At 52.4% G+C, this 57237-nt stretch carries 54 protein-coding genes (2 of these 54 only partly in view); 35 read left to right on the top strand and 19 right to left on the bottom strand.

Translation table 11 applies throughout. From position 1 onward, the window contains the following. From PsAD26_RS08040 to PsAD26_RS08085, 10 genes are all read left to right on the top strand, one after another. Positions 1–668 carry the 3' portion of a zinc ABC transporter substrate-binding protein gene (locus PsAD26_RS08040; protein WP_057464903.1) on the top strand. It extends 301 nt beyond the left edge of the window, so the window shows 668 of its 969 coding nt (coding positions 302–969); the start codon falls outside the window, past its left edge; it ends in the stop codon at positions 666–668. Position 669: 1 nt separating this feature from the next. Then, a complete protein-coding gene (locus tag PsAD26_RS08045; protein WP_063309960.1) occupies positions 670–1494 on the top strand; it encodes a metal ABC transporter ATP-binding protein in 825 nt (274 codons plus the stop codon). A gap of 9 nt (positions 1495–1503) precedes the next feature. Next, positions 1504–2739 carry a metal ABC transporter permease gene (locus tag PsAD26_RS08050; protein ID WP_063309961.1) on the top strand — a complete coding sequence of 412 codons (1236 nt, stop codon included), beginning with the start codon at positions 1504–1506 and terminating at the stop codon, positions 2737–2739. Further along, complete coding sequence (locus tag PsAD26_RS08055; protein WP_063309962.1) at positions 2739–3680, top strand: metal ABC transporter permease; 942 nt, start codon at positions 2739–2741, stop codon at positions 3678–3680. Before PsAD26_RS08050 ends, PsAD26_RS08055 begins: the two co-directional genes overlap by 1 nt. A gap of 303 nt (positions 3681–3983) precedes the next feature. Further along, a complete protein-coding gene (locus PsAD26_RS08060) occupies positions 3984–5111 on the top strand; it encodes an extracellular solute-binding protein (protein WP_063309963.1) in 1128 nt (375 codons plus the stop codon). A gap of 177 nt (positions 5112–5288) precedes the next feature. Beyond that, positions 5289–6374 carry an ABC transporter ATP-binding protein gene (locus PsAD26_RS08065; RefSeq protein ID WP_063310087.1) on the top strand — a complete coding sequence of 362 codons (1086 nt, stop codon included), beginning with the start codon at positions 5289–5291 and terminating at the stop codon, positions 6372–6374. After that, entirely contained in the window at positions 6367–7653 is a 1287-nt protein-coding gene (locus tag PsAD26_RS30145; protein ID WP_063309964.1) for an ABC transporter permease subunit, read from the top strand. The genes PsAD26_RS08065 and PsAD26_RS30145 overlap by 8 nt, the downstream gene beginning before the upstream one ends. Continuing rightward, positions 7650–8489, top strand: a complete 840-nt coding sequence (locus tag PsAD26_RS08075; RefSeq protein WP_063309965.1) for an ABC transporter permease — start codon at positions 7650–7652, stop codon at positions 8487–8489. The genes PsAD26_RS30145 and PsAD26_RS08075 overlap by 4 nt, the downstream gene beginning before the upstream one ends. An 18-nt stretch (positions 8490–8507) precedes the next feature. After that, on the top strand, positions 8508–8996 hold the full coding sequence (locus PsAD26_RS08080; RefSeq protein WP_063309966.1) for an SRPBCC family protein: 489 nt from the start codon (positions 8508–8510) through the stop codon (positions 8994–8996). A 60-nt stretch (positions 8997–9056) separates the two neighbouring features. Continuing rightward, positions 9057–9773 carry a hypothetical protein gene (locus PsAD26_RS08085; protein ID WP_063309967.1) on the top strand — a complete coding sequence of 239 codons (717 nt, stop codon included), beginning with the start codon at positions 9057–9059 and terminating at the stop codon, positions 9771–9773. Between the two features lie 20 nt (positions 9774–9793). Here PsAD26_RS08085 and PsAD26_RS08090 read toward each other — a convergent pair whose 3' ends face one another. After that, positions 9794–10375: a tetratricopeptide repeat protein gene (locus tag PsAD26_RS08090; RefSeq protein ID WP_063309968.1), complete on the bottom strand. Its 582-nt coding sequence runs from the start codon at positions 10373–10375 to the stop codon at positions 9794–9796. Between the two features lie 488 nt (positions 10376–10863). Between PsAD26_RS08090 and PsAD26_RS08095 the strand changes: the two genes are divergently transcribed. The 7 genes from PsAD26_RS08095 to phoB all read left to right on the top strand — a co-directional run bounded on the left by PsAD26_RS08095 (position 10864) and on the right by phoB (position 19193). After that, on the top strand, positions 10864–12231 hold the full coding sequence (locus PsAD26_RS08095; protein WP_063309969.1) for an ATP-binding protein: 1368 nt from the start codon (positions 10864–10866) through the stop codon (positions 12229–12231). Positions 12232–12492: 261 nt separating this feature from the next. After that, positions 12493–13512, top strand: a complete 1020-nt coding sequence (locus tag PsAD26_RS08100) for a PstS family phosphate ABC transporter substrate-binding protein (protein WP_063309970.1) — start codon at positions 12493–12495, stop codon at positions 13510–13512. 89 nt (positions 13513–13601) lie between these two features. Continuing rightward, positions 13602–14990, top strand: a complete 1389-nt coding sequence (pstC, locus tag PsAD26_RS08105; RefSeq protein WP_063309971.1) for a phosphate ABC transporter permease subunit PstC — start codon at positions 13602–13604, stop codon at positions 14988–14990. Beyond that, a complete protein-coding gene (gene pstA / locus PsAD26_RS08110) occupies positions 14983–16830 on the top strand; it encodes a phosphate ABC transporter permease PstA (protein WP_063309972.1) in 1848 nt (615 codons plus the stop codon). The genes pstC and pstA overlap by 8 nt, the downstream gene beginning before the upstream one ends. Before the next feature lie 52 nt (positions 16831–16882). Next, on the top strand, positions 16883–17686 hold the full coding sequence (gene pstB, locus PsAD26_RS08115; protein ID WP_057465026.1) for a phosphate ABC transporter ATP-binding protein PstB: 804 nt from the start codon (positions 16883–16885) through the stop codon (positions 17684–17686). 33 nt (positions 17687–17719) lie between these two features. Next, the gene (gene phoU, locus PsAD26_RS08120) at positions 17720–18424 is read left to right on the top strand and encodes a phosphate signaling complex protein PhoU (RefSeq protein WP_063309973.1); all 705 of its coding nucleotides are present in this window, start codon (positions 17720–17722) and stop codon (positions 18422–18424) included. Positions 18425–18497: 73 nt separating this feature from the next. Beyond that, positions 18498–19193 carry a phosphate regulon transcriptional regulator PhoB gene (gene phoB, locus PsAD26_RS08125; RefSeq protein ID WP_063287300.1) on the top strand — a complete coding sequence of 232 codons (696 nt, stop codon included), beginning with the start codon at positions 18498–18500 and terminating at the stop codon, positions 19191–19193. A 147-nt stretch (positions 19194–19340) separates the two neighbouring features. On the opposite strand, the gene PsAD26_RS08130 is transcribed toward phoB, so the two are convergent. Next, on the bottom strand, positions 19341–19901 hold the full coding sequence (locus tag PsAD26_RS08130) for a GcrA family cell cycle regulator (RefSeq protein ID WP_063295613.1): 561 nt from the start codon (positions 19899–19901) through the stop codon (positions 19341–19343). 803 nt (positions 19902–20704) lie between these two features. Between PsAD26_RS08130 and PsAD26_RS08135 the strand changes: the two genes are divergently transcribed. From PsAD26_RS08135 to PsAD26_RS08145, 3 genes are read left to right on the top strand one after another with little or no spacing between them, the layout of a single operon-like run. Continuing rightward, positions 20705–21907, top strand: a complete 1203-nt coding sequence (locus tag PsAD26_RS08135) for an aspartate aminotransferase family protein (protein ID WP_063309974.1) — start codon at positions 20705–20707, stop codon at positions 21905–21907. Further along, the gene (gene argF / locus PsAD26_RS08140; protein ID WP_063309975.1) at positions 21904–22842 is read left to right on the top strand and encodes an ornithine carbamoyltransferase; all 939 of its coding nucleotides are present in this window, start codon (positions 21904–21906) and stop codon (positions 22840–22842) included. The genes PsAD26_RS08135 and argF overlap by 4 nt, the downstream gene beginning before the upstream one ends. 9 nt (positions 22843–22851) lie before the next feature. Continuing rightward, on the top strand, positions 22852–23838 hold the full coding sequence (locus PsAD26_RS08145) for an Hsp33 family molecular chaperone (RefSeq protein WP_063309976.1): 987 nt from the start codon (positions 22852–22854) through the stop codon (positions 23836–23838). Positions 23839–24047: 209 nt separating this feature from the next. Here the strand turns inward: PsAD26_RS08145 and PsAD26_RS08150 are convergent, their stop codons facing one another. After that, positions 24048–25397 carry an anti-phage deoxyguanosine triphosphatase gene (locus PsAD26_RS08150; protein WP_063310088.1) on the bottom strand — a complete coding sequence of 450 codons (1350 nt, stop codon included), beginning with the start codon at positions 25395–25397 and terminating at the stop codon, positions 24048–24050. Positions 25398–25463: 66 nt separating this feature from the next. Further along, complete coding sequence (locus PsAD26_RS08155; protein WP_063309977.1) at positions 25464–26114, bottom strand: alpha/beta family hydrolase; 651 nt, start codon at positions 26112–26114, stop codon at positions 25464–25466. Between the two features lie 132 nt (positions 26115–26246). On the opposite strand from PsAD26_RS08155, the gene PsAD26_RS08160 reads away from it, so the two are divergent. After that, entirely contained in the window at positions 26247–27092 is an 846-nt protein-coding gene (locus tag PsAD26_RS08160) for a sterol desaturase family protein (RefSeq protein WP_063309978.1), read from the top strand. Here the strand turns inward: PsAD26_RS08160 and PsAD26_RS08165 are convergent, their stop codons facing one another. Continuing rightward, entirely contained in the window at positions 27093–27965 is an 873-nt protein-coding gene (locus PsAD26_RS08165; protein ID WP_063309979.1) for a transporter substrate-binding domain-containing protein, read from the bottom strand. It abuts the gene before it with no gap. Positions 27966–28326: 361 nt separating this feature from the next. Between PsAD26_RS08165 and PsAD26_RS08170 the strand changes: the two genes are divergently transcribed. Continuing rightward, the gene (locus PsAD26_RS08170; protein ID WP_208985570.1) at positions 28327–30261 is read left to right on the top strand and encodes a glycosyltransferase; all 1935 of its coding nucleotides are present in this window, start codon (positions 28327–28329) and stop codon (positions 30259–30261) included. 13 nt (positions 30262–30274) lie between these two features. Here the strand turns inward: PsAD26_RS08170 and PsAD26_RS08175 are convergent, their stop codons facing one another. Beyond that, positions 30275–30718: a DUF1810 domain-containing protein gene (locus PsAD26_RS08175; RefSeq protein ID WP_063309980.1), complete on the bottom strand. Its 444-nt coding sequence runs from the start codon at positions 30716–30718 to the stop codon at positions 30275–30277. 264 nt (positions 30719–30982) lie between these two features. Here PsAD26_RS08175 and PsAD26_RS08180 point away from each other — a divergent pair, with 264 nt between their 5' ends. The 4 genes from PsAD26_RS08180 (at position 30983) to apaG (ending at position 34462) form a co-directional block, all read left to right on the top strand. After that, on the top strand, positions 30983–31801 hold the full coding sequence (locus PsAD26_RS08180; RefSeq protein ID WP_063309981.1) for an ion transporter: 819 nt from the start codon (positions 30983–30985) through the stop codon (positions 31799–31801). A gap of 559 nt (positions 31802–32360) precedes the next feature. Then, positions 32361–33161 carry an ion transporter gene (locus tag PsAD26_RS08185; protein ID WP_063309982.1) on the top strand — a complete coding sequence of 267 codons (801 nt, stop codon included), beginning with the start codon at positions 32361–32363 and terminating at the stop codon, positions 33159–33161. Between the two features lie 173 nt (positions 33162–33334). Beyond that, positions 33335–33961: a CDP-alcohol phosphatidyltransferase family protein gene (locus PsAD26_RS08190; RefSeq protein ID WP_063309983.1), complete on the top strand. Its 627-nt coding sequence runs from the start codon at positions 33335–33337 to the stop codon at positions 33959–33961. Positions 33962–34069: 108 nt separating this feature from the next. Then, positions 34070–34462, top strand: coding sequence for a Co2+/Mg2+ efflux protein ApaG (gene apaG / locus PsAD26_RS08195; protein ID WP_057465027.1), 393 nt, complete (start codon positions 34070–34072; stop codon positions 34460–34462). A gap of 78 nt (positions 34463–34540) precedes the next feature. Here the strand turns inward: apaG and PsAD26_RS08200 are convergent, their stop codons facing one another. Next, positions 34541–34954, bottom strand: a complete 414-nt coding sequence (locus tag PsAD26_RS08200; RefSeq protein WP_063310090.1) for a tellurite resistance TerB family protein — start codon at positions 34952–34954, stop codon at positions 34541–34543. 266 nt (positions 34955–35220) lie between these two features. Here PsAD26_RS08200 and PsAD26_RS08205 point away from each other — a divergent pair, with 266 nt between their 5' ends. Then, complete coding sequence (locus PsAD26_RS08205; protein ID WP_063309984.1) at positions 35221–36882, top strand: lysine--tRNA ligase; 1662 nt, start codon at positions 35221–35223, stop codon at positions 36880–36882. 34 nt (positions 36883–36916) lie between these two features. After that, positions 36917–37693 (top strand): SGNH/GDSL hydrolase family protein, encoded by a 777-nt coding sequence (locus PsAD26_RS08210; protein WP_084403604.1) that lies wholly within the window; start codon positions 36917–36919, stop codon positions 37691–37693. Here the strand turns inward: PsAD26_RS08210 and PsAD26_RS08215 are convergent. The 3 genes from PsAD26_RS08215 to PsAD26_RS08225 are packed head-to-tail and all read right to left on the bottom strand — an operon-like array spanning position 37631 to position 40393. Beyond that, positions 37631–38800 (bottom strand): calcium:proton antiporter, encoded by a 1170-nt coding sequence (locus tag PsAD26_RS08215; RefSeq protein ID WP_063287311.1) that lies wholly within the window; start codon positions 38798–38800, stop codon positions 37631–37633. The genes PsAD26_RS08210 and PsAD26_RS08215 overlap by 63 nt on opposite strands. 36 nt (positions 38801–38836) lie before the next feature. After that, on the bottom strand, positions 38837–39733 hold the full coding sequence (locus PsAD26_RS08220; RefSeq protein ID WP_063309986.1) for a thermonuclease family protein: 897 nt from the start codon (positions 39731–39733) through the stop codon (positions 38837–38839). 15 nt (positions 39734–39748) lie between these two features. After that, positions 39749–40393: a helix-turn-helix transcriptional regulator gene (locus PsAD26_RS08225; RefSeq protein ID WP_063310091.1), complete on the bottom strand. Its 645-nt coding sequence runs from the start codon at positions 40391–40393 to the stop codon at positions 39749–39751. A gap of 212 nt (positions 40394–40605) precedes the next feature. Between PsAD26_RS08225 and PsAD26_RS08230 the strand changes: the two genes are divergently transcribed. The 4 genes from PsAD26_RS08230 (at position 40606) to PsAD26_RS08245 (ending at position 44052) form a co-directional block, all read left to right on the top strand. After that, entirely contained in the window at positions 40606–40947 is a 342-nt protein-coding gene (locus tag PsAD26_RS08230) for a DUF952 domain-containing protein (RefSeq protein WP_063309987.1), read from the top strand. Further along, positions 40948–42054 carry a quinone-dependent dihydroorotate dehydrogenase gene (locus PsAD26_RS08235; protein WP_063309988.1) on the top strand — a complete coding sequence of 369 codons (1107 nt, stop codon included), beginning with the start codon at positions 40948–40950 and terminating at the stop codon, positions 42052–42054. It begins immediately after the preceding gene. A gap of 214 nt (positions 42055–42268) precedes the next feature. After that, positions 42269–42868: an NAD(P)H:quinone oxidoreductase gene (wrbA, locus tag PsAD26_RS08240; RefSeq protein ID WP_063309989.1), complete on the top strand. Its 600-nt coding sequence runs from the start codon at positions 42269–42271 to the stop codon at positions 42866–42868. A 146-nt stretch (positions 42869–43014) separates the two neighbouring features. Next, positions 43015–44052 (top strand): NAD(P)-dependent alcohol dehydrogenase, encoded by a 1038-nt coding sequence (locus PsAD26_RS08245; protein WP_084403605.1) that lies wholly within the window; start codon positions 43015–43017, stop codon positions 44050–44052. A 73-nt stretch (positions 44053–44125) separates the two neighbouring features. Here PsAD26_RS08245 and PsAD26_RS08250 read toward each other — a convergent pair whose 3' ends face one another. Beyond that, positions 44126–45457, bottom strand: a complete 1332-nt coding sequence (locus PsAD26_RS08250; RefSeq protein WP_063309991.1) for an MATE family efflux transporter — start codon at positions 45455–45457, stop codon at positions 44126–44128. Between the two features lie 282 nt (positions 45458–45739). Between PsAD26_RS08250 and PsAD26_RS08255 the strand changes: the two genes are divergently transcribed. Both PsAD26_RS08255 and PsAD26_RS08260 read left to right on the top strand, forming a co-directional pair. Further along, positions 45740–46579: a histone deacetylase gene (locus tag PsAD26_RS08255; RefSeq protein WP_063310092.1), complete on the top strand. Its 840-nt coding sequence runs from the start codon at positions 45740–45742 to the stop codon at positions 46577–46579. A gap of 157 nt (positions 46580–46736) precedes the next feature. After that, positions 46737–47300 carry a TetR/AcrR family transcriptional regulator gene (locus tag PsAD26_RS08260; protein WP_063295636.1) on the top strand — a complete coding sequence of 188 codons (564 nt, stop codon included), beginning with the start codon at positions 46737–46739 and terminating at the stop codon, positions 47298–47300. 26 nt (positions 47301–47326) lie between these two features. Here the strand turns inward: PsAD26_RS08260 and PsAD26_RS08265 are convergent, their stop codons facing one another. After that, entirely contained in the window at positions 47327–47599 is a 273-nt protein-coding gene (locus PsAD26_RS08265; protein ID WP_063309992.1) for a DUF6460 domain-containing protein, read from the bottom strand. Positions 47600–47808: 209 nt separating this feature from the next. On the opposite strand from PsAD26_RS08265, the gene PsAD26_RS08270 reads away from it, so the two are divergent. Further along, complete coding sequence (locus PsAD26_RS08270; RefSeq protein WP_208985572.1) at positions 47809–49581, top strand: GNAT family N-acetyltransferase; 1773 nt, start codon at positions 47809–47811, stop codon at positions 49579–49581. A gap of 17 nt (positions 49582–49598) precedes the next feature. Here PsAD26_RS08270 and PsAD26_RS08275 read toward each other — a convergent pair whose 3' ends face one another. The 7 genes from PsAD26_RS08275 to PsAD26_RS08300 all read right to left on the bottom strand — a co-directional run. Beyond that, on the bottom strand, positions 49599–50048 hold the full coding sequence (locus PsAD26_RS08275) for a hypothetical protein (protein WP_063309993.1): 450 nt from the start codon (positions 50046–50048) through the stop codon (positions 49599–49601). Positions 50049–50122: 74 nt separating this feature from the next. Further along, entirely contained in the window at positions 50123–50254 is a 132-nt protein-coding gene (locus PsAD26_RS30335; RefSeq protein ID WP_275507196.1) for a hypothetical protein, read from the bottom strand. After that, positions 50236–50979: an AEC family transporter gene (locus PsAD26_RS08280; RefSeq protein ID WP_244278182.1), complete on the bottom strand. Its 744-nt coding sequence runs from the start codon at positions 50977–50979 to the stop codon at positions 50236–50238. The genes PsAD26_RS30335 and PsAD26_RS08280 overlap by 19 nt, the downstream gene beginning before the upstream one ends. A 278-nt stretch (positions 50980–51257) precedes the next feature. Next, positions 51258–53471, bottom strand: coding sequence for a 3-hydroxyacyl-CoA dehydrogenase NAD-binding domain-containing protein (locus tag PsAD26_RS08285; RefSeq protein ID WP_063309994.1), 2214 nt, complete (start codon positions 53469–53471; stop codon positions 51258–51260). Positions 53472–53485: 14 nt separating this feature from the next. Further along, a complete protein-coding gene (locus tag PsAD26_RS08290; protein ID WP_057464944.1) occupies positions 53486–54694 on the bottom strand; it encodes an acetyl-CoA C-acetyltransferase in 1209 nt (402 codons plus the stop codon). Between the two features lie 21 nt (positions 54695–54715). Further along, positions 54716–55354, bottom strand: a complete 639-nt coding sequence (locus PsAD26_RS08295) for a glutathione S-transferase (RefSeq protein WP_057464945.1) — start codon at positions 55352–55354, stop codon at positions 54716–54718. 100 nt (positions 55355–55454) lie between these two features. Then, positions 55455–57237, bottom strand: partial view of an acyl-CoA dehydrogenase C-terminal domain-containing protein gene (locus tag PsAD26_RS08300; protein ID WP_063309995.1) — the 3' portion only. 14 nt of this gene lie beyond the right edge of the window; only the last 1783 of its 1797 coding nucleotides appear in the window; its start codon lies off the right edge, out of view; it ends in the stop codon at positions 55455–55457.

Consider the following 57237-nt stretch of genomic DNA (forward strand, 5'->3'; position numbering starts at 1 on the left):
TTCAAAAACGTAAGCCTGTCTTTTTCATCGGTGAAACCATCGACTCTGCCAAGCTGGAAGGTTCAACCGCGTACGCTGGTCGCTATGACCCGCACGTCTGGATGAGCCCAACCCTTTGGCAAGGTGCGATCAATGGTGTGACCGAAGCCTTCGTCTCCATGGACCCTGAAAATGAGCAGGATTACCGCGACAACGCAGCAGCTTATCTGGCGCAGGTGCAGGAGCTGGCAAATTATGGCGATAAGATCCTCCAGACGGTACCGCAGGAGCGCCGTGTTCTTGTAACAGCGCATGATGCGTTCACCTACCTTGGCCGCGACTTCAATCTGGAAGTGGTTGGCATTCAGGGCATCTCCACCAACTCAGAAGCTGGTTTGCAGCGGATTGAGACACTGGTTGACCTTCTCGTCGACCGCAAAGTCACAGCAGTGTTTGTTGAATCGTCAGTATCAGAGCGAAACATACGTGCGCTGGTCGAAGGTGCCGCAGCCAAAGGCCACAAGGTCGAGGTCGGCGGCGAGCTCTTCTCAGATGCGATGGGCCAGTCCAATACCTATGAAGGAACGTATATCGGTATGATCGACCACAACATGACCTCGATTACACGCGCTCTGGGTGGAGAAGCACCTGCTCAGGGTATGCAGGGTAAACTTGGAGCAGGTCACTAAGATGCATGATAGAAGTTCCTCCGGTCTGCACTTGTTGCATGACACCGACAGCTCAAAAACTGTGAACCCGCAGGACCTGCCGTTCACCGTGCAGGGCATGACGGTCGCTTACCACCACAAACCTGTGCTTTGGGGCGTGTCATACTCAGCTCCAAAGGGATGCCTGACAGCCATCATTGGCCCTAATGGCGCTGGTAAGTCCACATTCCTGAAAGCCGCTCTTGGCCTGATCCCGAAACTCTCTGGCGACACCAAAATCTTTGGCGCACCAATCGAAAAGGCCCTCAAGCGCATCGCCTACGTTCCGCAGCGCTCAGCCGTGGATTGGGATTTTCCGGCAACGGCCATTGATGTGGTGCTGATGGGCCTTTACGGCCAAATCGGTTGGTTCCGCTGGCCATCCCGTAAACACCGCCAAAAGGCGATGGACTGCCTGAAGTCTGTTGGCATGCAGGATTTTGCAAACCGACAGATCGGTCAGCTCTCTGGCGGTCAGCAGCAGCGAGTGTTCCTTGCAAGAGCATTGGCGCAGAATTCTGAAGTCTATCTCATGGACGAACCGTTCGCCGGTGTGGACGCTGCAACAGAAAAAGCAATCGTGGCAGTGCTTCGACAGCTCGTTGCAGATGGCAAGACCGTTCTTGTTGTGCACCACGATCTTGAAACCGTGCGCGATTATTACTCCCACATCTTGCTGCTCAATGGGCAGCACGTGGCAGACGGCCCAGTGGAAACAACCTTCACCGCTGAAAACCTGCAAAAAGCGTATGGCGGACGCCTTGCCAGCACTCAGCTGGATGGCCTCTCTGAAGCCTCAAACGCGTAAGGCAACGTCATGGAACATTTCTTTGCCGCCCTTACTTTGTCAGCAGGCTACAACACAGCATTGGTTTGCATTGGTGCAGCGCTTTTGGGTGCGGCCAGTGGTGCCATCGGTGTTTTTGTTTTGCTCAGAAAGCGGACACTGATTTCCGATGCAGTCAGTCACGCAACACTTCCCGGTGTGGCACTCGCCTTCATCATCGCACAGGTCTACTTTGACTCAGGCCGCTCCCTGCCAGTGCTCTTGTTTGGCGCAGCCCTTTCTGCCGGTATCGGCGTTCTGGCGGTGGATTGGATCAAAACCCACACCCGCCTGACAGAAGATGCCGCCATCGGCACCGTGCTCTCCACGTTCTTTGCTGTGGGTATGGTACTGCTGACGATCATCCAGTCCATGTCCATTGCAGGGCAGGCGGGGCTGGAAGGCTTCTTGCTTGGCGCAACCTCCGGCATGCTCAAGTCTGAGGCATTGACCATTGCGGTGGCAGCAGCACTCGTCGGCCTTGCTGTCGTGCTGCGCATGAAAGAATTCTCACTGCTTTGCTTTGATGAAAGCTTTGCAGCAGCCTGTGGCTACAACGTGCGTTGGCTGGACCGCACACTGCTTCTGCTCTTACTGGGCATTGTGGTGATCGGCCTTAAAACAGTAGGCCTCGTTCTCATTATTGCTTTGGCAATCATCCCACCTGTGGCTGCCCGTTTCTGGACAGACCGCGTGCCGGTGTTGGTTGCCATTGCAGCAGGTATTGGCGCCTCGGGAAGCTACATTGGAGCTGCTCTCTCAGCCAGTGCACCAAACATGCCAACAGGCGGTTTGATCGTGCTGGTGCTCTTCAGTTTCTTTGTAGTTTCCCTGCTGATCTCGCCTGTCAGAGGCATTCTGGCAGCTGCGCTCAAGCACTATCGTTTCCAACGCATCGTGCACTTGCGTCAGGGTTTGCTTGCCATCGCACACGATGAACCAGTGCTGGAACCTCTCACCCGCTCCATCCTCCGCCGCGGCGGTTTCATGGGCGGTGACGGTCAGCCAACGGTCAAAGGCCAGTCTGAAGCTCGCCTCATTGAGCGGGACCAGAAGCTCTGGAACCTCTACCGAGAAATGCATCCCGAAGAGTCCCATGCACTGGCAGACTGGTCGCTAAAGCCAATCGGAGAAGTTCTGCCCGCTGATACGGTCAGAGTCCTGGAACAGGAACTGAGCCCGCATGTTGTACGAGGCGATGAAACAAGCCGTGGAGGAGCAGCCTGATGGATATTTTCCTGCAATTTGACCTCCCAAGTATCCTGCTCGGATCTTTGGCCGCGCTCGCCTGCGGTCTTCTTGGCAACTTCCTTGTTCTTCGCAAACAAGCGCTCATGGGTGATGCGATTTCCCACGTGGTCTTGCCTGGTATCGTGATCGGCTTCCTGTTCACCCATGAGACCAGCTCCTGGGCCATGATGCTCGGCGCAGGGGGAGCGGCTATCTTCGCAGTCCTCTTGATTGAGCTTATCCGACGCATCGGCAATGTAGAGCCGGGGGCAGCCATGGGGGTGGTGTTCACCACCATGTTCGCAGCAGGTGTAGTCATTCTGGAGCAAACCGGAACCGCTGGTGTCCATCTGGATGTGGAACACGCGCTCTACGGTAATCTGGAAAGCGCAATCTGGCTGGATGCCTATTCCCTCTCAGACCTTTGGAACTGGCAGGCACTCATGACCTTGCCGGAAAGCATCAAGCAGCTGTTTGTTGTTAACATGCTGGTGATTATGTTTATCGTGCTGTTCTTCAAAGAGTTGAAGATCTCCAGCTTTGATCCGTTGCTTTCTGCAAGCCTTGGCTTCTCGCCTAAGTGGCTTGGCCTTTCACTCATTGTCATGGTGGCAATCGCTGCTGTTGCTGCATTTACAGCTGTAGGGTCTATCCTCGTGATTGCCATGTTCATCTGCCCGGCAGCAACGGCGCGTATGCTGACAGATAATCTGAAAGCCCAGCTCTTCATCTCCGGTATCGCATCTCTGTCCGCCGGCCTGTTCGGCTACCTGCTGGCAGCGTTCGGTCCGGGCCTGTTGGGCTACGAATTCTCCGTGTCCGCAGCCGGTATGATTGCTGTTGTCGCTGGTCTGCAGCAGGTGCTTGCCATGTTGTTTGCTCCGCACTACGGCGTCGTTATGCGCCGTCGTCGGCAAAGAGCGCACGCAAGCGTCTGATAGAGCCTGTAGGCCTTGACAATTGAAAGGGAGTACCTGAAAAGGTGCTCCCTTTTTTAGTTTGCCAAATAAATAACAGATTGAAATTACCTAGAGTTTTCAGGTCAACATATAGAAATATAAATACAATATTGCCTAGCCCGCTAATAATGAGCTACGCTCCATAAGTTAATATACGTAAATTGTCATGGGTCTGTCACAGGTTGCAGTTAGCTGCCTAGGTGATGGAACCGGAGAGGTGCCGAATCTAAGTATCGCGCCTTGGTTGCTATTAAGAATTCTTTGTCTCTTGAGGGCCCGTAAATGTCTATCTCTCGTCGTTCAGTTATAAAAGGCACTGCCGCAGCCACAGCTGCTGCCGTTGCTGCTCCTGCAATTTTGAAGGCCTCTGATGCCCTGGCATCTTCCGGTCAGGTGAATGTTTTCGCGTGGGGTGATTACGTTCAGGACAACATGATCAAGAAGTTTGAAGGTGACACAGGTATTAAGATCAACCTGTCCACTTTTGGCTCCAACGATGAAGCTGAGCAGAAGCTGAAAGCAGCTGGCGGCAAGGGCTTTGACGTGATCTTCCCATCCATCACCAACGGCGCCAACTACTACCCGGATGACCTGCTGGCTCCTCTTGATGAGAGCAAGCTCAAGGTGGATGCTGTTGTGCCTTCCATGCTGCGCGACAGCGTAAAGCTGGGCGGCACCTACCGCGGCAAGCGTATGCTGCTGCCATTCGACTGGGGCACAGAAGCAATCACATTCGATAGCACCGTGTTCCCGCTTTCAAATGACGAAGTCTCCTTCGGTTCCCTCTGGGCGCCAGAAGCAAAAGGCAAGGCGGCTTTCCGTCAAAAGTCTGCTCTGATCGGCACCGGCCTATACCTCGATGCAATCGGCAAAGTGAAATCTGACCGTATGCTCGACGTCTATAAAACTGAAGAAGACGCCCGCCGCGTTTGGGACGAAGTGGCCAAGTTCATCATTGAGCGCAAAGCAAACATTGCTGCGTTCTGGAACAACGCAACCGAAGCAACAAACGCCTTCAAGCAGGCTGGCGCGTCTATCGGCCAGACATGGGACACAACGGGTCTGCTGCTCAGCCGTGAAAATGCGAAATGGAAGTACCGCATGCCAAAAGAAGGTGGCATGACCTGGATGGACTCCATGGGCATTCCAAGCGGTGCAGCCAACACAGAGCAGGCTTACGCCTTCATCAATGCGATGCTTGATCCGCAAATGGCAGGCATGTTCAGCTCAAACACCGGCTACAACTCAGCCGTTGTAGGCGCTGCAAACCATGCTGGCGAAACCTACAAGAAGCAGTTCCTGGAAATCTACAACAACGACACGCTGGCGAACCTGTGGTGGTACCCGGCAGATACGCCGTGGTTCGCCCCGCTGCGTCAGGAATACGTTGACAAAATCACCAACGCATAACGACGTTGGCAGCAAAGCGCGGCATCAGCCGCGCTTTGCACATCCGCTCCTAAGAAATGCAGCAGCAAGACTGCGCGCCTTGTGAGCAAGGACTGTGCACTGGTCAAAATGTCAGGCACGCAGAAAACCTCTGAATTTCCAATCTTTAAGAGATTGAAGCGAAGCAATAGGCACTTCATGCACGGCAATGATGTAATTCTTGAAAACCTCTCCATGAAATTTGGCGATTTCGTCGCCGTCCAGCCCACTGACCTTAAGATCAACGCTGGTGAGTTTTTCTCCATCCTCGGCCCGTCCGGCTGCGGAAAAACAACTATTTTGCGCATGATCTCCGGCTTTCTCACCCCCTCACAAGGCCGTGTCGTGATTGGCGAAAAAGATATGTCCGGCATCCGTGCAAACGCCAGACCAACCGCTCTGATCTTCCAGAATCTTGCGCTGTTTCCGCTCATGAGCGTACGAGACAACATTGCCTTCGGTCTGGAAGCACGCGGCATCGCAAAGAAGACCCGGCTGGAAAAGGCGCAGGAGCTTTTGTCTCTGGTGGCGCTGGATGGTCAGGGCGACAAACTGCCAACAGCATTATCAGGCGGACAGCGCCAGCGCGTGGCCATTGCCCGCGCCCTTGCAGTTGAGCCCTCTGTGCTCCTGCTCGATGAGCCGCTCTCCGCACTCGATCTCAAACTCCGCCAGCACATGCGCGCAGAGCTGAAAGACCTGCAGCGTAAAACGGGTGTAACCTTCATCTACATCACCCACGATCAGGGTGAAGCGCTGACCATGTCAGACCGTGTTGCGGTCATGAACAAAGGCGTGGTGGAACAGGTTGCCACCTCAGATGAGATTTACGCCCATCCAAAAACACCATTTGTGGCAAGCTTTGTGGGAGAGCAGAACATCTTCAAAGGCAAAGTCATTGGCAAAGAAGGTGACTTCGCAATTCTGGAAACATCGCAAGGCAAGCTCTTTGGCCAGAACGCACACGGCTTGAACGAGGGAGAGGAGGCCATCCTCTTCGTGCGTCCTGAGCGCATGTCCCTTGAAGCAAAGCAGGGCCAGCAAAACGGCCTCTGCGCAATTCTGGAGCGCCGCGACATGGAAGGTCCTTTTGTGAACCTCCATATGCGGGCAGGGGACCAACCTGTTGCAATCCACGTGACCAATGTTGAGCAAACCCATCAGCCTTTGGGCGCAGACCAGAAGCTCTGGTTTGCAGCACAGGATGCTGTTGTGATGCGTCCGGGAGAGCTGGCCAGTGAATAGTCTGATCAAGAGTTATGGCAAAGGCCTGACCTCCCTCTTTATAGGCTTGGCTGCGATCTGGATTGTGGTGCTGATTGTGCTGCCACAAATGTCCATGATCGACCGCGCCTTCACCTATGAAGACAGGGGCGGAGCGGCAGCAACGCTGGCGCTGGAAATTGACCGCGCCTATGAAGACGTGTTCCAGATCAACACCAGACTGGTAGAGCTTCAGGCCGAAAAAGAGGATCTGATTGCTGGCACGTCCACTGCTCCCCAGCAAGACAGTGCCTCCGCACTCAATCCGTTTGGTTCACCGTCACCCTCTGATGATACCACCGGCCTCAATCCATTCGGAACGCCGTCAGTACCAGAAGCAAACGATACATCAGGCCTGAACCCGTTTGGTGCACCATCAGCAGGCAACACAAGCGCGGTAAGCCGCAGCCTTGCTGAAATTGAGGCCGAAGAAGCACCGTTACTAGCGCAAAAGGGTGAACTAGAAACCCAGATTGCTGCGCTGGAAATAACTGAGAAATCCACCACAGACGCTGTCGGCTTGGACACCTCTTATTCGCTCAAGAACTTCACCATGATGAGTTCTGTGCATTTCCAAATCTTCCTTGCCACCATCATCTATGCGCTCTGTGTGACCATTCTGGCGTTTGCACTGTGCTATCCAGTGGCCTACGCCGTTGCGATGACCACGAACCGCAACAAGCTCGCAATCCTGATGCTTGGCCTGCTGATCCCCTACGCAATCAACGAGCTGCTGCGCATCTTCTCGTGGATCATGATCCTGGAGAAGCAAGGCGTGCTCAACGGTCTGCTGGACCTGCTGGGCATCATCAACATGGAAGCTGGCGAAGGCTTCCGCTTTGTCGCCTCCAATGGTGCCGTGTTCACCGTAATGGTCTACGCCTACGTGCTCTTCATGGTTTTCCCAATTTACAACACGGTTGATACGCTCGACAAAAACCAGATTGAAGCGGCAAAGGATCTGGGCGCATCCACATGGCGTATTCACTGGCGCGTGGTTCTCCCACACGCCAAGCCCGGTATCGCCGTTGGTGCTATCATGACCTTCATGCTCTCTGCAGGTTCTATTGCCGTTCCAAGTGCTGTGGGCCGTGGCCTGCACCCCGATTGGTTCTCTCAGGTGATTTATCGCCGTTTCTTTGAGGCAGACAGCTGGAACCAGGGTGCCGCCTATTCGCTGGCATTGCTGGTGGCCTGTATCGTCTTCATTCTGTTCAACATGTGGGTCTTCCGCGTCGGCATTCGGGACATCGCGAAATGACAACAACAACACTTGAAAGCGGCGCCATGAAAGAACAGGTGAAATCTCCTATTGATTGGGCTGCTGCCATCCTCAATGGCTATTTGGTGATCTTCTTCGCCTACATGTTCCTGCCCATGATCTTCATGGTGATTGCAGCCTTCAACGCATCGCCGACTCCATCTGTCATCGACTGGCAAGGCTTCACGCTGGACTGGTTTCGTGCACTGCCGGAGGATCAGCGTTTCATAGACGGGCTTTGGCATTCGTTGGTCATCGCGCTGGGCGTCATCGTCATCTCAATCCCACTTGGATTGGCTGGGGCTTTGTTGCTCACACGCCTGCAATCCCAAGCCACCACATTCCTCTACACAGTGCTGGTGTCGCCTATGCTCACACCGGGTATCGTGCTGGGGGCCACCACGCTCATCTTCTGGCGGGATGCCTTCGGGGTGGAAGGTGGCCTGCTGACCGCAACAATAGCGCAGTCCAGCTTCATCGCCTCCTACTGCATGCTCATGTTCATGGCACGCCTGCAACGGCAGGATATTGTGCAGGAAGAAGCGGCGTTGGATCTGGGAGCCTCCTCGTTCTTTGTGTTCCGCAAGATCACACTGCCATTCCTCATGCCGACCATTCTCACAGCTGCTGCAATCTCGTTCCTGCAGTCTATTGAGAACTACAACACCACCTTCTTTGCCATTGGCCCAAGCTGGACACTGGTTACGGAGATTGGCGCGCGCATGCGGTTTGGCATATCCCCTGTCATCAATGTCATCGGTGTTCTCTTTGTAGCAATTACGATAATTGCTGCTACAGTCTACGTGATGGCTCGCCGTAGGAAGGGACGCGGTTGAGTGTAATTGGGGGATGCGATGATATCAGGCGAAACGGGCGTCTTGGAGCAATTTTCACTATGCAAGGCAGAGGTGCTTCTGCCTGCATCAACTCAAAGCGCCTATGCGTGCTTTCTGGAGAAAATCGACGCCTGGTGGCCCGCAGAGTACAGGTTCGCACCTGAGGGTGTACTCGGTATCGAGCCACTGGTGGGCGGTTCGTGCTTTGAAGATGTGGAAGACGGCAGGCGCCTGCATTGGGGCACCATTCAGGAGCTGGAGGAGGGCAGCAAGATTGTCCTTGCCTGGCAGATCTCGCCCAAGCGCCTGCTGATTGAAGACCCGCAAAAAGCTGGCATCGTCACAATTCAGTTTTCAGATGTTGAGGGTGGAACGCAGCTCAAACTGGTGCATAGTCATTTCGAGCGCTACGGAGACGGCTGGCGGGAATACCTGCGTGCCATGAACTCCAGCGCCGGATGGGCCTACTGCCTGAACAAGCTGAAAACTGCCATCGTGAAACTCTAAGGCGTATCACCGAGAAGTGGACGCTGGATTTCAGATTAAGAGACGCATTTAGGAGCCTTCATGAAGCTCAAGTTTCGTTGCCTGCCAGAACTTCACGGACATATTCCTGAGCCGGTAGAAGCAAAGGCATCACTGCCTGACTGGTTGAAAGACATCCCTTCAACGGCTGAAAGTGAGTTGCTGGGCAACGAACAGGTGCGCACGCTCAAACACTGCCCACCAATCATCGACGGCTTTTCAACAGGCATCCTCTTCAAGCTGCCCTGTGATGTGACGATGAAAGGCGGCGAGTTCTCATGGCACTGGCCAAAGCCAGTCTCACCAAAAGCACAACAAACCCGATCACCCATCGGCCTGCATGTGCCAGAACAGGCAACCGGTGCGCCACTGGGAACAAACCCGGGCGACTTCATTATCAAGCTCAACAACTTCTGGAGCATTGAGGCCCCTGAAGGCATCTCACTGCTCTTCACCCATCCGCTTAATCGTGAAGAGTTGCCGTTCAGAACACTGGCAGGTGTGGTGGATTGTGACCGCTTCAAAGGCGGCTTCGTTCATTTTCCAGCGCTTTGGAAAGACCCAAAATTCGAAGGCACGTTAAAAGCAGGCACCCCGATCGCGCAAGCTTTCCCATTCAAGCGAGAGGCGTTGGAGCTGGATTGCGCTCCGATGGATGAAGCCGAATTCGAAACCCATCTGGACACACAAGGCAAATTACAGGCAGAACCGGGCCACTACCGCAAATCTGTCCGTGCCAAACGGACTGTCGAGGCTTAAGAGGCCAGTCAACGACCGTCTTATGGAAGCATGGCTTTCGAGTTCAATGGCACACGCCCGAAGGATCCTTGGCTCATAATTTTCAGCAATTCAGGACGCACAGGCGGATTGTTGGCAAACAACCGGCGCAACATGTCGATGCCCTCATTATTGCCCTGCATCTGCATGGCTTCTGCCGCGCCAAGAACGTTCTCAGCATCGTTTTCCAACTCAGCCCGCTTCTGGAAGGCCTGGAGGGCGAGGTCCGGAACCTCCATGTGAAGCGCGATGCGGGCAAGGTTCAACAACCCATCACTGTCATCAGGGTAGGCAGCGGTGAACTCAGCAAAGCCATTGAGCGCTGCGGTGAAATCTTCCATGTCCAGACAAGCCGCAGCCCGCTCAAACATAGCCCCTTTGTGTTGCGGGTTGAATTCCAGCGTCTTCTCGAAATTCTCAAGGGCCTGCAAATTATTGCCCGCTCGACGACGCACAAGGCCAAGGTTGTACCAGAGGCTTGGATTGGTCTCGTCCTCTTCCAGCATGAGAAGAATGTAGGTCTCCGCTTCCGCCCAATCCTCCCGCGCAATAGCAGCTTCCAGCTTTTCGAGAATCTCTTCCATCGTTCGCCCTTTGTTACGCCCCACAAAAGCGGTCCCATCACAGAAGCCGCAACCCGCTCGCAAGACCTATTTAAAGGCGCAGGCCATTTAAATACAATTACCAAAGGTAAGAGAGGGGAGACACTTCACTTCAATTGAGCCCTAAACGCTAAACATGATAGTTGCATGACGTCTGCACTACCGCAAAAGAAGGTTTGCCGATTAATTATTATTCCTCAGCTTCTCTTCTGCTTGATTTGTTAAACCTGCTAAATATATAACCGCAGCAACTCGTCGATATGATCTAAGTGGATGAAAATCGTTTGCCCACAGGCGCAAGCCCTCCAAGATCCTTGGTTTCGCTACGTCTTTGGATGTCTCCCTGTTGGGGAAACTGAAAAAATGAAGTGCCGTCGTCGCGAGAATGTCATGCTGGTCCTGTTAAATTCTTGGCCAGTCTTGAAAGAAAAACAACGTAAACGCACAGCGGCGTTTAGAGAGTGGCACGTATGTCCCTGGATACCGACAAGGAAGAAAAGCACGTAAAGCAGGAGCCGTTGAGATTGGGTCTCAACCGGCGGGCGGTTTATCGCAAACCCGTTGATGTGCGCTGGATTCTTCTGGCATCTGCCGGCATTTTCGCTCTCTTCTCCATAGCTTTTGACGTACCCGTCTGGGCCTCGTTCTTCGCCTACGCTCTCATTTTTGTTCTGGTCATCGGCGGCGGCATGAAAAGCCGCACCAAGGTCAAAGCACCAAGCGGTGTCAGCCGCAAGGAAGCCAGCGAGATTGTTGACCGCGGCATGAAGTCTGCCGTCAACGCCCTGCCAGACCCGTGCTTCGTCGTCGATTATCGTGGCACCACTCAATACGTGAACCTCGCCGCACAGCGGCGCTTCGGCACCATTGCAGTTGGCGATCCTCTATCCTTCCGCATCCGCGCGCCATCGCTGCTGGAAGCGCTGGACCGTGTCTCCAATGGCGGCTCTACAGAAGTCATCGACTGGACCGAGAAGGTGCCGATGGAACTCTGGCTGGAAGCGCACATCGCGCCGCTCTGGTCCGTCTCCAGCGGAAACCTCGCCGTCCCACGCGGACGTCCGGGCCTCATTCTCGTTGTCATTCGCGACCTGACCGAAGCCCGCCGCTTAGAGCGGATGCGGGCTGACTTTGTCGCCAACGCCTCCCATGAGCTGCGCACCCCGCTGGCATCTCTGACAGGCTTCATTGAAACTCTGCAGGGCCCAGCCAAGGGCGACCCGAAGGCACAGGACCAGTTTCTCGGTATTATGCTGGATCAGGCAGAGCGCATGCGCCGTCTTATCGACGACCTGCTGTCCCTGTCCCGTATTGAAATGAAGGTGCACGTGCAGCCGGAAACCCTCGTGGATCTCAGCCTGATCATGCGTCATTCCGTAGAGACTTTGCTCCCGGTCGCGAAAGAATCGGGTGTTGAGGTGAATGTGAATGTGCCTGAGGAACCTGCCGAGATTCGCGGTGAGAAGGACGAACTCGTTCAGGTCTTCAGCAATCTCATCGAAAACGCGCTGAAATACGGCTCCAGCGGGGGGCGAGTCGATGTCACTTGCCGTCTGGACCCCGATTCTACTGAGACACCGCACTGGATTGCAGAGGTCCGCGACTTCGGTCCGGGCATTGATCCTGAGCACCTGCCGCGGTTAACCGAGCGTTTCTATCGGGTTGACGTTGTCACCTCCCGTCAGATGAAGGGAACAGGCCTTGGTCTGGCCATCGTAAAACACATTCTGACAAGGCACAGAGCTCGCCTGGAAATTGAGAGCAAACCGGATGAAGGTGCTTGCTTCCGTGTGTTCATACCCGGCGCTGTTATTTATGATGAAAATGATATCGATTAAAATAACATAATAAATTCAAATACTTGCAATGTCATAAAACTGATACGCAACGTTCATATAACCATCACAGCCAAACGCTAGGTTACAGCCAGCTCGCAGCCGGGGCGCTGTGAGGTGAACGTAGTTAAACAGTTTAGAGCGCGTTCCGTTTGATTGGTTTCAATCAAATGAAAAGAATTCGCTCAAGCAAAGATGAGAGCACGTTGTGTGAATATTATGAACGCAACGCGCTCTTAAACCAAGACTCCCAGGAGACTTCAGGTGAAAATCAAGGCATTCGCAAGCGTTGCAGCGCTCGCTCTCGCAGGTACCATTGCTGCTGGTTCCGCACAGGCTCGTGACCAGATCCAGATCGTTGGTTCTTCCACTGTTTTCCCATTTGCGACAGCAGTTGCTGAGCAGTTTGGTCAGAAGACAAACTTCAAAACACCAGTTGTTGAATCCACTGGTTCAGGCGGCGGCATCAAGCTCTTCTGTGACGGCGTTGGCGAAAACACTCCTGACATCACCAATGCTTCCCGCCGCATGAAGGGCAAGGAGCTGGTGAAGTGTAACGAGGCTGGCGTAACTCCAGTAGAAGTTACCGTTGGTTTCGACGGCATCGTTCTTGCGAACTCCAAGGCTGGCACTCAGCTGGACCTGACACTGGCTCAGATCTTCCTCGCTCTTGCGAAAGAAGTTCCGGTCGACGGCAAACTGGTTGCAAACCCATACCAGACTTGGTCCGACATCGATCCTTCCCTTCCTAACTCGAAGATCGAAGTGCTTGGCCCTCCACCAACATCCGGTACCCGTGATGCATTTGCCGAGCTGGCAATGCAGGGCGGCTGTAAAATGGTGCCAGGTGCTGCTGACCTCGGTCTGAAGAAAAAAGCGTGTCACGAAGTCCGTGAAGATGGCGCGTATATCGAAGCTGGTGAGAACGACAACCTGATCGTTCAGAAGCTTGATGCGAACCCGAATGCACTCGGCATCTTCGGTTTCTCCTTCCTTGATCAGAACGCTGACAAGATCCAGGGCGCAAACATCGCAGGCGTTGCACCAACATTTGATGCAATTGCTGCAGGCGACTACCCAGTGTCCCGCTCTTTGTACTTCTACATCAAGAAAGAGCACGTTGGCGTAATCCCAGGTATCGCTGAATACCTTGGTGAGTTCACCAATGAAGACACTTGGGGTGACGAAGGTTACCTGGCTGACAAAGGTCTGATCCCGATGCCAGCAGCTGACCGTGCAGCAGTTTCCAAATCTGCATCAGCGCTGACACCACTTGCATTCTAATTGCAAACGCTAAGAGGGCGGTCAGCATGTCCAGCTGACCGCTTTCCTGCATCCTCCAAAAATTAAAGCCAGATAAGGCGAAACAACAAATGTTCTGGACTTACGCTGCCCTTCTTCTACTGGTCTTCGTAACCGCGAATGTCTACGGGCGTTTCCGGGCGATGCAGGTTGCTGGTCATCAGCTCTCTGCACTGCATTCCCGTCCAAGCTACCATGGTGGATACCTGGCCATTCTGGCCGCTCTTCCAGCATTTGTCCTTTTGATTGCATGGGCAGTCGTTGAGCCGCGCTTGCTTGATACAATGGTGATCAGCGCAAAGGCCGAGATTGTCGAAGGGCTGTCCAAAGCAGAACTTCAGGCATTTCTGCGGGACGCGCGCGCCATCGCATTCGGCGGCATTGTGGCCTTCTCAGATGCTGGCAAAGAGCAGGCGGCAGAAGTGTTCAGCTCGCTCGCGCAAACATCCTTCTTTTTAAAAACAACACTGATCATCGCCCTGGTTGCTGGTGGTCTGTGGTACGGCAATCGCACCATCACACCGGCAATGCGAGCCCGTCATTTTGTAGAGCGCACCGTCATGGGATTGCTGATCCTTTGTTCCGCTGTCGCGATCTTCACAACCATCGGCATCGTTCTCTCGCTTATCTTTGAAAGCTTGATGTTCTTCCGCCAGATCCCAATTCTGGATTTCGTCTTCGGCACTCATTGGAGCCCGCAAAGCGCCTTTGAAGGGGCAGGGGCCGAGCACGGCGAAGCCAATACAGAAATCTTCGGTGCAATCCCGCTTTTGGTTGGCACCATGCTGATCACAGCAATTGCTATTTTCGTGGCCGCACCTGTTGGTCTGCTCTCCGCAATTTACCTCTCCGATTATGCAAGCACGCCGGTGCGCGCCATTGCAAAGCCGGTTCTGGAAATTCTGGCTGGTATTCCAACCGTGGTCTACGGCTTCTTCGCGGCGCTGACTGTGGCACCCTTTATCCGTGGCTGGGGCGAAAGCATCGGCCTGTCAGTCAGTTCAGAATCTGCACTGGCCGCTGGCCTTGTCATGGGCATTATGATCATTCCGTTCGTCTCCTCCCTTTCTGACGACGTGATCAACGCTGTGCCACAGTCACTGCGCGATGGCTCTGCCGGTCTTGGCGCAACCAAGTCGGAAACAATCCGCCGGGTTGTTCTGCCAGCCGCTCTTCCGGGCATCGTGTCCGCTCTGATCCTCGCCATCTCCCGCGCCATTGGTGAAACCATGATCGTGGTGATGGCTGCAGGGCTTGCCGCAAACATAACGGTAAACCCGCTGGAAGCTGTAACAACCGTGACCGTGCAAATCGTCACCTTGCTGGTCGGTGACCAGGAATTCGACAGCGCGAAAACACTCGCAGCATTTGCGCTCGGTCTTCTCCTCTTCTGCATCACACTTGCTCTGAACATCTTCGCTCTGCGCGTCGTGAAGAAATATAGGGAACAGTATGATTGATATCGCTCAGGACACTGCCGGTTCTGCCATTGGCGGGCGTGTCAAAGGCATTCCTTCCGGCGTCCATACGACAGACGAAGCTCGCAAGCGCCTGAAAAAGCGCTACAGCATGGAAGCGCGTTTCAAAGCCTACGGCATGGGTGCCATCGCACTGGCCGCAACATTTCTGGTTCTGCTGCTCTTCACAATTGTCGGCTCAGGCTTGCCAGCCTTCACTTACAACTACGTAAGCGTGCCGCTCAATCTAAGCGCGGAAAAAGTCGATCCGGCCAACCCGGCTGGCGCAAGCTACAATAAAATCATTCGCGACGGTCTGAAGGCAGAGCTGCCATTCGCATCTGACCGTAAAAACCGCCGTGTGCTCTACTCTCTTGTGTCCTCCGGTGCCAATGTCACGTTGCAAAAGCAAGCAATAGCCGATCCATCCATGCTGGGTGGGACTGGTCCGGTTGCGATCCCGCTCTCCGACTTTGCTGACCTTTATGTCAAAGGCTTGGTCACGAAGAAAACCGAGATCGCCACCTCAAGCGCAGCAACGGTTTCTGGCACGGAAGGTCAGGTGACCATTACCGCGGAGAAACCTGAGTTTGACCAGATCCTTGCAGCGTTGAAGATCTATTATGATCGTGAAATCGAGTTGCTGACAGGCAAAATCGAAGCGCGTGGTCGTTCACAAATCAGCGTAAATACGAAGATCTCAGGCTTAGAGACCCGCTTGGCCAATGAGAAAGATCCTCTCGTTGCTCAGCGACTGACCTCTGAGGTTGAAGGCAACAAAGCCGCTCTGGTCAAGATTATCAGTGCGCTGGAAAAGCAAAAAGCTGAACTGGTTACTCTGCAGGGCCATCTTGCCAACATTGGGACTGGCGGCACACTCAACGCCAACATGCCAAGTTTCTTTGTCGAGGTGAACGGCGGAACCATTAAAGCGGAGAAGGTGACACCAACCAGCGTCACCGGAACAGCCTTTATTCCGCTGTCTACGGATGCTGCCGTGCCTGCTGGCCAGTGGGGTATTGAAGAGCTGGAAACACCAGAATCTTTCCGCAAGTTTTCAGATAAAGAGATCGCCTATACTGACTATCTGGTCTCCAAAGGCACTGTTGCAAACGAGTGGAACTCCATCTTCTTCAAGTCCGGTGCAAGTCGTGAGCCGGAGATGGCAGGCATCTGGGGCGCAGCCGTTGGCTCCTTCTGGACCATGCTCGTCACTCTGTCTCTCTCGTTCCCAATTGGTGTGTCTGCCGCGATTTATCTGGAAGAGTTCGCACCAAAGAACCGCTGGACACACCTGATTGAGGTGAACATCAACAACCTGGCAGCCGTGCCATCGATCGTCTTCGGTCTGCTTGGTCTGGCAGTGTTCCTCAACGTCTTCGGATTGCCGCGATCCGCGCCGGTTGTCGGCGGTATGGTGCTGGCGCTCATGACCCTGCCGACCATCATCATCGCCTCCCGCGCAGCGCTTCAGGCAGTGCCGCCAAGCATCCGCGAAGCCGCGCTCGGCGTCGGAGCCTCCCGCTTGCAGGCCGTGTTCCATCATGTGCTGCCACTGGCAATGCCGGGCATCCTGACCGGAACCATCATCGGTATGGCGCAGGCACTGGGTGAGACCGCACCGCTTCTCATGATCGGCATGGTGGCCTTCATTGTAGACATCCCGGCAAGTCCGGTTGATCCCTCTACTGTGCTGCCCGTGCAGATCTTCATGTGGGCAGACTTCCCGGAGCCTGCCTTCCAGCAGAAAACCTCTGCCGCGATCATGGTGCTGCTCGGCTTCCTGATCTCGATGAATGCAATCGCAATCGTCCTTCGTAAACGTTTTGAGCGCCGCTGGTGATTTGAAAGGCAAGATCATGGCATTGGAAATGACCACAGACACCGAGAGTGCAATGGATACAACAATGAGCGCCCCTCCAGCCGTTTCAGCTGAAGGCGAAACACTCAAGATGCGTGGCCGCGATGTAAAAGTGTTTTACGGCGACAAGCAGGCCCTTCATGGTGTTGATCTGGATGTCCGCAAAAATCAGGTGACCGCGCTGATCGGCCCGTCCGGTTGCGGCAAGTCCACCTTCCTGCGCTGCCTGAACCGCATGAACGACACCATCGATATCTGCCGCGTGCAAGGAGACATTCTCCTGGACAATGACGATGTCTACGACCCGCGCATTGATGTGGTGGAACTGCGGGCCCGTGTTGGCATGGTGTTCCAGAAGCCCAACCCGTTCCCGAAATCAATCTTCGAGAACGTGGCCTACGGCCCACGCATCCACGGTCTGGCACAAGGCAAGTCAGATCTGGAAGATATCGTCGCAAGTTCCCTGCAGCGTGCAGGTTTGTTTGAAGAAGTGAAAGACCGTCTGGACGAGCCAGGCACAGGCCTTTCCGGTGGTCAGCAGCAGCGCTTGTGCATCGCGCGCGCAATCGCTGTGTCTCCGGAAGTGATCCTGATGGATGAGCCATGTTCTGCGCTCGACCCGATTGCCACCGCGAAAGTGGAAGAGCTGATGGACGAACTGCGCCAGAACTACACCATCGTCATCGTAACCCATTCCATGCAGCAGGCCGCACGTGTATCCCAGCGCACCGCGTTCTTCCATCTGGGTAATCTGGTGGAAGAGGGGCTGACCAACGACATCTTCACCAACCCAAAAGACCAGCGCACGCAGGATTACATCACAGGCCGTTTTGGTTAAAAATAAAAGAGCGGTACTCTAAGGAGATATCCGATGAAAGATCATATTGTCTCTTCATTCAATGAAGAGCTGAAAGAACTGGCCGGACGTGTCGTTGAAATGGGCGGACTGGCAGAAACCCTTGTTCATGACGCTGTCACCGCACTGCTGAGACAGGACCGTGAGCTGGCAACACGTACCATCGCTGCCGATCAACGTCTGGACAACATGCAGGCCGAGTTGGAAGAGCTGTGCATCTCCGTGATCGCACGCCGCCAGCCAATGGCAAGCGATCTGCGCGACATCATCGCCGCCATGCGCATCTCCAACGATCTGGAGCGCGTCGGTGACATGGCCAAGAACATCGGCAAGCGGACACTGGCCATTGAATCCGAATTCAACAACAAGCAGCTCGCTGTGGGTGTTGAGCACATGTCTGATCTGGCACTTGAACAGCTCAAAGCCGTTCTGGATGCCTACACCTCTGGCGATCTTGAGGTTGTCCAGCGGGTGCATGTCCGCGATGACGAAGTGGATGCGCTTTACACCAGCCTGTTCCGTCAGCTGCTCACCTACATGATGGAAGACCCGCGCTCCATCACCATGTGCGCGCACTTGTTGTTCTGCGCAAAGAATATTGAGCGCATCGGTGATCATGCAACCAATATCGCAGAAAACATCTACTACATGATCTCCGGAAGCCACCTTCCAACAGATCGTCCAAAGACGGACGAGCTGGCGCAGACTACAACCGTGTAGAGTGTGTTCACTTATAACGAGCAGAATACACGCAATTGCTTTATAAGAGAAGGTGCAAAGAGAGCACTTTAATATGCCTAAGATACTGATTGTAGAAGACGAAGAACCGCTAAGCCTGCTGCTGCGCTATAACCTTGAAGCAGAGGGCTACACCGTTGACGTGTGCGCAAGAGGAGATGAGGCGGAAGTCCTGTTGCAGGAAAGCCAGCCAGACCTGCTGTTGCTGGACTGGATGCTTCCGGGCCTCTCCGGCATTGAGCTTTGCCGTCGTTTGCGGGCACGCTCAGAAACCGAGCGCATGCCGATTATCATGCTCACAGCGCGCGGCGAAGAATCCGAGCGCATCCGCGGTCTGGCAACCGGGGCCGACGATTACGTCGTCAAACCGTTCTCCGTTCCGGAACTTATGGCCCGTGTTCGTGCGATCTTCCGCCGTGCATTGCCAGAAGTTGTTTCCACAATGCTCAAGTCTGGCGACATCGAGCTCGACCGCGAAACCCACCGCGTGCGCAGAACAGGCCGCGAAATCCACCTCGGCCCCACAGAATACCGCCTGCTGGAGTTCCTCATGAGCGCACCGGGCCGCGTTTACTCCCGTGAACAGCTGCTGGATGGTGTCTGGGGCCATGATGTTTACGTAGATGAACGCACCGTGGACGTCCACGTAGGCCGCCTGCGCAAAGCCATCAACAAAGGCCGCATGAAAGACCCGATCCGCACCGTCCGCGGCGCCGGATACGCTTTTAACGACCAGTTCGCTGTTGGGTAAGTGTTTAAGGCACAAAAGGAAATCTAAAACCGCCCAAGGGCGGTTTTCTCATATCTACAGGTCACCGACATTAGCAGCTGGCAACCCCCAAAACAGCAAAAAGCCGGGCTTCGGACCCGGCTCAATACGTTGCTTTTTCAGCTCAGATTAGCTTGCGCGGCGGTTGCGGCGGTCGCTGACGGGCTGATAGGCAATGCTGCGGTGATGCGCACAATAAGGTGTGCCTGCATCTGACTGGCGCCCACAGAAATAGAAGTCGTCAGAACTCGGATCACCAATCGGCCACTTACAGGTGCGCTCATTCAATGTCAGGATGGAGGCGCGTTCTGAAACCGGAATAAAGAGATCGGAGGTTGGGACTGGAGAAATTTCTGGTTGGATAGCTTCAATCGGTTCAACTTTAAGGGCGTTGGCGCCTGCTATTGTTGGCTGAATCTGTCGGGGACTTGGAGAAGGCGCAACAGCTGCAATCGCTTCAGCCACTGTTGGTTTGGTTGAAGTGACAACCCTTGCCGTTGGGGTAGGCACCTTTCTCGTTTTGGTTGCGCCGCCTCCCGACTTAGCGCGACCTGAAAGACCAAGGCGATGAACCTTACCAATCACCGCATTACGGGTCACATTGCCAAGTTCCCCCGCGATTTGACTGGCGCTTAACCCGTCTGCCCAAAGTTTGGTTAGTAACTCTACACGTTCTGCTGTCCAGCTCATTAAAGGGCCCCGTCTTCCTTCAGTGGCGCGCAAAACAGCATTCGCTCAGTTCGGACGCATCCGAAAGTGCCGCTTACCTGAGCGTGTGTGCTTGCAGCGTTCAGTAACTACGAGATGGTGTATAACTCTTAACACACAGTACTATATGGGCGTTGATACGAGCAACAACCTCAAAGAATTGAGGTGGGGAAGACTCTGGTTTTCCCCAGAATTGCCGTACTACTACTTACCTATAACAGCCGTGTTGTGGTGGGAGAAGATTATCAATCTAAAGAATAGGAGCTGTTTGTTAAACCAAGTTCCACCGCATTCTTTCCAACACAAAGTAAGAGCTGCTAGCGTTACCCCGTTGATATTTAATACATATATTTACCACTGAAAAACAACTAGTAAAAAACACTAGTAAACTACAAATTGCATAGGACAAGAACTAAGCGCACTCCTCTCTCATATGCCGTAGTACACGCTAGAGGTGTATTGAATAAACCTTAAGAACCGTGGAAAAAAACTGGTCATAGAGCATGGGATTTAATCTCTACTCCATCCTCTAAAAATGCCACAATGCATGCTTCTTCCGGTAGTAGCCTGTTTAAGCTGCACCAGAGGGAGAGACACAAGGCTGGCAGCCAATTCCTGAGCAGGAGTAAGGTATTGCTGGCAATACGTGTTATTGACTGCCCTGAGGGAACGCGGTTTATATGTCGCTTCTCTTAGTTTCAAAACGCCACACGGCGTTTTTTTGTTTTTGTAGCAACCAAGACTTTTGAGCATATCGAGAAAGCTCAATCCATGAGGAGTAAGAAATGACGACTTCGTCGCTAATGCAGACTTATGCACGCTCAGACCTCGCGTTCGAGCGTGGGGAAGGTGTCTGGCTGATTGCGGCTGATGGTCGACGATACATGGATTGTGCCTCGGGTATTGCCGTCTCCGGCTTGGGTCATGCACACCCAAAACTCGTTGATGCGCTGAAGTCTCAGGCTGAAAAGCTGTGGCACGTCACCAATCTCTATACAATTCCAGAGGGTGAGAAGCTTGCAAAGCTGCTGACAGACAACACCTTCGCTGATGTTGTGTTCTTCACCAACTCGGGTACCGAAGCAACTGAAGGGGCCATGAAGGCCGCACGGCGCTATCACTTTGCCAAGGGCAACCCTGAAAAGAACCGCATCATCACCTTTGAAAATGCGTTCCACGGCAGAACCATGGCAGCGCTCGCCGCTGGTGGCCAGCAAAAGTACCTCGAAGGCTTCGGCCCCGCGCCAGAAGGGTTCGATCAGGTGCCTGTTGGTGATCTGGACGCGGTCAAAAAGATGGTAGGACCGGAAACCGCAGCGATCATGCTGGAGCCGGTTCAGGGTGAAGGTGGTATCCGCACCATGGACCCGGCCTTCCTGAAAGGTCTGCGCCAGATCTGTGATGAGAATGACTTGTTGCTGATCTACGATGAGATCCAGACAGGTGTTGGCAGAACCGGCAAACTCTTTGCCCATGAGTGGGCAGGCGTTGCACCGGATCTGATGGCGATTGCAAAAGGCATCGGTGGCGGTTTCCCAATGGGGGCGTTCCTCGCAACCAATGAAGCGGCCAGTGGCATGGTTCCTGGCGTTCACGGCACCACCTTCGGCGGCAACCCGCTGGCGATGGCTGTTGGCAATGCTGTTCTGGAAACGGTTCTGGAACCAGACTTTCTGGAAGCTGTTCAGGAAAAAGGCTTGCAGCTGAAGCAGAAGCTGGCTTGCGCTGTCGATCAGCACAGTGATGTGTTTGAGCTGGTGCGCGGTGAAGGCCTGATGCTTGGCCTGAAATGCAAAGTGCCAAACACACAGGTGCTGGCCCACATGCGCAACAACGGTCTGCTGCCGGTTGGTGCCGGAGACAACGTGCTCCGCATTATGCCGCCAATGACCATTACCGCTGAAGAAATTGACCTGCTCGTTGAAAAGATTGAAGCCGCTGCTGCGGACATGGAAACCGAGCTGAAAACTGCCGAGACTGCCAAATGACCACTATGACAAAACCACAGCACTTTCTCGATATCAGCGATTTTTCCGGTGATGACCTTCGCCAGATTATGCAGGTCTCCAATCAGATCAAAGCCACCCGCAATGGCGTTCATCGCGGGCAGGGGCCATTGGCAGGCAAAGTGCTCGCCATGGTCTTTGAGCAGCCTTCCACCAGAACCCGCATCTCCTTTGATGTGGGCATGCGGGAACTTGGCGGCGAAACCCTGATGCTGACAGGCGCTGAGATGCAGCTTGGTCGCGGCGAGTCCATTCCAGATACCGCCCGCGTGCTGTCCCGCTTCGTGGACATGATCATGATCCGTATGCTGGACCATGATGCCGTGAGAGAACTGGCAGAATATGCTAGTGTTCCCGTCATCAACGGCCTGACCAAGGTTTCGCATCCTTGTCAGATCATGGCCGACATTATGACATTCGAAGAACACCGCGGAAGCATTAAGGGTAAAACCGTTTCCTGGGTGGGCGATAGCAACAACGTTCTTTACTCTTGGATCGAAGCGGCAGCAAAATTTGACTTCAAAATTAACGTCGCCGCACCAAATGAACTGACAGTACCTCTTGAATGGATCGAAAAGGCCTATACATCCGGTGCTGAACTCTCAGTAACAGACGACCCGTTTGCTGCTGTGAAAAACAGTGATTGTGTTATCACCGATTGCTGGGTGTCCATGGGAGATGACGAAGCACAAACGCGTCATAACCTGCTGGCTCCTTATCAGGTCAATGAACGCCTGATGAGCGAAGCTAACGATTCATCTTTGTTTATGCACTGCCTGCCTGCGCATCGTGGGGAAGAGGTGACAAATGAGGTAATCGACGGCCCGCATTCTGTGGTATTCGACGAGGCAGAAAACCGACTCCACGCCCAAAAAGGCATTATGGCGTGGTGCATGGGTGCTTTGCCTGAAGGATAAAAAAGTAAAATGACAAATACACCTGCTCAACCGACCGCCGCTGGCGTTGACGCTGTTGTTCCTTTTGCTGTTGAAGCATTGGACGTTCGCGGTCGGGTTATCAATATGGGGCCGGTGCTGAACTCTATGCTGGCGCGGCACAAGTACCCTGCGCCAGTCAACAAGCTGCTGTCAGAAGCAATTGTTCTGACAGCCATGCTTGGCAGTACCCTCAAATTCGAAGGTCGCCTGACCTTGCAAGCCCAGACCGACGGTGCAGTCTCCACGCTCGTTGTTGATTTCAACGCGCCTGACGGGCTGCGTGCTATGGCGCAGTTCAGTGAAGACAAGGTCGCCGAAGTTGCAGCCAAAGATGGGTTCAAACCAGATCATCTGCTCGGCAAAGGACATCTGGCCTTCACTATTGATCAGGGCGCGCACACCAGCCGCTACCAGGGGATCGTGGTACTGAACGGCACCACCTTAGAAGAGGCTGCTCACGAGTACTTCCAGAAGTCAGAGCAGATCCCGACATTCGTCCGCCTTGGCGTGGCTGAAATGTTGACCAAAGCAGAAGAGGGTGGCGCTGATCACTCCTGGGCTGCTGGCGGCATCATGGTTCAGTTCCTGCCTCAGTCTCTGGATCGCCTCAAACAGGCTGACATCCATCCGGGCGACGCACCGGAAGGACATGAAGCTCACGAGATTGACGAAGACGACGCATGGGTCGAAGCGCGCTCGCTGGTCGAGACCGTAAAAGATGATGAGCTCATCGATCCAAGCCTGACTGTCGAAGGTCTTCTGTACCGCTTGTTCCACGAACGTGGTGCATCCGTCTTCTCCCCGCAGTTGATGGCAGATAAATGCACCTGCTCGGAAGAAAAGATCACCGCCATGATGCAGAACTTTTCTGAGGCAGACAAAACTGAGATGAAGGCGGAAGGAACCGTCCACATCAAGTGCGACTTCTGCTCCAAAGATTATGAGCTGGACGCGAACAAAGTGTTCGAGGATTAAAGCGCGTTCCGCTTGATTGGATTCAATCAAGCGACAAGAATTCGCTCAGACAAAAAGTTGTGGCAGGCAGTGTGAATGAACATGAATGCTGAATGACACAACAGCTCAGGAAAAGCGTAAAAAACGCAAACCAACGCACAAAAAAACGCTGCCAGAAAATCTCTGGCAGCGTTTTTCTTTAACTCGTTGATATTGAATGAGAACCTTGACTAAACGCGGTCGAATATCGATCCCATGCGTGGGCTGAACAACCGGTCGTAGGTTTTTAGGAGCATCATGTCGGTCATGCTGGCAACGTAATCACAGACGATCCGTGAACCGTCTTCAGTCTCAACGAAGTCTGCGTAAACCTCTTCCGGTAAGAACGCCTTGGGCTCGCTCATGAGCGTCTCAAAGACAGCCACCACCATAGTCTGCCCTTTGAACTCAAGATGTTGAACATTCGGTGCCTGAATTACCCGTTCAAACACAAAGCCTTTCAGCGCATCCAGCACCTGGGCATGTCCCTCCGGCAGAACAGCCTTGTACTTCAAAAGAGGTTCGCTGAAAGCCTCCTGCGCCTTGATCTGAACAGCCACAATGAAGAAGTGAACCAGCTTTCCGATGAACTGCTTTCGCCGATTAGCATTGCCGAACAGCCCTGCAATCATCTGTTCATAGGCATTGCCAGAATACTTCTCCGGATTGCTCTCAATCAGATCATCCAAAAATGCCGCGCAAACGTCTGCAGAGATATCCTCCCGGAACTGCTCTTCCCGAACCAGCCCCAAAGCAATTGCATCTTCAAAATCATGGACCCCATAGGCAATGTCATCAGCCAGATCCATGATGGAGCAATCCCATGATTTAAAACGGGATTTTCCGTGCTTGCCGTTCTTGGATTCAAAACTGCAGAACAGCGAGCGGTCTCGCTCAGAGAGTGGTTCCAGCACCCAATCGACAATCTCTTGTTCCCCATCCATGAAGCATTTTGGCGGAGCAGAACGCTTGCGATCAATCAGGCTCACTGCAGAGGTATTGGGGTTAAGCCGCGGGGATAACTCAGGATTATGGACCTTTGAGAACGCCACTGGATACTTCATCATGCCAAGCAATGCCCGCCGCGTCAGATCAGCCCCATGCTTCTCCGACATCTTCTCCAGCTTTGAAACAATGCGCAGGGTCTGGCCATTGCCCTCATAGCCACCAGCATCGCGCATGCAGTAATTCAGCGCTACTTCACCCCCATGCCCGAAAGGTGGATGCCCGATGTCATGGCAATAACTGATTGTCTTTACGAGGCTTTCCTCAGGAATGTAATCGTAAGCCGGATGATCTTTGAAGAACGCTCGGAACTGCCGAGTGATGCCCGAAGCAATCTGCGCCACTTCCAGCGTATGTGTCAGGCGAGTGCGATAAAAGTCGCTATCACCCAGATTGAGGATCTGGGTTTTCCCCTGCAAGCGGCGAAAGGCATGAGAATGAACGATGCGGGCATAATCCACGTCATAGGGTGTCCGCGCATCATCCGACTTGGGAACCCAACCGCTTTGACGCGCCGTCCAAACAGCATCACTCACTTCAACCACTCCGCAATAAATCGAATAAAAAAAGCCCTGCACAACAAGGTGCAGGGCAAAATACTATCAGGAAATCAGCGACTTAAAGAACTCTGCGGTCTCTCTGGCAGATTGTTCAATATTGCCTTTCCAGGTCGCGGGAGAAGCTCCGCGCGGGGCAAGGTCGTGGTTTCCATCCTCCAACCAGAAAAGCCGAACAAACTCAGGTAAATCAACAGCTTCCACCTCAGCCTGATGCCCCATCTGATCCCGATCACCCTGCGTAATCAAGATAGGACGAGTGGATTTCTGCAACGGCTCAAGCCGCCAGTCCGCCAGCTCTTTCTTCGCTTCTGTATGAAACGGATACCCAAGACAAACAACACCGGCAATACGCTTCGGCAGGCTCTCTCCACCCGCCAGCATAGCTGCAACGCGCCCACCCATGGACTTGCCACCAATCAGGACAGGGCCTTGAGTTTGTTCAAGAATATCCTGCATAGCGCTCTGAAATTCGCCAATGAGTTTGTCCGCCCGCGGAGGAGGAGCCTTCTTGCCTGTCTCCCGGCGCCTCGCCATGTAAGCAAATTCAAACCGCGCAACAGCAATGCCATTCGCAGCCGCAGCTTCCGCAAACCGGTTCATAAAATTGGCATCCATCGGTGCACCCGCACCATGAGCCAACACAAGAGTGCCATGGCACTCACCTTCAGGACGTGTCCATAAAATCTCAGTCATGAAGCTATTTTAGCGCCTCTTTCACGACAAAAGTGACAGGAAATTTACTTGTCCCCGTCTTCAATAAGCACCATATTCAAATTAACTAATATAAATGCGTAGAAGATGCGCACTAATTGAACGGAACTCATCATGGAAGAAGGCGTCATTCGCCTGGGAATATTTGCGGGCGCATTCTTAGTGTTCGCATTCTTGGAAATCTTTATTCCAAGGCGTTCGGAGAGCCAGGAGCGGCCACGGCGATGGTCAACCAACCTTCTCCTGTCGATAATCAACACTCTGATGCTACGGTTCGCTTTGCCTTTTGCAGCAGTATCAACAGCTTACTGGGCACAGGTGGAGGGGTTTGGTCTCGCGCACTGGCTGGCAATTGACCCTGTAATAGCGGGCATAATTGCCTTTTTCGCGCTCGATTTTGCGGTCTGGGCCATGCATGTCGCAAGCCACAAAGTCCCGTTTCTATGGCATTTGCATAAGGTTCATCACACTGATCCACGCTTTGATGTCACAACAGCTCTTCGCTTCCATCCGCTGGAAATTGCAGTCTCTATGCTCTGGAAAGTGATCGTCGTCGCACTCCTCGGCGCACCTGTTCTCTCTGTGGTGATTTTTGAAGTTGTCCTCAACGCAGCTGCCATGTTCAACCACGCCAACATCAAGCTCTCTGATAAAGCAGACCGCATCTTGCGCTGGATGATCGTGACACCAGACATGCACCGCATCCACCATTCCACCCGTCCAATTGAAACTGATAGTAACTACGGCTTCAACTTCCCTTGGTGGGATCGTTTGTTCTCCACTTATGTGAATGACCCCAAAGGCGGTCAGGAAAACATCACCTTCGGTCTGAGTGAATTTCAGGGCAAAGAGCCACGACAGTTGGGCTGGTCATTGCTATTACCCTTCAAGGCCTTAGCGCATGTACAAGGTTGGCTTTCCAGCCGTGTCAATAAAGATGGTACGCCGAAACAAGGATAATCAGAAGAAACCACGCGGGAAATATCTGAGATAGAGTTCCCCGAGACGACCGTTGGATTGAAGGCGGGTAAGACCAAGATTGATCGCATTCAACATCTTGGTATTGCCTGCCTTTGTTGCAATCGCCAATCCACCGCTAAAGTAGCTCGGATCCAGCCACGGTCCCCCTGCAAACTTGCAGCAACCGTCGGCAGTGCGCGTATCCAACCAGAATGACAGCCTCATCCCATCGCCAAACAGAGCGTCCACATTTGACCGGGACAAAGCATTGCGGGCAAGCTCTTCATTTTCAAATGGGACTGCAATTGCATCTGTAAAGAACCGTTCCAAAAATGCTTCATGACGCGACCCTTCCACAACTGCAATGCGCTTTCCACCCAATGTTTCTGGCAGAGGTTCCAGTGTGCTGTTCCTGCCCACGACAAAGCGCCCTGGAAATCGCATGTAGATCTGAGAAAACGACAGTTTCTCAAGTGTTTCCGGTGTCATGCTCACTCCGGCAATGACAGCATCGGCCTCACCATTAAACACCGTATTGGCCAAGTGGTTAAACGGAATGATCTTGAGACTGCAGGCAGCCTTGAGGCTCTGACAGATCTCGCGGGCAAGATCCACGTTGTACCCCATCAATCGCTCTTCACTATCTCGAAAAATGAAGGGTGGAAAGTTATCTGCAGCAATGAAACGGATCCGCTCCGGCGCCTTGCCGGTTGTCGCTAGACCAGACTGCCCGCCAGAAAACAAAGGGATAACGACCGATGACGGATCAGATCGGGACTTTACTCCAATTTCCGAGCCACTGTTTCCCCCTCCCAACAATGGAGAGCTCTGGGAAACCTCCCAGCTATCCGAGCCATTTGCATTCTGTGCCATAGCATTTGACGCCGCGAAAATGAGCGGCTGGGCACTACATAAAATCAGCAATATGAAGAATACGGGGAAACGCAAAAGTTATCCAATCCAGTTTGCAACAGAGCGTAAGCCTAACGGGAAATTCTCAAGGAGATACTAAGTGAATGTCTGCGTAAGGGGAAGGCCCGTAACTGAAGATCAGCCTCCTAGATTAACAAGGGCCGGGGTATCAAAGGGCTGTCAGGAATACTCCGAGATATCAGTAGGTAATGGGCTGCCTTTCTCAGTACGACAGGCCAATACTCTACGTTCGTTATCTCTTTCGATTGGTTGTATTGAAAGCGCACGCTCGGTTGAAGCGGGACAAGCCCTGCGAAGCCGCATGACAGCGATTACTCCCCTAGAGCAATCCATCGATGATCCTACGCCTCATGAACGTGCTGGACCTCTTATTAAAAATATCTCCAAGCCTTCGCTCAAAGGCCAATATGTTCCAGAATTTGTGCGTCTAAAAAACGCGTTGGAACAAGAAGTCCTGCTGCAATGCAATTGCTCCGAGGCCTTGATTGATTTTGCAAAGTCCAGGATGACGGCGGAAGACAGGTGCATCAGCAATTATCTGATTGAACAAGGGTTTCTCGATGCCTCAGTGTTCTACTGGGGAATTTCCGGCAAAATGAATGTCCGCTATGCGTCTGATGGCAGCCTGTCAGCTATTGCGCCAATTGATAAAAAGCTAAAACCATTCGAGACTGAAGGGATTTTGTTTGTTCCAGCACTGGACCTCAATCAAAAGGTCGTCTTCGCAGCAGCACCACTTGGGCACCAGCTAGAGGCTTTTGAGCGAGCTCTAGGCTATTTCGATGAAGCCACGAGCAAGATTGTACTGGTGACACCGGAGTACCAAAAGGCGTTGACGGTAACGACGGCCAGCGCCAACGCATTGGCACAAGACGATGTTTCAATGTCGGCAGTGTATCGCTTTTTGCCTTCACAGCGAAAGCTGCTGACAGTCTCTCCAATTATCTTTCTGGGAGCACTTGGCTTCGCGTTTGATGCATTGTTCTGGGGCCTCCTTATTCTGCTGACTTTATCACTCGGTGTCACTGGGTTGCTGCGCCTTGCATCCTTTTTCACCTATTCTGACCGGCAAGAATTCACTGTCCCAAAGCTTGAAAAGTGGCCGCACTACACCGTGCTTGTCCCACTTTACAAAGAGTCAGCAATCTGCCGCCAATTGGTTGATGGGCTGGATGCGTTGGATTACCCGAAAGATGCGCTCGATGTGATCTTTCTGGTCGAACAAGATGATGAGCTGACACAGAAAAACCTCCGCAAACTGCTGAAGAAGTCGATGCGGATGATCATCCTACCTCCCGGAAAACCGCAGACCAAACCTCGTGCGCTTTCCGTTGGCCTTGCGGCGACAAAAGGTGAGTTCGTAACGGTTTTTGACGCAGAGGACAGGCCTGAGCCACAGCAACTGAAAAAAGCCATCTGCCAGTTCGCTCTCGAGGGCCAAGATGTTGCTTGCTTGCAGGCTGCATTGTCCATCGATCACGCTGAGGAAAGTTGGTTGGTTCGTCAGTTCGCTTTTGAATATGCGGCACTCTTCGATGTCTTCCTGCCATTTCTGTCTCGCAAAAACCTTCTGCTGCCTCTGGGAGGGACATCCAACCACTTCCGTGTCAGCGCATTGCGGAAAGTTGGCGGGTGGGATCCATTCAACGTGACAGAAGATGCGGATCTGGCAGTCAGATTTGCACGGCAAGGATTTAAGACACGTACGCTAAACAGCTCCACTTTTGAAGAAGCGCCGCTTACGCTCAAAGCTTGGCTACACCAACGTACTCGCTGGCACAAAGGATGGATACAAACGCTGGCCGTTCATCTGCGCAATCCAAGGTTGGCTTACAAGCAGCTCGGCCTGAAAAACTTTGCCTTGCTGCTCCTAACATTCTTTGGCGGCATGCTGTGTCTATGGGCTGCACCATGGACAGTTTGGATGTTTGGAAAGCTTGCTCTGAATTATTATAGCACCGGAATGCAAGCATTTGATGCTTTCAGCATCTATGCCATGTTCTGTTTCCTCTTTGGTCTTGGCGGCTCTGTTGTCACGGTCTTACAAGGCAGTGCAAAGCGCGGCTTTCGCCCTCGAACCTGGGAGATTGCAAGTATCCCACTCTATTGGGTTCTTGGGTGCATCGCCTCTTACAAAGCTCTCATCGAGTTCGCGATAAAACCGCATTACTGGCGAAAGACGGAACACGGTATTGTGCGCCAGAGGGGTAAAATGAAGAGTGCTCAGAGATTATAGGACTGCCGAGATACTAGATCTTCCATGGCATCTTAAGAGCATCCAAGGTGAGTTCGCACGGCTGTCCCTGATAGAATTGCTCGAGCAGCTGATGAAACACTGTTGGATCATCTGCAGCATATGCAAAGAGCGTTGCACAGCTGCGTACTTTCAAACTGTCGATTTCACCAAGGATTTGCTTGGAAGTGAGGTCAGTGTGCTTGAGCAGTAACCCACTGCATCCACGCAGCCGCGAGGCCAAGAGAGGATAAGCAAGGTATCGCTGAGCTTCTTCAAGATCGGCAATGCCAAAGAAATGTGCGGTTGAAGAACGACCCAGTTCACGTAATTGAGGAAAGATGAACCAGATCCAGTGCGAAGTTTTCTGACCTTGTGATAGCTCCTGTACCACTTCTGAAAATACCGGGTCCTGGGCAATGACAAACCGGGTTATGTCATCCTTCGTCGTTTTTACCATTTGATACTCGCCCTCAAGTCGTCATCGTTACGGTTACTTTCCGCCGACCAGTCTTTCATATTGGTTCTTAAACTCGCACGACGGATACAAAAATCCTGGTAGAAATTGGAGTTATCTAAGAGTGAAGTATATTTTTAGACCCAAGAATAATGAACTGTTCTCTTTCCTAGTGTTTTTCTGAGTTGGTTATTGCCGAAACATAAAAACAGCTGGTTTCGGAGTTTTAATTGCCACTCCCTAACGTAATGTCTCGGTACATGGACGATGCGAGAAAAACTTCGTGCGATCATCGAAAGTAAGGCTTGGGAATACACAATCATATCTATCATCTCCCTAAATGCGATAACTTTAGGGGTGGAAACCAGCCAGATTGTTCAACAACATTACGGCCCAATACTCCGCACATTGGATGACATCGTAGTGGGCATATACGTGATTGAGATCTCCCTTCGCGTGTTTGCATATGGCTTACGCTTTTTCAAAGGAGCTTGGAATCTCTTCGATTTCTTTATCGTAAGCATTGCGCTTACTCCGGCCACCGGCCCAGCAGCCATACTGCGGTCACTGAGAATCCTTCGTGTTCTGCGTCTCATCTCAGTTGTCCCCTCGCTGAGGCGCGTGATCGGAGGGCTGGTTCTAGCATTACCAGGGATGGGCTCAATCATGTTGCTTCTCTCTCTGGTGTACTATGTGTTCTCCGTTATGGCGACGCAGCTCTATGGTGAGACTTTTCCGGAATGGTTTGGAACGATCGGAGCCTCCGCTTATTCTCTATTTCAGATCATGACATTGGAGGGGTGGAGCGACGCAATTGTCCGCCCCGTCATGGATGTCTATCCAAATGCCTGGTTGTTCTTCATACCGTTCATCCTGACCACCGCACTAACAGTGCTGAACTTGTTCATCGGTGTCATTGTTGCAGCAATGGAGGAAGAGCATGAAAGGGATGTGGAGGAGCATCACCATTATGTGCGAATGGAAGCAAGTGCGATCATGAAAGAGCTCAGGACTTTACGGCAAGATGTTGCGAAGCTGAGACGAAACCGTAAGGCTTCTCATAAGAAAACACCAGAATTGACTTAGAGAGCATTCTCAAGACTGAGGCGGTGGCCTTTGTGCAACACAGTGGTGCATCTTGCGCACCTAAACCAGAATTTGGCGCGCTGCCCTCAGGAAGCCTCTCTGCCGCTTCTTGGAATAGCTTGGGTTGTATCTGTCCATAGGCATAAAGAGTCTTATGAGTTGCAGAGAATGCCCTAAGCAAAAGCATCCATGTGCCAAACCGGCGTGAGGAGAGGGGGAAGCTGCAATTGCAGGATTCAAGCCGGCTGCATTTGACGGGTGTTAACCTCAGCCTTTTAACTCTTCAGATCATATATTCAGGAGGTTTCGGCTCTGGTGTTGAGCAATACTCGCGATTTCTACAAAATTTATGCAATTTTTTGTTAGCTCTTGTGGAAATTATCAAGCCTATGAAAACTATAAGTTAAACTTGGTAGTGTTGTTTTGGCTTTACTCCCTGAAGTTCTTGGCGTTTTCTTCACTTATAGCAGTCACTATTTTGCGGCCCCCTTTCAACTTGAAATCATCAGATAATTACTTAGGGTGGGCCCAAATTCGAAGTGTGAGGACAAGTGTCGAAATGCGGGCGAAGTTGCGATCCATCATTGAAAGCCGCCAATGGGAATACACAATCATAAGTATAATCGCGTTAAACGCTATTGTTCTTGGCTTGGATACAAGCCAGATGCTTATTGCCAAGTATGGGCCTATCCTGCGCTTTCTTGATGAATTCATCCTGGTGATTTTTGTTGTTGAGCTGACACTGCGTATCATCGCGTTTGGTCCGCGTTTCTTTCGGGGGCCGTGGAACCTCTTCGACTTCTTCATCATCACGATTGCAGTCATTCCGGCAACAGGTCCGGCAACCATTCTGCGATCACTCAGGATCCTGAGGATTTTGAGGCTTATTTCGGTTGTCCCGTCTCTGCGAAGTGTCATTGGTGGGTTGATCCTCGCACTTCCGGGCATGGGCTCAATCGTCCTGCTCATGGCGCTCGTTTTCTATGTCTTCTCCGTAATGGCCACGCGCCTATATGGCTTGGTGTTTCCTGAATGGTTCGGCTCAATAGGAGCCTCTGCCTACTCACTGTTTCAGATCATGACACTGGAAAGCTGGAGTATGGGGATTGTCAGACCCGTTATGGAGGTCTTTCCCAATGCCTGGCTGTTCTTCATTCCTTTCATCTTGTGCACCGCCTTCACCGTTCTAAACCTGTTTATCGGTATAATCGTTGCAGCGATGCAGCAGGAGCACGATAAGGATATTGAGCAAGATCGTATCAACGTGCATGAAGAGACCCGGGTCATCTTGAACGAGCTAAAAGACGTGAAACTTGATCTGTTGGATGAACTTGAAAGACTGCGGAGGAAACGCGATTAGCGCGGCTTTCAGCAGAAATGCCTAGTTTAATGATCAAGACGCCAATTCCTAAGCGCGTGATCAAGTTCTGATGAAGTAATCTTGATCACTGCGCGTGTGGATTGCGAGCGAGCTGTTATAGGCACCTTGGAAAAAAAGCCCTAAGACGAAAAGCATATCTGATAGGATACGATATGTTTGATGCAAAACTCCGCGGCTATATAGACCCACCTCTCAATAGAATGGGAAAAGCGCTGGCAGATCTGGGAATTACTGCAAATGCAGTGACCTTGGTTGGACTTGGGTTTGGCCTTGCGGCGGCGGCGGCGGTGGCCGCAGGGCAATACAACACAGCCTTGCTGTTTATCTTGCTCAATCGCTTTGCTGACGGCTTGGACGGAGCCATCGCCAGAGCGGTCGGTTCCACGCATCTCGGCGGGTTTTACGACATCACATTCGACTTCATCTTTTATGGTGCAATTCCACTGGCCTTTGCATTTGTCGCGCCTGATCAGAACGCTCTGGCCGCGGCAGCCCTACTTTTCAGCTTTTACATTAACGGTTCCACTTTCCTTGCATTCGCAACACTGGCACAGAAGTTGGGCATGCAAACCTCACTACGTGGCAAGAAATCCTTCTATTATCTGGGAGGGCTCGCTGAAGGCTTTGAAACCATTGGTGTCTTCGTCGCATTTTGCTTGTTCCCCACTTACTTCTCATGGGTTGCGTGGACTTTTGCTGCGATCTGCACACTTTCGGCCATTTCTCGCGTTTTTATGGTTCGACATATGGTTTTGAACCACCCAGATCCTTCGGTGTGAGATCGCTGCTCTTGCGAAGATCAGGGTGAAAAGGCTAGACTTATTAAAAATAGGATGCGTACTGCTGTTGTATTTGCAGTGGAATTTTCCTTAGAAATGGGTTGTGCTATGTATCGTGCCGTTACCCGAAATATACAGATCACTGTCGAACCGTATTATCTTGCTGAGGAGTCCACTCCCGAAGATGAGCAGTTCTTCTGGGCCTATACGGTCTCAATTGAGAACCTGAGTTCTGATACCATCCAACTGCGCTCTCGCCACTGGCATATTATCGACGCCAACGGCAACACGCAGGAAGTCAACGGGGCAGGTGTGGTTGGTGAGGAGCCAGTCATAGAACCCGGTGGGTCGTTTCAGTACACGTCCGGCTGTCCACTCAATACCCCTTCAGGCATCATGACGGGCAACTACCGCATGCAAACTGAAAAGGGGGAGTCCTTCGCGGTGAAGATACCAGCCTTCTCGCTGGATCTGCCGGATATGGTCAAGACTGTGCATTAACAGCTGCAGACAATGTCTTGCAGCGCAAAGAGTAGGATTGCGGGCAGTCGCGCTGCCCGCCAATCAGATTGAACTGAGTTATTGTGTGCGGAAGCGGGCCTGTGCGCCGCGCTCAATCGCTGCGATCGTCAGCTTGTCCAGCTTCAGGTGGTCGCGCAGCAACTGCAACATACGCACTTCTTCAGGGCTAACTCGCAAATCAGCCGCAGCAATTTCAACACCAAGAGCATAAGCCGTGTCATGCAATTTGGTTGGCAAAGACTCTGCCACAAGTGCCAGCGTTGTGTTCATGCCGTTTTCGCCAGAAAGACGCTCAGCGCACTGCTGGGTAATCTTGATCAGGTTATTGTCGTCAAAATCTTTGAAGACAGGGAGAATGCCCACAATATCGCCAAGCTGGCGAAGCTCAGCATCGCTCATTGCGCTATCTGCGGCGGAAACCATCACCATCACATGAATGAGGGCTTCTTCTACGCTCAGTAATCTATCTATTGTACCCATATCTCCCCAAAGCGAAAAGCTTTGCCTCTTGGTTTGCTTTAGTTTTTCGCTCTGCCAAATTGTCTGGCGGCGGCTAATGACTGCAAAGGTAAGGGGGCTTCCGGCCTCATACAAGGGGGTAGAGCCGAAAACCCGAGAACTGTCATTGACGCGGGCGCTAGTTTTACATAAGTTCGCGCAGCTTTCCGGCATTAAATCCTGCTGAAGAAAGCGAAACTCAGTTACAATTTAATCTCCAAATACGGATCTCAAAATCCATGTCTATGAACAGTTTGCCTCAACTCGATCTCAGCCCAGAACTTATCGAGGCGGCACAGGTATCTAAAGCCTGGCCGTTTGAAGAAGCACGCAAACTGGTCAAACGGTTGGAGAAGAAACCCAAGACCGGGCCGGTCTTGTTCGAGACCGGCTATGGTCCATCTGGTCTGCCGCACATGGGCACCTTTGGCGAAGTTGCACGCACCACCATGGTGCGCACCGCTTTTCGTGTGCTGACAGAAGACAAGATCCCGACCAAACTGATCTGCTTTTCAGATGATATGGACGGCTTCCGCAAAGTACCAACCAACGTGCCTAATCAGGAGATGATGGCGTCATTTCTTGGCAAGCCACTGACCAGCGTGCCGGATCCATTCTCCAACGAATACCCAAGCTTTGCAGCGGCCAACAACGCAAAGCTCATGGCGTTTCTGGATAAGTTCGGCTTCGAGTATGACTTTGTGTCTTCTACCGACTACTACAAGTCTGGTGTGTTCGATAAAGCGCTCCTGCGCATGCTGGAAGTCTACGACAAGATCATGGCGATCATTCTTCCAACATTGGGTGAAGAGCGTCAGGCCACATACTCTCCATTTCTTCCGCTTTGCCCGCGCACAGGTATTGTGCTGCAGGTGCCAATGGTGGATCGCAATGTCGAAAAAGGCACTGTGACTTACATTGACCCTGAGACTGAAGAGCGTGTTGAAGTTCTGGTGACAGGCGGCAACGTCAAATGTCAGTGGAAAGCTGACTGGGCGCTGCGTTGGTACGCGCTGGGCATCGACTATGAAATGGCTGGTAAGGATCTGATCGACAGTGTGAACCTGTCTGGCAAGATCTGTAAAGCTCTGGGCGGTCCTGCTCCGGAAGGCTTCAACTACGAGCTCTTCCTGGACGACAAAGGCCAGAAAATCTCCAAGTCTAAAGGCAACGGCCTGACCATGGAAGAGTGGCTCCAGTACGCCAATCAGGAAAGCCTGTCCCTGTTCAACTTCCAGAAGCCGAAAACTGCGAAGAAGCTGTATTTTGACGTCATCCCGAAAGCGGTTGATGAGTACTGCACCTTCCTGTCCAAGTTCGACAACATGGATGCAGCGCAGAAGCTGATGAACCCGGTCTGGCACATTCACTACGGCACTCCGCCAAAAGAAGAGATGCCGATCTCCTTCGCAATGCTGCTCAACCTGGTGTCTGCATCTAACGCAGAGAACAAGGACGTGCTGTGGGCGTTCATCTCCCGCTACGCACCGGGCTCTTCTGCTGCAACACATAAGATGTTGGATGAGTTGGTTGGCTACGCCATCCGCTACTACGACGACTTCGTGAAGCCAACGAAGAAGTTCAAAGCAGCTGATGAAGTTGAGACAGAAATGCTCACCAAGCTGGATGAAGTGCTCGCTGGCCTTCCAGCAGAGACTGACGGCGGCGATATCCAAAACGCAATTTACGACATTGGTCGTAATATTGAGCGTTACCAGAACACCGCAAAGCCGGGTCCAGATGGACGCCCTGGTGTCACGCAGACCTTTTTCTCTGCGATTTATCAAGTACTTCTGGGTCAGGAGAAAGGTCCACGCTTTGGTTCCTTTATCGCCCTCTACGGTATTCCGGAAACTCGTAGTTTGATTGCAAAAGCACTTGCAGGAGAGCTTGCAGCGTGATGAATTAGCCCCCTCAAACGAGGGGGCTTTTTTAATGTCTTTTCCTAGCTGGCTAACTTGGGCGCTTTTACCCGTCTACATTTTCGAAGGCTTGCGTGCCCGTGCTAACTCCCTAAGGCTGTCACCAGCACCAGGACCGCAATTTGGTGCGGTTCCCGGTCAGGGCCAGTTGATCAATCTGCTTGTTGTTGGCGATTCCTCCGTTGCTGGAGTGGGGCTGGACCACACGACAAATGGCTTGACCTGTAAGATGGCTCACAAAATGGCAGGGGTATCCGGACGGCCTGTTAAATGGCGGGCTGCTGGCAACAACTCTGCAACCTCCAGCCAAATCCGTGATGTGGTCGTCCCCAATCTGCCGCACGCCGATTACACACACATTTACATCAGTATCGGTTTTAATGACCTGAAGAACTTCCGCTCTGGCAAAGCCTGGAAGAAAGGGTTCGGCGAGCTGATTTATGCATTGCGTAGCAAGTACCCTCATGCCCGGATTTACTGGTCCAACCTCATGTCACCAATGAACGTGCCCGCGCTCTCGTGGGGATTAGGTGCTGTTCTGGAACCTCGCCGACAGATGATCAATCGTGTCGGTACACAGCTGTGCCATGAGCGCGGTGCCATTGCTATCTCCGTCACTCCGGGGATCACGGCTGAGGGCTTCTGCGAGGACGGAATCCACGCAGCGCCGATTGGTAATCAGCACTGGGTGGATCATGTGATCAACGAGTTGGTTGAGCGTGATCTGCTAGGGCTGGAAGATCAGAATGAAGTAGAAGATAAACAACACCAGATGGACAGCGCCCTGTAGGGCGTTCGTTCGACTGCCGGTAAACGTGATCATACTCAAAATGAGTGTCAGGAGGAGCAGGATCATGTCCGTATCCTTCACACCCAGCACAATGTGAATGTCAAAGATCCCGGCTGCGATCAGAACAGCCGGGACAGTCAAACCGATGGTCGCCAGAGCTGATCCAAGACAGATGTTCACGGAGCGTTGTAACCTGTTTGAGAGTGCCGCACGGAAGCTGCCTAAGCCTTCAGGAGTAAGAACCAGAAGCGCAACGAGAACACCACCAAACGCAGCAGGCATATGAAAGCTGGCAATGCCAAAGTCCACCAGCACCGCGAACTTTTTGGAAAGCAGAACAATCGGCAGCATGGTCAGGATCAGGAAGATCGCGTGATAGCTGGTTGAATAGATCTCCAGATCATGATGATCATCATCATCGTGAGCATGCTTATCGTCTTCCGCTTCATCCTTCGCCATCAGGAAGGACAGAGCCACACCAGAGTGTGGTTTAGGCTGAATGAAGAAAGACTTATGCCGGATGCTCTGAGTGGCAAGGAAGATCGCATAGAGCAGGCTGATCATCACCGCAAATGAGATCTGCTGTCCCGTCGAAAGAGAAGGGTCAGCCGTTGAGGTCGTATAGCGGGGAAGGATCAGAGAAAAAGTCGCGAGTGGAATAAGGACTGAAAGGAAAGAGCGGGCGCCCTGTGTGTTGAAAGGCTGTTCTCCGTACTTGAGCCCTCCCAGAAGCAGACTGATGCCCACCATGCCATTCAGCACGATATTGAGCACCGCCAGCATCGTATCCCGGGCCAGAGGCTCATTCGTCCCACCTGTCAGCATAATGGAAACGATCAGAGAGACCTCAATGCCAATCACCGAGAGCGTCAGGATCAGCGTTCCATAGGGCTCACCAAGAATGACGGCCAGACAGTCTGCATGGCGCACCACGCCAAAGGCGCACCACAGCATGACACCGAAAAGCCAGATGAAACAGAACATCTGCACAAAGAGACCGGAGGTGGGCAATAAGAGATCCGCCCCAGCCAGAAAGAAGAAGGCTGTGGTTGCTGCACCTGCAAGAAAGCAGGCCTCTCGTTTAAGTGTATTCCAAAACCCTGACATTATGTTTTTATTCTCCAAGGCCCTGTAAAAAATGAATTATTCGGTGGCAGACGTCTCCGCAGCCGCGCTGTTGCGTGGACGCCAGATTATTGCAGGCTCTCCTTCCATCACCAGCGGTGTGGTTGAGGTGCTGTCATCATCCAGCTCCTCCCAGGAGTTTACCAGTGTTGCGGTTTCATCCTCGCTCAGCTGAACCAGCTTGGAACGCCAGATGCCTTGCTCAGACCGCCGAGCCCGTGCCGCGATCTCTTTCAGTGAAACTGGCGCATCCCGTTCAGCCTTGGCCCAACCATTTTCAATCAGCCAAGTGGCAAGATCATGTTTGCCCACACTGCAGGAAGCAGCATATTCATCTGTTTGCACTGATTTCATATCTGAGCAGGTGACACGCTTCTGGCGGATAAAAGCACGCAAAGCCGTCCGTGCTCTGATACCGCACGGCCATCTTTCACCATCTTCACTGGGGCATGTTGTGCTGAGCGGTACAGGCTGAATGTGATGAAGGGATATTCTCTTATTTTTATCACTTAGAGTTGCACCGTCAACGGCAACAGGGCGATACAGCACGAGTTCCTTCGGAGGAGGCTGCTTGGATTTGCGAGGTACTTTCACATGTGCAACGCGTTGGAGCTGCGTCGTTACAGGAGGAGGGGGCGTGCGACTGCCGCCAACATTGCGAAGTGTTTGAGGATGCTTGGGCGGTGTCTTGGGAATTTTTGCCTCAGCTGCAACACGGGCAGCTTCAAGCGCAGCCAGCTCTCGCTGCTTCTCTTCTGCTGTCGGCTTATGCTCAACAGGAAACGAGGAAGGGCGGTACAATGTGCGCGCATTCCCACGCAGGGCTGTCGCTGCATTGTACTCTGTCAGCGCATAAAACCCGGCTCCAAGAAGCAAAGCTCCAAAAAGAATACTTGTGGTCTTGGTAATCCGCATAAGCGCCCTGTTTGCTTATTGGCTCACCCATGAAATTCTTGCTGCCCAAACCAGATCTGCAACCTGAACCACCCTTGGCTTATCGTCAGGAGTGTCCCGCCGAAATTCAATGCGCTCGTTTGTTTGCCGTTGCAAAGCACCGCAATGAAGATCTCCGGATTTGGTTGCTATCAAAACATGATCATGCCGCCGCAAAGAAGTCTCGGGAGAGACGATGAGAATTTGTCCTTCCCTGTAGTATGGTTCAAAACTATTACTCGAAACTTCAAGCGCGAAGAATTTCTCACTCTGAGAACTGGGAAAAATGAAGCTATCGCAGAATTTATCCAACTGAAAATCGGAAAGCTGCTGCGGATCAACCTCCCTCAACTCATCACTCGTGCACAGAAAAGCTGGAAAAGACCTGAAATGTGTACTTGAGATCTCTGCTTTATCTTGCAGCAAAGCGGCAAAGTCCGAGAAAGGCATCTGGGTGACTTCCAGCACCTTGGCAAGCGACTCTGTGGAAGGCCAACGCGGACGACCATCTGCAGCGAACCGCTTGGAAGGATTGAAAGAGGTCGGATCAAGCCCAGCTCTGCGCGCCAGTCCTGAGGGCGTCAGTTGATGCTGCGCAGCCAGCTTATCAAGTGCGGCCCAAAGGTGTTCGTGATCCAGCATATATCCTCCTGCGGCAGCAATGGCGTCACCTGAAACGACCGCAGATAAGATCAGAAAAGCCAACTGCGGCCGCATCTCAAAGAAATCTTGTATGTGGTGAATAAACTCCTATTGCAAGCTCTAGACGAAAGAGAGGGGTTGCCAGCCACTGATTTGTGGATGTAAGAGCATGACTTCAGTTGAGTAGACGTCTCTCCTGAAAGGCAAGTCCCATGTCCCTCATATTCAAGATCGCCCCCAGGGCGCTTTGGCAAGAAGCTGAAGCAGCCAGTTTCTTTGCGGGTGCACCGATCGATCTGGCCGATGGTTATATCCACTTTTCCAGCGCCGAGACCGTGAAAGAAACAGCAGCGCTGTACTTTGCGGGACAAACCGACTTGCTGCTGATTGCCGTTGAAAGCGAAGATTTCCCTGCAGAGCAAATGAAGTGGGAAGCCTCCCGGGGGGGAACGCTTTTTCCGCATCTCTATGGCAAGTTTCCCGCCTCCAAAGCTATATGGGTCAAACCTTTGCCATTAGATGCAAATGGCAATCACGAGTTTCCGGAGCTGTAAATGTCGATTGAAAACCTCATAAACAAAGTCGGTATCAGGGCACTGCATTGTCTGGACCCGGAGACCTCCCACAACGCAACCATCAAGATGCTGGCCTCAGGTCTCGCGCCAACATTCGGCCAGATCGAGGACAAGACCCTCGAATACAAGTGGGGCGATCTGACTTTCAAGAATCCGGTGGGCATGGCAGCAGGTTTCGACAAAAATGCCGAAGCCATTGCACCACTGATGAAACTTGGATTTGGTCATGTAGAAGTGGGAACGGTCACCCCTCTGCCGCAGGAAGGTAATCCAAAGCCCAGGAATTTTCGCCTGAGTGCAGACCGCGCCGTGATCAATCGTTATGGTTTCAACAATGACGGCCATGATGTCGTCTACGAGCGCATCCGCAAAGCAGGCCGAACACCGGGAGTGCTTGGCATCAACGTTGGCGCCAACAAGCTTTCAGAGGATCGTGTTGCGGATTATGTTCTGGGTGTAAAGCGCTTTGCAGAACTGGCGGATTACCTGACTGCCAATATTTCCTCTCCTAACACACCCGGCCTGCGAGACTTGCAGGAGAAGGATGCACTGGGGCATCTGCTCACCGCCATTATGAAAGCGCGCAACGAGCAAGAAGACCGCCTGGGCCGTAAGGTGCCCGTCATGCTCAAAATCGCCCCAGACGTGACCGACGAGGCGCTCAAGGAAATTGCAGAAGTCGTCCTGACCAGCCAAGTTGATGGCATGATTGTCTCCAACACCACCATCGCCCGCCCATCCACGCTGAAGGATCAGAAGCAGGCCAAGGAAGCAGGTGGCCTGTCAGGCGCACCCCTGTTTGAGCGCAGCACCATCGCTTTGGCGAAAACCCGACGCGCAGTTGGCCCCGATCTACCGCTCTTTGGAGTAGGCGGTGTAGACACACCAGAAAAAGCAGCTGCAAAGATCTTCGCAGGCGCAAACCAGATCCAGCTTTATTCCGGCATGGTCTATGAGGGGCAAACGCTGGTGAAGAAGATCAATCATCATCTGTCGCGTCTGGTCGCCGCACGCGGTGTTGCCAACTTGCAGGAACTTGTCGGCATCGACAATGACATCTGGGCAGATAAATCGCTGGAGAGCTAAAGGCGCACTCATATCGGTAAAGGGGGCCGGGCTTCGGGGAAGTTCGGCCTTTTCCGTGTGAAAACACCAGCCAAAGATATTTGCCTTCCCTCGGACCGGTATGAAATCTCCTTTGACTGTCAATATTTAATGAACAGACAATCTATATAATGTAATATTGTTCATTCCCCGTGGTGCTCTACCTTCGCTTTAAGAACAACACGAAGGAAGACCCATGACCAAAGTTCTCGTTTTATATTATTCAAGCTACGGCCACATCGAAACAATGGCAGAGGCCATCCGTGAGGGGGCTGAAGACGTCGCCGGAACGACTGTGGTCGTGAAACGCGTGCCGGAACTTGTGCCTGAAGAGGTTGCTGTAAACGGTCACTTCAAGCTGGATCAAATGGCACCCATTGCACAGCCCGGTGAGCTGGCAGACTATGATGCCATCATCTTTGGAACCCCCACACGCTTTGGCAACATGGCATCGCAGATGCGTAATTTTCTGGATCAAACCGGAGGATTATGGGCTGCTGGTAACCTGATTGGCAAAGTTGGCTCGGTGTTTACATCCACCGGAACAGGCGGTGGTAACGAGACAACCATAACCAGCTTCTGGTCGACTCTGGCCCACCACGGCATGATGATTGTCGGCCTTCCGTATTCCAGTCCGGAACTTGCCAAGATCACTGAAGTGCGTGGTGGGTCCCCATATGGTGCCAGCACCATTGCAGGCCCGGATGGCTCTCGCCAGCCAAGCGAGGATGAGTTGAAACTGGCCCGAGATCAGGGCCGTCATGTTGCGAGAATTGCAAGTAAACTCGCCAGCTAAAAGCGGCTGTGTGCCTGATCTCCCTCCTTTTCAAACCAATCGAAGGAGCCCTCGTTGCCCGCGTAGTGAGATCAGGCGCATCAATTCAAGAAAATCTTAAAGGCTGCCACGAGCAGCCCCATCCCTTTTCAATAAGAGATCATTCAATGACCACTCCTCATCATGCGCAAAATCATCACCAAGGCATAGTTTTAAACGAAAGCTCATTCGCACCCCACATGTTCCCGGCAGACCCGCTCGGGCCATTTGAAGTGAAGATTGCCCTGCAGTCCGCAAGCTTGAACGCACGAGATCAGATGATCCGAAAAGGTCAGTACGGCGAAATGCCTGCGGATCTTGTGCCTTTGTCCGATGGGGCAGGGGAAGTTATCGCAGTGGGTGAGCAGGTTACAAAGTGGTCTGTTGGAGACCGTGTCATGCCGACTTTCTTTCAGGATTGGCTGGAGGGGCCTTTCCAGCCACATGCCCTCTCATCTGCAATCAGCTCAGCTGAACAGCCGGGTGTCTTAAGAGAGCAAGCGAAGTTTCATCAGGACACTCTTGTACGCGTACCAGATCATATGAGCTTTCAGGACGCAGCAACACTCCCTTGCGCTGGCGTCACAGCATGGCACGCCCTTTTTGAGCAACATCGTATGTTGCGGCCAGAGGAAACTGTCCTGATACAAGGTACAGGCGGTGTTGCAATCTTTGCTCTACAACTCGCCAAAGCGTTTGGCGCCCGTGTTGCTCTCATCAGCTCCTCTGATGAAAAGCTGGAGAAAGCAAAGGAGATGGGAGCAGACATAACCATCAACTACAAAACAACACCAGATTGGGATGTCGAACTGAGAAAACTGACAGATGGGCATGGCGCTGACGTGGTCCTGGACCTTGGCGGTAAGGACACATTGGAGCGATCCATACGTGCCGTAGCCGCTCATGGCTTGATCACGCAGGTAGGCGTTCTGACAGGTTGGGCTCACGCCCCTGAGAACATCAGTCAGCTGGTTCTAAAGAACTCCTCGCTGTCAGGTGTTCTGGTCGGCTCCCGCGCTTATTTTGAAAACCTGTGCGCGTTTGTTTCTAAGCACCAGATCAAACCGCTCATAGACAAGTCTTTCTCCATGTCCCAGATCAACGAGGCCTATGCCTACATGGATCAGGCACAGCACATGGGCAAAGTCACCATCGACATTGCTTAGCATGCGACTTGCGTCTTGCCCGGGTATGCATATCGGGCAAGACAAGCTTTCTTTAGCAAAGGAAGTCCTGAAATTATGCCTTTTGGAGAGCACCAAAATACTGGCGTTCGCGAACCACACAGAGATAACTAAGGGTCAAACCACGCGCGCCGAAGAACACCAGCAATGAGAACCACAGGCCGTGGTTTCCGTAGAGCGGATAAAGCAGGTAATAACTGGCAAGAAACAGAATGGTGGAGACCACAACAGAGTTCCGCATGTCCTGAGACCATGTCGCGCCAATAAATACGCCATCCATCTGGAAGGCCAGTGTGCCAATGATCGGCGTCAGTACAGCCCAGATCATATAGGTACGCGCTGTTTCTCGCACCTCTGTATGGGTTGTCAGCAGGTCAATAACTGGTCCGCCAGCCACCCACAACACGACTGCCGCACCAAAGGAAAGCCCAAAGCCCCAGCCGATGGACAGCCGTAGTGCTTTGCGAAAGGCAGTCCGCTGTTTGGCCCCGATTGCCTGCCCAATCACCTGTTCTGCAGCTGATGCCGTACCATCCAGAAAGAAGGCTGCGATTAGAATGAACTTCTCAAGCACAGCATTGGCGGCAAGCACCACTTCTCCCTGAGCAGCACTGCGAGAGGTAAAGAAGCCGAAAGCAAACAGCATCACCATGGACCGGATCATGATGTCCCGGTTCAATGCCAGCATCGGCTTCAGTTTCTCCCAAATGATGATCTGAGAAAACGAAGGCAGGCGTGCGCCGCGGAGTTCGCGCTTGATTAGAAAAAGACCGAGGCCAAATGTAAGCATCTCTGCAATAAAGGTTGCCACGGCGACACCGGGAATACCCCAGTCAAACCCGAGCACAAACACAACAGAAAGCACCATATTGATGACATTCAGGAAGGTTTGAATGAGCAGTCCGATACCGGCTTTGCTGAGGCCCAGATACCAACCAAGAATGGAATAGTTGGCAAGTACGAACGGTGCTGAAAACGCACGGATCGCAAAGTATGTGGCCGCGGCTTCCTGCACCGCATCCGTCCCGCCAATAATAGGTAAGCCAAACCTTAGAAGCGGCCACTGTAAAAAGATGACGACAATGCCGCCAATGATACCTAGCAGAAGGGCACGAGCGAGCACTGCACGCAGTTCATTGCCATTGTTGGCACCAAGAGCCTGTGCAGCAAGGCCTGTCGTTCCTGCGCGCAAGAAATAGAAGAATGCGCCAATTACATCAAAAAGGATCGTGCCAACAGCCAGCCCACCCAAAAGGGCCGCATCATGCAGCTGTCCAATCACAGCAGTATCAACTAACCCCAGCAATGGAGTAGAGATATACGCCAGTGTCATAGGAACGGCGAGCGCAAGGAAAGAGCGGTTCGTCACCTTGAAACTTGTAGACACGCAGGAGACCTTCAAACGAACGAGTGCAGCACCAGCAAGCAGCTCAAAATGGATTGGATAATCAAAGTATCATTGGCATATTGGTTTGTTCTTCGTTTGTCCATACCATATCGCGCAGACCTGCTATAGATAAGAGTGTATCTTCCAAGCATGGAGACCAGTTTTCGGATCAGGAAACGACAAAGCAAAAGTGATTTCAGAGAAGGTACTGCCCCTGTGAAGCTCCCAATCGTGCACCATCCAGCCTACACGGCAGACATTCCCGAAAATCATCGGTTCCCAATGCGCAAGTATGCTGAATTGGCTCAATGGTTGAAGCAAACCGATCCAGACGGTGCTCTCTATGATTTCCATGAGCCAGAGCCAATCTCCAGAAAAGACCTGCTGCGGGTGCACGCAAAAGACTATGTCGATCAGGTCCTCAGCTGCAACGTTCCCCACGCCATCGCGCGTGAAATCGGCTTTCCCATGACCCAAAGCGTTTCCTTCCGAGCGCAATGCGCAACAGGAGGGTCTTTGCTCACGGCAATGTTGGCTCTGGAACATGGTGTCGCTTGTAACACTGCCGGTGGGTCGCATCACGCCCGTATCGCGCAAGGAGCGGGATTTTGCGTGTTCAACGATGTGGCCGTCGCGGTGAGGGCGGTACAGGCCATGCGCATGGCACGCCGAGTGCTCATTATTGATCTGGATGTTCATCAGGGAGATGGGACGGCTGATATCTTCGCGCATGACACCAGTGTCTTCACACTCTCCCTCCATTCAGAAAAGAACTATCCCGTCCGAAAGAAAGCCTCCACACTTGATGTGCCTCTGATTGATGGCATGGAGGATGACGAATATCTTGGGATTCTGGAGGACACGCTCAAGCAGGTTCTCACCAGTTTCAAAGCTGACCTGGTGTTCTTCAATGCGGGTGTTGACCCTCATCATGATGACCGTTTAGGGCGCCTTGCACTCTCTGATGAGGGGCTGAGAAAACGAGAGGAACTGGTCTTTAAACTGGTAAGGAATGAGAGACTTCCACTTGCAGGTGTGTTGGGAGGTGGTTATTCGTATAATCTTAGACTATTGGTTAACCGGCATTCTAATCTGTATCAAGTGGCAGCGAAGTACTTATGATTCAAAAACAAGTCCTATTTATATAAAATTTTAGTAAAATATAATATTCCACCTTTAAGAACTGAATAAGTAAATGTGTCTTGCCATTTTATGAAAAATGCGCAGTATCCCCTCCGTAAAGTGCAAATAAAATGCCTCGGAAGGCTAGGAGACACGTATGGGTGTTGTGGTCACCAATAGAAGCGTTGTACTGGATACTGCGGATTACATGATCCGGGAAAGCGGGCTGTTGGGCTTGGATGTCGATCAGCTTGCCAGCAGTACTGGAACAAGCGAGCAGGATATCTCGAAAATGTTCTCTTCCAATAAGGGGGTAGAGCATGCCGTGCTGCAAAGGTACATCGACCGCTTCCTGCAGATCCTGGGTGACCCTTCCACGCAAACCCTTCACTTCCGCAGAGCGCTGGATACATACATCGCCGCCTTCCAGGCAGGTATGGCAGATGGTGGTGAACTGTTCCTCTCAGCAGTGCTGGGCGATAAGGATGAAGAACTGCCGGATGAACTTCAGGAACTTGCTGCGACTTTCGCTCGCCGCAACCGTGTCTGGCTGGCAGACCTGCTGGAATACAGTGGCAGCTGGTCCTCTGAAGAAGCGCTGGTGAAATCTGATTTCGTGCTAGCAGCACTGGAAGTCGCCGTTTTGATTGGCAACACAAGCGAAGATCCGGAGATCTTCGACAACTTGTCAACCAACATACACAACATCTGTATGCAGTAATGGTTTCCCTGCCGGAGCAGGCGCGGTTAACGTCCGCGCCAGTTCATAAGGCGAGTAATGAACCACAACGGCACGACGACGATGGCTCCAAGGAAGAAGTAGGAGCCAAAGCGTTCAATCGCTGAGAAGCCCATATTCCAGATTCTGAGAAAGAAGTCCTGCACGGAATAGATCAGGCTCAGCGGTGAAAAGTCCAGCGCAGCCAAAATAATCCCAACAATCAAAGATAGAAAAATCAGCCGAATGAGAACGCGCCCCGGCGAGTCTCCCAGAAAACGGTTGAACTTATCGTTTGACATCAAAATCTCCGCAAATTTTAAAGCGCACCGCAAAAGCCAAAGCCGGTTTTGGAATAAGGATACGCGCTGAAATCAAAGGCTAAAGCAGTTTGACTGTTCTAAGTTTAGTGCATACTGCTTAACATTGATTTCTATATAGGAAGCCTGAGGGATATTGCATAGATGCAAATCCAAATTGTACGCTCAGGTTAGTGCTGAAAGTTATTGGTGTGTCGTTTATTGTCTACGCTGCGGAACCACACGACGCAGATCTCCTCGCAAACATCCGTGTTCAGGCCATGCGCGAAAGCCTCGAAGCGCTGGGCCGTTTCGACCCTGAAAGAGCACGTGAGCGTTTCCTGAAAAGCTTTGCCTGCGAAGACACTTTCAAGCTCGTGAGCGGACAGCAGATACTTGGGTTTTATGTTCTGCGGGACCGGCCAGACCACATCTGGCTGGACCATCTCTATGTCCACCCAAGCGCTCAAGGCACTGGCATCGGAGCTGCAGTAATCGCCCGGATCAAGGCACACGCGGTTTCAAACGGAAAGCCCATCCGCCTTGGTGCGTTGAAACAAAGCAAAGCCAACGCCTTTTACCAACGTCACGGTTTCCAGCATACCCACAGCGAAGACTTCGACAACTACTACGAACTCCCTCTGGAAAGCATCGAACCAAGCACGCCAGTTTTCATTCTGAAACGTGCCGAACCGGAAGATATCGAACAGCTTGCAAACCTGCGACATGAGGCAATGAAGGACGAATGGGCAGCCAACGGTCTGACGGACTACGCCCTTGCGCGCAGACATTTCTTTGAAGACTACAAACCGGAAGCCACACTAAATATTGCGCTAGACGGAGAATTGCTCGGCTTCACAGCAGTGCATGAATATCAGGACTACATCCATCTCGACATGATCTACCTGCACCCGAAGGCACAAGGGCAGGGCATAGGTGCGCAGATTGTTGCAAACATCAAACAGCACGCAGTTCAAGTCAGCAAGCCAATCCGCTTGGGTGCGCTTCGTGTCAGCAACTCCAATAAGTTCTATCAGGCACAAGGCTTCAACTTCACGCATAATGTGGAGTTCAACAACTACTACGAGTTCACGCCTGAGCCTGTTTTCCAATTTGAAACAGCAGCGCCGGACAACTTCGAAGAACTTCAGCACATTCGCTATACGGCCATGAAGGAAAGCGCGGAAGCCAATGGGTTGTTTCAGCACGACAAAGCCAGCGAGATCTTCCTAAGCGAGTACGCCCCTGAGAAGACCCGGAAAATCCTGAGGAACGGCAAAACCATCGGCTTCTATGTAGTCCTGAACCACCCTGATCACCTGTATCTGGATATGTTCTACCTGCTACCTGAAGCGCAAGGCTTAGGCATCGGCTCAAAGATCCTGCAACAGATCAAGACACAAGCCACCACCCAAACCAAACCCATCCGCCTTGACGCTCTCCGCATCAGCCGCGCCAACGCCTTCTACCAGCACCACGGCTTCCACCTCACGCATTCTGAGGGCGTTAACAACTACTATGAGTATGCGCCGAAATGTTCAAAGTGGTGCTTAGAACCTGCAAACTCCTCTGACTTCGACCTGCTCGCAGACATCCGCCAGCAAGCTATGAAAGAAAATATGGAAGCCAACGGTATGTTCGACCATGAACTCTACCGGCAATACTTCAAAGACAGCTTCGACCCTGCCTCTACATGGAAGGTCATGGAGAACAGCGAAGTTCTGGGCTTCTACGTTTTGTGGGACAAACAAGACCATCTCTATCTAGAACGCCTCTACTTCCACCCCAATGCACAAGGTCGCGGTATCGGAGCAGACATACTCACCCTACTGAAGCAACAAGCCACCACCCAAACCAAACCCATCCGCCTCGACGTCCTCCCCAACAGTCGCGCCAACCCCTTCTACCTCCGCCATGGTTTTGAGCTGGTTGAGGAGAGGGCGGAGGAGAAGGTGTATGAGTGGAGGGGATCTGGTCTTAGGTAACTGAAAGTATGAGTCTACTAGTGGGGATCAGCGTTTATAAGGTGGTCTTCCTGCAAAACTTCCCAGCAAGCACAGTTACCAGCCACATAAAACTCGGAACGCCTAGTCTCTTCTGTTGTCCAATTAACAGTATTCCAGTCTTTTGAATGCATTGCGTCAAAATTTATGAAGGTTTTCTGGCCGTCAAAAGTAATTATGATTTCGTCATTCAGTACCGAATATACACCACCTGACAGCTCTCTGAACCTAAACTCTACTTCTCCAGAGACTGTTATCTTTACATACATTTCTGGTCCGAAAGTACCGTGAATAGTTCTTGAAACATCGACAGCCTTAAAGAGCAGCGAGACAGTATAGTCATTCTGCTTGTTGCTAGTGACGTATTCGATTTTTTCTAGGGCTGCTCCGTCAAAGCTTCCAAAGCGATCAAGAAACTGTTTGAAATTGCTTACTTTGATTTCTTCCATGTGAGGTTCGCTATATCGCACTCATTGATATCTTGATTCCGATGACTGAACTATAACGCTTATCCTTACAAGCCCTAACCCGCAAACACAAAGAACCACCAGAGGCTTGCTGTGGCCAGGGAGAGGGGGACGCCGACGCCGATGCTGGCGGCGACCAGCTCGCTTTCCAGGTTGTACTGCAGCGCGATCAGGCTTGCGCCCAGCATGGGGGCAGTGCCATTTCCAGAAAGGCGATGCGGGCGATGTTGTTCTCCAGCTGCCCAAGACCCGCATAAACCAGATACAGGAACAGCGGCGCTAGAACCAAACTGAAGGTAAGGGCGAGGCCAATAGGAGCCCTCCGCCCTTTTAAGTGCTCAACTCTCAGGGCAAAGCCAACGACCGCAAGAGCCATCGACGTCAGCGTGTCGGCCAGTGTGCCGACCACATCATCAATCCAGACCGGACGGCCCAGATGGTTGGTCGCAAGTGCAACAATGATCGCCCAAAACGGGGGAAACGTGAGAATGCGCCGAACGATCACTGGCAGTTCAAAAGCACCGGCACTGGCAACGGTCGCAATGCTGATCCCGAGAATGGAAAGGGCAAGATAAGAACCAAACAGGTCGATCACCAGCCCGACGCCAAGATACTGGTTACCTGCAAGGGCTGAAATCATCGGCAGGCCGACAAAGCTGGTGTTCGCCCATCCGGCAACCAGCAGAAGCGCGTCAATCCTCTGCCACGACCACTTGAAGTACTTGCCAATGGGAACAAAGAACAGGATTGCAAAGCTCACACCGATCCACGGAGTTGCAGCTGCAAACCACCAGTCAGCTGAAACGGTAACCCCATGCACATTCTTGATGGCCATAGCTGGTAGTGCAACGTAGATGACCCAGCCACCAAACACCTTTGTCGCTGTGTCAGGAAGTGCTTTGGTGAGCCGCATAATAATCCCGATCACAAGATAAAATATGATGAGAACAATCTCGGCTATGGGGCATCATGCCTGCGTTATGAAAACAACCTTCCTCTTCAGCAAAATAGAAGAGCTAATTAAACGCAGCATGAAAGAACTCGTGAACACCACTCCGATGCCGTAAACGCTTCTTAAAGCCAAAAGCTGGCAACGAGTGCTATTCCAACAAAAACGCCGATGAGATTTCTCCCACCGGCGTTTCAATCTCAAACCAGACGGCTGAGCAGTAAAGCCCAGCCAAATCTGTCTTACTCTGCAGCTTCTGCGACAGCCTCTGCAGGGGAGAACTTACCGTAGTAGGTCTCGCCAGCGTCTGCCATTGCGCGCAGCTGTTTGTTTGGTGCAAAGCGGTCGCCCCATTTGGTAGCCAGCTTGTCACAGCGCTCTACGAACTCTTTGGTGCCGATGCCGTCGATGTAGGACAGCGTGCCACCGGAGAACGGTGCAAAGCCAAAGCCGAGGATAGAGCCAACGTCTGCTTCACGAACGTCTGTCAGGCAGTTCTCTTCAAACACGCGAGCGGTTTCAAGAGCCTGAATGCCGAGCAGACGGTCCTTCAGTTCTTCAACGTCGAACTCATCGGCAGACTTGGATGGACCTGTGATGTCAGTAATGCCAGGCCACAGAGCCTTGTCTTTGCCTTTGTAGTCGTAAAAGCCCTTGGTGTTCTTACGGCCAAAACGCTCATTCTTAACAACCATTGCATCCAAAATGGTGTCAAAACCGCTGTTAGGATAAGCATCGCCAAGGTCTTTCTTGGTCGCTTCCTTAATCTTCCAGGCAAGGTCCAGAGCAACTTCATCACCCAGAGACAGCGGACCAACAGGCATGCCTGCCATCTTGCCAGCGTTCTCGATCATGGCTGCCGGTACACCATCGGAAAGCATCATGATGCCTTCGCGAACGTAAGTGCCAACCACGCGGGAGGTGTAAAAGCCTCGGCTGTCATTCACAACAATCGGGGTCTTCTTGATGGCTTTCACATAGTCCAGAGCAACAGCTGTTGCCTTGTCCTCGGTCTTCTCACCCAAAATGATCTCAACAAGCATCATCTTGTCTACCGGAGAGAAGAAGTGAATGCCGATGAAGTCAGCTGGACGCGATGACGCTTCTGCCAGAGAGGTGATTGGAAGAGTAGATGTGTTAGACGCGTAAACTGCGGAAGCTGGCATTGCTGCTTCTGCTTTCTCGGTCACAACGCGCTTCACTTCGCGGTCTTCGAACACAGCTTCGATTACCAGATCCACATCGCTCAGGGCGTTGTAGTCAGTCGTCGCAGTGATCAGGCTCAGCAGCTTCTCTTTTTTCTCAGGAGTAGACTTGCTGCGCTTGATAGCTTTGTCCAAAAGGCCTTCAGAGTAAGCCTTACCTTTGTCAGCAGCTTCCTGAGACTGGTCGATCAGAACAACCTCAAGGCCAGCTTTCGCTGTCACGTAAGCAATGCCTGCACCCATCATGCCAGCACCAAGCACACCAATCTTCTTCAGTTGTGTCTTAGGCACACCAGCTGGGCGGCGAGCCCCTTTGTTCAGCTCCTGCATGGAGCCAAACAGAGAGCGAACCATAGCGGCAGCTTCCTTGCTCTGCAGAACATGGGCAAAGTAGCGGCTCTCAATGGTCAGGCCAGTGTCCATTGGTACCATCAGGCCTTCAACAACAGAGTGCAGCATGTAGCGTGCGCCCGGATAGTTGTCATAGGTGTTCTGACGGTAGATCGCGTTCGCAGCAGGCCAGAACTGCATTCCGGATGGGGAGTAAACCTTACCGGTTGGGATTTTGAAGCCCTTCTTGTCCCAAGGTTGGGCAGCGTCAACGCCATCTGCCAACATCTTCTTGGCAGCAGCAATCAGCTCAACTTCAGGCGCAACAGCTTCAATCAACTTCAGGCGCATGGCCTTCTTGGCATCAAGGGTTTGCCCCAACAGCAGGAACTGCAAGCCACCCTGCAGATCGCCAACCATACGCATAACACGCTGCGTACCACCGCCACCCGGGAACAGGCCGACTTTCACTTCAGGCAGAGCCATTTTTAGGCTCTCTTCAGCACCGATCCGTTTATGACAGGCCAGTGCCAGCTCTGTACCGCCGCCCATACAAACGCCGTTCACAGCAGCTACATAGGGCTTGCCTGAGGTTTCCAGTTTGCGGAACACCTGAGACAGTTTGCGAGAACCGTCAAACAGGTCCTTCGCAGCCCCTTCTGCATCAACAGCCTGACGTTTTTTGAAAGTAGCAAGCAGCTTGCCGATCATGCTCAGATCAGCGCCAGCAGAGAATGCTTTTTTGCCAGAAGCAACAACAACGCCCTTGATCGCATCATCAGCGGAAATGTCATCGACGACTTTGTCCAGCTCAAGAATGACGCTCTCGTCAAACACGTTCATCGGCTTTTCTGGCGAGTCCCATTTCAGAACTGCAAAGCCGTCCGCATCGGTTTCAAGGGTAAAGTGTGTGTAAGTCATGTTCGTCTCTCCCCTTAAACGCGCTCAATGATGGTTGCTGTGCCCATGCCAGCGCCAATACACAGCGTAACAAGAGCAGTGTTTTTGTCCTGACGCTCCAGCTCATCAAGAACTGTACCAAGGATCATTGCGCCAGTTGCACCAAGTGGGTGACCCATTGCAATTGCACCGCCGTTTACGTTTATGTTGGCGTGGTCAATCTCAAACGCCTGCATGTAACGCAGAACAACAGCCGCAAAGGCTTCGTTCAGCTCAAACAGGTCAATGTCGCCAATTTCCATGCCAGCGTTTTTCAAAAGCTTCTCGGTCACATCAACCGGACCTGTCAGCATGAGTGCCGGATCAGAACCAATGTTTGCAAACGCTTTAATGCGTGCGCGTGCTTTCAGACCGTAAGCCTCACCAGCCTCTTTAGTACCCATCAGCACAGCAGCAGCACCATCCACGATACCGGAGGAGTTACCAGCATGGTGCATGTGGTTGATCTTTTCGATCTCAGGATGGGCCTGAATACCAACAGCGTTAAAGCCACCCATGCTGCCCATCATCTCAAAGGATGGGTTCAGGCCAGCAAGAGACTGCATGTTTGTTTCAGGACGCATGTGCTCGTCACGGTCCAGAATAGTCAGGCCATTGATGTCGCGTACAGGAACAACTGAGTTCTTGAAGCGGCCTTCATCCCATGCCTGTTTCGCACGGCGCTGGCTTTCTACAGAGTATGCATCCACGTCATCACGGGAGAAACCGTATTTGGTGGAGATCAGGTCAGCAGAAACGCCTTGAGGCATGAAGTAAGCAGGAATAGCCACCTGCGGGTCTGCAGGCCAAGGACCACCAGAAGCTCCAAGACCTACACGGCTCATCGCTTCAACACCGCCGGAAATAACCAGCTGGTTCTGACCGGACATGATCTGGGAGGCACCCATGTTCACCGCATCCAGACCAGACGCACAAAAGCGGTTGATCTGGATACCAGGAACTGAGCGGTCATAGTCTGCTGCGAAGACAGCAGCGCGTGCAATGTCAGAGCCTGCATCACCCACTGGGTCAACACAGCCAAGCACAACGTCGTCTACAAGCTTCGTATCAAGCTCATTACGGTCTCTGATGGCTTCAAGAGCGTTCGCTGCAAGGCGCGCTGTCGAAACTTCATGCAAGGAGCCGTCTTTCTTGCCGCGCCCGCGTGGGGTGCGCACATGATCGAATATAAGGGCGTCTGCCATATTGTCCTCCGCAAAAATTGGTCAGGCTGGTGTAGGCAAGGGGTGGCCGGGCATCAGGTCATAAGGGGCTACCCAATGGGGCAGGGCCTTAATCCGCTCAAGCCATGCATTCACATTTGAATAAGGGCCGAAGTCCACACCAATCTCTTCTGGCCAAAACAGGTATCCGCACACCGAAAGGTCTGCGATTGTCGGGCGATTTCCAACAAGGAAGTCACTGTTTGCAAGGCGCTGGTCCAGCACCTTCAACGTGGCGATGGTCCGGCCTTCAAAAAAGCGGGTCACATCGGTCTCACCGGTCTTCACCATGGCTCGCATATAGCGCAGGGTCGCCACATAGCTGGTCAGCTTGTGGTTATCCCAGAAAAGCCAGCGCAGGATTTCCCGGCGTTCTTCCTCGCTCTCCCAGCCAAATGTGCCAAGCTGCTGGGAAAGGTATTCCAGTATCACGGCAGACTGGGTCAGCCGTGTTTCCCCGTGGATCAGCACGGGAATTTCCCCCATCTCGTTCTGCTCACTGCGGAACTCAGGATCGCGGGTCGCACCATTGAAAAAATCAACCCAAGTCGGGGTCCATGATGCCTGGGAAAGCTCCAGCATCAGCGCAACCTTGTAGGCATTGCCGCTTTGCGCAAAACACTGAAGTTCATATTCCGCCATATCGCACTCCTAAAATCTGTCAGCTTAATATATCAGATTGAGAATAGGGCAGGACAAGAGCCCGGGATAGGTCCCGGGCCCTTGAGTTACGGTAATGTGATTAGAACGCTTCTGCGTCCAGGCTCATCATTGTGTCCGCACCAGTGGAGATGCGAGCCAGATGAGCAGAAGATTCCGGCATGATACGCTCCATGAAGAAGGTACCAAGGGTCAATTTGGTGTTCAGCCAGTCTTCCTTGCCGTTTGCGCCTTCAGCAATTTTACCTTTTGCTGCAATCGCAATCTTGGTCCACATGTAACCAAGGGCAACAAGGCCAAACAGGTGCATGTAGTCGTTGGATCCGGCACCCGCATTGTCTGGGTTCTTCATTGCGTTCTGCATAAACCACATGGTCGCGGCCTGAAGGTCCTTCAAAGACTGCTTCAGCGCTGTGGTGTAAACGCTCAGCTCTTCGTCGCCTTCATGCTCTTTTACGAGTGCGCCAACTTCCTTGAACCATGCCTGAATAGCGCGGCCACCGTTTGCTGGCAGCTTACGGCCAACAAGGTCAAGCGCCTGAATGCCATTGGCACCTTCATAGATCATGGCGATACGAGCGTCGCGAACGAACTGCTCCATACCCCATTCCTGAATGTAACCATGGCCTCCATAAATCTGCTGAGCCATCACAGCGTTGTCAAAGCCCTTATCGGTGATAACGCCTTTGATCACTGGGGTCAGAAGACCCATGATGTCGTCAGAAGACTGTCTTTCAGCTTCATCCTCGGAAAGATGAGACACATCACCATGCAGACCAGTCCACATGTAAAGAGCACGTGCCGCTTCGTTGAAGGAGCGGATAGTCATCAACACGCGGCGCACATCTGGGTGCACGATGATTGGATCAGCTGGTTTATCTGGTGCCTTAGGTCCGGTCAGGGAGCGACCCTGCAAGCGATCCTTCGCGTAGGTAACCGCGTTTTGGTAAGCCACTTCGGACTGGGACAGACCCTGAATACCAACGCCAAGACGCGCTTCATTCATCATCACGAACATGGCGCGCAGGCCTTTGTTTTCCTCACCAACGAGGAAACCAGTCGCATCGTCATAGTTCATGACGCAGGTTGCATTGCCGTGGATGCCCATCTTCTCTTCAATGGAACCACAGGAAACGCCGTTCATTTCACCCGGATTGCCATCTGCATCGAGTGACTTCTTCGGCACAACAAACAGGGAAATACCCTTGGTACCGGCAGGAGCGCCTTCGATGCGAGCCAGAACGAGGTGAATGATGTTCTCGGAAAGATCGTTGTCACCTGCAGAGATGAAGATCTTTGTGCCGGAAATCTTGTAGGAGCCATCCGCCTGCGGAACAGCCTTGGTGCGCAGCATGCCCAGATCCGTACCACAATGTGGCTCGGTCAGGTTCATAGTGCCAGTCCACTCACCCGTTGCCATCTTAGGCAGGTAGGTGTCCTTGATCTCGTCACTTGCATGAGTATGCAGAGCAGCCATCGCGCCAGCTGTCAGGCCCGGATACATGGCAAACGCCATGTTGGCCGAACAGATGTACTCATTCACAATGCCGGAGAAGATGGACGGAAGGCCCTGACCACCATACTGCTCAGGAACGGACAAACCACCCCAGCCAGCTTCAACATACGCATTGTAGGCTTCTTTAAAGCCTGGAGGCGTTGTCACGGAGCCATCATCATGGCGGATACAACCAGCTTTATCGCCAGAATGGTTCAGCGGCTGCACGATCTCCTCAGAGAACTTTGCGCCTTCTTTCAAGATGGCTTCAACCAGATCCGGCGTTGCCTCGGAGAACCCAGGCAAGTTGGAATGTTTTTCATAACCCAAAACATCTTTGAGCAAAAAGAGAGTGTCTTCGACGGGAGCA

Source organism: Pseudovibrio sp. Ad26 (assembly GCF_001623285.1).
GTDB lineage: Bacteria > Pseudomonadota > Alphaproteobacteria > Rhizobiales > Stappiaceae > Pseudovibrio > Pseudovibrio ascidiaceicola.

Excerpts from the sequence above, each read along its gene's own strand:
- PsAD26_RS08055 (WP_063309962.1), top strand. The coding sequence starts at position 2,739 with ATGGATATTTTCCTGCAATTTGACCTCCCAAGTATCCTGCTCGGATCT.
- PsAD26_RS08095 (WP_063309969.1), top strand. The coding sequence starts at position 10,864 with ATGTCCCTGGATACCGACAAGGAAGAAAAGCACGTAAAGCAGGAGCCG.
- PsAD26_RS08090 (WP_063309968.1), bottom strand. The coding sequence starts at position 10,375 with ATGGAAGAGATTCTCGAAAAGCTGGAAGCTGCTATTGCGCGGGAGGAT.
- PsAD26_RS08065 (WP_063310087.1), top strand. The coding sequence starts at position 5,289 with ATGCACGGCAATGATGTAATTCTTGAAAACCTCTCCATGAAATTTGGC.
- PsAD26_RS08280 (WP_244278182.1), bottom strand. The coding sequence starts at position 50,979 with ATGCGGCTCACCAAAGCACTTCCTGACACAGCGACAAAGGTGTTTGGT.
- PsAD26_RS08190 (WP_063309983.1), top strand. The coding sequence starts at position 33,335 with ATGTTTGATGCAAAACTCCGCGGCTATATAGACCCACCTCTCAATAGA.
- pstB (WP_057465026.1), top strand. The coding sequence starts at position 16,883 with ATGGATACAACAATGAGCGCCCCTCCAGCCGTTTCAGCTGAAGGCGAA.
- PsAD26_RS08135 (WP_063309974.1), top strand. The coding sequence starts at position 20,705 with ATGACGACTTCGTCGCTAATGCAGACTTATGCACGCTCAGACCTCGCG.
- PsAD26_RS08160 (WP_063309978.1), top strand. The coding sequence starts at position 26,247 with ATGGAAGAAGGCGTCATTCGCCTGGGAATATTTGCGGGCGCATTCTTA.
- argF (WP_063309975.1), top strand. The coding sequence starts at position 21,904 with ATGACCACTATGACAAAACCACAGCACTTTCTCGATATCAGCGATTTT.
- PsAD26_RS08205 (WP_063309984.1), top strand. The coding sequence starts at position 35,221 with ATGTCTATGAACAGTTTGCCTCAACTCGATCTCAGCCCAGAACTTATC.
- PsAD26_RS08265 (WP_063309992.1), bottom strand. The coding sequence starts at position 47,599 with ATGTCAAACGATAAGTTCAACCGTTTTCTGGGAGACTCGCCGGGGCGC.
- PsAD26_RS30335 (WP_275507196.1), bottom strand. The coding sequence starts at position 50,254 with ATGCTGGGCGCAAGCCTGATCGCGCTGCAGTACAACCTGGAAAGCGAG.
- PsAD26_RS08050 (WP_063309961.1), top strand. The coding sequence starts at position 1,504 with ATGGAACATTTCTTTGCCGCCCTTACTTTGTCAGCAGGCTACAACACA.
- PsAD26_RS08225 (WP_063310091.1), bottom strand. The coding sequence starts at position 40,393 with ATGCTGGATCACGAACACCTTTGGGCCGCACTTGATAAGCTGGCTGCG.
- PsAD26_RS08060 (WP_063309963.1), top strand. The coding sequence starts at position 3,984 with ATGTCTATCTCTCGTCGTTCAGTTATAAAAGGCACTGCCGCAGCCACA.
- PsAD26_RS08170 (WP_208985570.1), top strand. The coding sequence starts at position 28,327 with ATGACAGCGATTACTCCCCTAGAGCAATCCATCGATGATCCTACGCCT.
- PsAD26_RS08075 (WP_063309965.1), top strand. The coding sequence starts at position 7,650 with ATGACAACAACAACACTTGAAAGCGGCGCCATGAAAGAACAGGTGAAA.
- PsAD26_RS08130 (WP_063295613.1), bottom strand. The coding sequence starts at position 19,901 with ATGAGCTGGACAGCAGAACGTGTAGAGTTACTAACCAAACTTTGGGCA.
- PsAD26_RS08155 (WP_063309977.1), bottom strand. The coding sequence starts at position 26,114 with ATGACTGAGATTTTATGGACACGTCCTGAAGGTGAGTGCCATGGCACT.
- PsAD26_RS08080 (WP_063309966.1), top strand. The coding sequence starts at position 8,508 with ATGATATCAGGCGAAACGGGCGTCTTGGAGCAATTTTCACTATGCAAG.
- PsAD26_RS08255 (WP_063310092.1), top strand. The coding sequence starts at position 45,740 with ATGCGCAAGTATGCTGAATTGGCTCAATGGTTGAAGCAAACCGATCCA.
- PsAD26_RS08275 (WP_063309993.1), bottom strand. The coding sequence starts at position 50,048 with ATGGAAGAAATCAAAGTAAGCAATTTCAAACAGTTTCTTGATCGCTTT.
- pstC (WP_063309971.1), top strand. The coding sequence starts at position 13,602 with ATGTTCTGGACTTACGCTGCCCTTCTTCTACTGGTCTTCGTAACCGCG.
- pstA (WP_063309972.1), top strand. The coding sequence starts at position 14,983 with ATGATTGATATCGCTCAGGACACTGCCGGTTCTGCCATTGGCGGGCGT.
- PsAD26_RS08175 (WP_063309980.1), bottom strand. The coding sequence starts at position 30,718 with ATGGTAAAAACGACGAAGGATGACATAACCCGGTTTGTCATTGCCCAG.
- PsAD26_RS08235 (WP_063309988.1), top strand. The coding sequence starts at position 40,948 with ATGTCGATTGAAAACCTCATAAACAAAGTCGGTATCAGGGCACTGCAT.
- wrbA (WP_063309989.1), top strand. The coding sequence starts at position 42,269 with ATGACCAAAGTTCTCGTTTTATATTATTCAAGCTACGGCCACATCGAA.
- PsAD26_RS08210 (WP_084403604.1), top strand. The coding sequence starts at position 36,917 with ATGTCTTTTCCTAGCTGGCTAACTTGGGCGCTTTTACCCGTCTACATT.
- PsAD26_RS08185 (WP_063309982.1), top strand. The coding sequence starts at position 32,361 with ATGCGGGCGAAGTTGCGATCCATCATTGAAAGCCGCCAATGGGAATAC.
- PsAD26_RS08260 (WP_063295636.1), top strand. The coding sequence starts at position 46,737 with ATGGGTGTTGTGGTCACCAATAGAAGCGTTGTACTGGATACTGCGGAT.
- PsAD26_RS08165 (WP_063309979.1), bottom strand. The coding sequence starts at position 27,965 with ATGGCACAGAATGCAAATGGCTCGGATAGCTGGGAGGTTTCCCAGAGC.
- PsAD26_RS08045 (WP_063309960.1), top strand. The coding sequence starts at position 670 with ATGCATGATAGAAGTTCCTCCGGTCTGCACTTGTTGCATGACACCGAC.
- PsAD26_RS08180 (WP_063309981.1), top strand. The coding sequence starts at position 30,983 with ATGCGAGAAAAACTTCGTGCGATCATCGAAAGTAAGGCTTGGGAATAC.
- PsAD26_RS08285 (WP_063309994.1), bottom strand. The coding sequence starts at position 53,471 with ATGACTTACACACACTTTACCCTTGAAACCGATGCGGACGGCTTTGCA.
- PsAD26_RS08220 (WP_063309986.1), bottom strand. The coding sequence starts at position 39,733 with ATGCGGATTACCAAGACCACAAGTATTCTTTTTGGAGCTTTGCTTCTT.
- PsAD26_RS08145 (WP_063309976.1), top strand. The coding sequence starts at position 22,852 with ATGACAAATACACCTGCTCAACCGACCGCCGCTGGCGTTGACGCTGTT.
- PsAD26_RS08245 (WP_084403605.1), top strand. The coding sequence starts at position 43,015 with ATGACCACTCCTCATCATGCGCAAAATCATCACCAAGGCATAGTTTTA.
- phoU (WP_063309973.1), top strand. The coding sequence starts at position 17,720 with ATGAAAGATCATATTGTCTCTTCATTCAATGAAGAGCTGAAAGAACTG.
- PsAD26_RS08085 (WP_063309967.1), top strand. The coding sequence starts at position 9,057 with ATGAAGCTCAAGTTTCGTTGCCTGCCAGAACTTCACGGACATATTCCT.
- PsAD26_RS08295 (WP_057464945.1), bottom strand. The coding sequence starts at position 55,354 with ATGGCGGAATATGAACTTCAGTGTTTTGCGCAAAGCGGCAATGCCTAC.
- PsAD26_RS08215 (WP_063287311.1), bottom strand. The coding sequence starts at position 38,800 with ATGTCAGGGTTTTGGAATACACTTAAACGAGAGGCCTGCTTTCTTGCA.
- PsAD26_RS08290 (WP_057464944.1), bottom strand. The coding sequence starts at position 54,694 with ATGGCAGACGCCCTTATATTCGATCATGTGCGCACCCCACGCGGGCGC.
- PsAD26_RS08230 (WP_063309987.1), top strand. The coding sequence starts at position 40,606 with ATGTCCCTCATATTCAAGATCGCCCCCAGGGCGCTTTGGCAAGAAGCT.
- phoB (WP_063287300.1), top strand. The coding sequence starts at position 18,498 with ATGCCTAAGATACTGATTGTAGAAGACGAAGAACCGCTAAGCCTGCTG.
- apaG (WP_057465027.1), top strand. The coding sequence starts at position 34,070 with ATGTATCGTGCCGTTACCCGAAATATACAGATCACTGTCGAACCGTAT.